The organism is Bradyrhizobium sp. 139 (assembly GCF_023074175.1).
Lineage (GTDB): Bacteria > Pseudomonadota > Alphaproteobacteria > Rhizobiales > Xanthobacteraceae > Bradyrhizobium.
This window is the reverse complement of sequence record NZ_JADPKS010000173.1, coordinates 115,343-164,520: the sequence shown is the minus strand read 5'-3', so window position 1 is coordinate 164,520 and position 49,178 is coordinate 115,343. Positions and strand designations below refer to the sequence as shown.

Genomic DNA, 49,178 nt, shown 5'->3' with positions numbered 1-49,178 from the left:
GAGAAGATGGGGCGTCGATCGCCATCGGGGGCGGGCTTCTCCTAAAGGGGATGCGCCGGTCAGGCGCCGCTGTCGCTGCGCTCTCTCACATAGGCGGCTTCACGCGCCGGGCCGGGGTCGAGCTTGAGCGCCGCCTGCTGCAGGCGCTTCGATCGAGCGCCAATGATAACCTCGCGAAACGTCAGCAAGATTACAGATATGACGAAGGGGGAGAGATAGTAGAGAACGCGGAACAGGAGCATGCCACCCAGCAGTTCCTCGCGGTCCATCTGCCAGAGGCCGACCAGCATGGCGGCGTCGAACACGCCGAGCCCTCCTGGCGAATGGCTGGCAAAACCGAGCAGCGTCGCCGAGACGAAGATCACCGCGACCACGACGAAGCCGAGATTGGGCTCGTCCGGAACCAGCACGTACATCGCGAGCGCGCAGAAGCCGAGATCGATGATGCCGATCGCGATCTGGAGCAGCGTCAGCGGACCGCCCGGCAGCACCACGGTCCAGGGCCCGCGGCCGACCATCCGGGGCTGGGTCCAGACCCAGACCACATAGGCGACCAGCCCCACGATGATCATCATCGCCAGCATCCGGTTCAGCCAGGGCGGAAGCTGGTCGATCGCCGCCGCGGCTTCCGGATGGTAGGAGATGCCGAGGCCGAGCACGGCGGCATTGCCGAGCCAGAAGGTCAGGCCGGCGAGGAAACAGATCTTTGCGACGTCGATCGCGTTCAGGCCATAGGCCGAATAGATGCGGTAGCGCACCGCACCGCCAGTGAAGACGCTGGCGCCGACATTGTGGCCGATCGAATAGCTGGTGAAGGCGGCGAGCGCGTTGATGCGGTAGGGCACATGGGCATGGCCGATCGCACGCACGGCGAACAGATCATAGAAGGTCAGGGTGAAATAGCCCGCGGCCACGAACAGCGCCGCCATCGCAATCTGGCTCGGCTCGGTGCTCTTGATCGCTTCGAGGACCTCGTTGACGTCGATGCCGCGCAGCATGTGGTAGAGCACATAGCAAGCGATGCCGATGACCGCGATGCTGATCACAACGCCAAGCTTATGCAGGACCTGCTTCTGGCGCAGAAACGTCATCGCCCTGCGTATGGCTTCCAGCATCTAGACCTCGAACAACGCTTCAGCGGCCAGGGTGGCCGGCGGACGGGCGGACGACACCCAGGCACCCGGCGAATCCTTGCCGCCGGCTCCGGCATCGCGCATGCCCCCTGCCCCTCCACTAGCGCGTTTCGGGGCGGAGTGGAATTCGGCAATTCGGACAAAAACTCGTGCCTTCAATATTTTAGGCAGGGTTGTGGGCTCCGGATGCACGGTTTGGCGCTTTCGGCGGCAAGACTGACGCGAATCTCCATGGCAATCCTGCGCAGGGGCCATGAAGTTTTGATGATTTCGATCGCACAATGTTCCGTCACGGCTTAAGCCGACGTCAATCTATGGTCTGCGCCTGCCTGTTGAAAGAGGGGGCCGTCGGAGCTGTAGTTCATGGTTTTCCGATGTGCCGAAAGGCCGCGCAGCCGGGCCCTGAGCCCAGCAGCCAGAGTGCACGGCAACATCACAGAGCGGCAGGCGGCGCGGTGCGTGACACCACCCGGTCGCGCAGCCAGGCGCCGATGATGCAGCCGACGAAGTAGCAGGCGAACATGATCAGCCCGAGATCGAGCCAGTAGCCGAAGCGGCCGGGGACCACATGCGCGAACGAGGCCGCGACCACGGCGGCGGCAAGCACGGCGAGCCAGCGCGCGGTCACCTTCGAGGTGCCGTTGCCGCGCTGGACCACCGAGATCCAGCCCATGCAAAAACCCAGCAGCAGCGAACCGATCAGCCAACCCAGATGGAACGAGACGAGATAGGGCATCGTCACCTCACCAGAAATTCGATGCGGCGGTTCTGCGCCTTGCCTTCGTCGGTGTCATTGCCGGCGAGGGGCTGCGTGGCGCCATGGCCGACGGCGGTGAAGCGGGTGGCGAGCAGACCGGCTTTGACCAGATAGTCGATCACCGCCTGCGCGCGCTTCTCCGAGAGAGCCTGGTTGAACGCGTCCTCACCATCGGCATCGGTATGGCCTGCGACCTCGATATTGGTGGTGGGGCAGCGCAGCGCAGTCTCGATCAGATGATCGAGGATTCCTGCGGAATCCAGATCAATGTTGGCGCGCTTCGGCTCGAAGCGGATCTTGCCCTTGTTCAGCAGCTCCGAGAACAATTGCTGGCAGACCGTGCCGTCGACCGGGCCCGCCGCAGGCTTCACCGTGATCTCCGGCTTGTACTGCCAGTTCTTCGGAAAGTCCTTGCCCAGGCCGGCGCGGATCTCGTTGGTGGCCCCCTCGTAGAGCGCATCGCCCGACAGCTTCACCTCGCGATCAGACACCACGAGCGTGCCGGTCGACAGCCGCGACAGCGCGCCGAGGGCTGCAACCACGGCAGTATTGAAGGAGCCGGGCGCGCCGATGCTGGCCTTGAGATTGTCGACGACCTTTTCGGTGAAGAATTTGCGCGACGCGCTGGTTGCGATCGCCGCATGCACGTTGTTGTCGGGTACGTAGCCGGTCAGCGTCACGGTCGCGGCAACCGGATCCTTGTAGGCCTGGAAGATGTAAGGCGGCGCCTTGACCTCGTTGGCGGCGATCGAAAACCCCTCCGGCAGGTGTTTGAGCGCGGCTGCAATCGCCTCACGGCCGCCGAGATCGCGCGCCATGCCTGACAGATTGACCTTGGTGTCTGTTATGGTGATCTTGCCGTCCTTGAGCTTGCCGATCTGGTCGAGCAGCAGCATCGCGGCGGCCTCGAAGCGCGGCGGCGCGCCGCGCGCCAGGCCCATCTGATCGGCGACCTCGGCCCCGTTGACTTCCCTGCGCGCCGCCTCGGTCAGCCGCGCCTTCATCGACGGCAGCGGCGCGGAGCCAGACAGCGTCACCCGCACCACGTCACGCTCGGCGTTCCAGACGAAGGGCTTTGCTTCGGGAACAAGGCGGGTCCGGTCGTCGACCAGGCGCACGCCCGGGACGAGCTCGACCGCCATCACGGCGTCGCGGCGCCCCTCCTCGGAAAAGGCCTCCGCGGCCAGGCTGACGTCCCGGCCATCCACGGCGATTCGGGTCTTGTCCAGAACGGTATCCTTGAGCGCCGCCGAACTGCGGGCGGACAGGTCCACCTCGACCGGCAAGGTATTATTCCAGGCCGCAAATCCCCACATGACGGCCAGGGGGATCAGCCCTGGCCACCATTTGCTGGCCCACCTGAAAAGCTTGTGCATTCGACGACCCGAACTCTGGAACCGGAGACAAAACAAACCCTTGGCGGGCTGTCAAACCGGAAATGGTGCCCTTCCGAAGGCCATGCGTGGACAATTGGAATAACTTTTTCTTCAAGGGTTCTTCCGTAAGTTGAAAATGGAATGCCAGAGTCCGCCAGCCGGTCATGAAACAACTCCGTAACAACGTCATCCGCGCCGGGCTGGGAGCACTCTATTTCAGCGGGGCGCACCACCTGTTGCGCCCGCTTTTGTCGGGCGTCGGCGCCATTTTCATGCTGCACCACGTGCGGCCGGCCCGCGAGACTGTGTTCCAGCCGAACCGGCATCTCGAAGTCGCCCCCGACTTCCTGCGCGCCACCCTGAGCCATTTGCGTTCGCGCGAGATCGACATCGTCAGCATGGACGAGCTGCATGAGCGGCTGGTGCAGGGCCGGTTCGATCGCCGCTTCGCCGCCTTCACCCTCGACGATGGTTACCGCGACAATCTCGACTATGCGCTGCCGGTTCTGCGCGAATTTGACGCGCCCTTGGCCGTCTATGTCGCGAGCGATTTTGCCGAGGGCACCGGACGGCTGTGGTGGATCGCGCTGGAGGCCGTCATTGCCAAGGCCGGACAGATCGACGTCCAGATCGGCAACGCCGCGCTGCGGCTCGATGCGACGTCACCCGCGGCAAAGCAGGCGACGTTCGACCGCCTGCACGACTGGCTGCGCGCACTGCCGGGCGAGCGCGACCTCAAGCGTGAGATCGAAGCGCTCTGTGCCAGATACGGCGTCGACATCGCCGCACTGTGCCGCGGCCTCTGCCTGTCCTGGGACGAGGTGAAGCAGCTCTCCGCCGATCCGCTGGTCACGATCGGCGCGCACACCATCAGCCATTGCAATCTCGCCAGGCAGAGCGAGGAGATCGCCGCGCAGGAGATGGCGGTGAGCCGCGCCCGGATCGAGCATGCGCTGGAGCGTCCCGTGCTGCACTTCGCCTATCCCTATGGCGACCGCGAGGCCGCGGGCGGGCGCGAATTCGCACTCGCGGTAGCCGCCGGCTTCAAGACCGCGGTGACGACGCGCCCGGGCATGCTGTTCGCCGAGAACGCCGGCCACATGACCGCGCTGCCGCGCGTCTCGCTCAACGGCAATTACCAGGACACGCGCATCCTGCCGATCCTGACCTCGGGCGCTGCAACCGCGATGTGGAACGGCTTCCGCCGGATCGCGGCGGCGTAGACCACATTCTCCGCTGTCGTCCCGGACATGCGTCAGCGCAGATCCGGGCCCATACCGCGGAATCCATCGATTGTGATCGATAGACGTACCGAACCAAGTGTCTCCGCCAAACACCTTGTTGTCGCTATGGGTCCCGGATCTGCGCTCCGCTCTGACAACGCTGCGCGTTGCCGGGAGCTGCGCTTGTCCGGGACAAGGACAAGATTGACTCCGCTCCCGCCCGCGCCCAAAACGGCGCAAACAAGGGAGGCACCATGTTCAACGATCTGTTCTCGCTCAAAGGCCGCGTCGCGCTGGTGACGGGCGGCTCGCGCGGTATCGGCAAGATGATCGCGGCGGGGTTTCTCAGTGCCGGCGCCGCGAAAGTCTACATCACCGCACGCAAGGCGGGCCCGTGCGAAGAGACGGCCAAGGAGCTCTCCGCGCAGTACGGCGGCGAATGCATCGCGCTACCGATCGACATCTCGACGCTCGCCGGCGCCGAGCTGCTGGCGAGCGAATTCAGCAAGCGCGAGCCAAAGCTCGACATCCTCGTCAACAATGCGGGCGCGGCCTGGGGCGCGGAGTTCGACGAGTTTCCGGAGAGCGGCTGGGACAAGGTGATGAACCTCAACGTCAAGGCGCCATTCTTCCTGACCAAAGCGCTGGCGCCCACGCTGCGCGCGGCGGCCTCGGCAGAGCGGCCGGCGAAGGTGATCAACATCGCTTCGATCGACGGCATCTTCGTCAATCCGGGCGAGACCTACTCCTACGCGGCGAGCAAGGCTGGCCTGATCCATTTGACGCGGCGCATGGCGGTGAAGCTGATCGGCGACCATGTCGTGGTCACCGCGATCGCGCCGGGCCCGTTCAAATCCGACATGAACCGCGCCGCGCGCGACCATGCCGACGAGGTCTCGACCCGCGTGCCCGCAGGCCGCATCGGCACCGACGAGGACATGGCGGGCGCGGCGATTTATCTCGCCTCTCGCGCGGGAGATTATGTGGTCGGTGCGACCATCGCGGTGGATGGCGGGATTGTCTATGCCAACCCCGGCATCAAGGGGAGCGGGTGGGATAGCTGAGGAGGCGCTTCGCGCTGCTCGCGGCGCGAACGGTGCGCTCCCTCGCCCCGCTCTTGCGGGGAGAGGGTTGGGGTGAGGGGCCTCTCTCCACACATAAGATCGACGTGAGACCTGTACCCCCTCACCCGGATTGCATCTGCGATGCAATCCGTCCTCTCCCCGCAAGCGGGGAGAGGTGAAGAAGCCTACGACTCGATCTTCACATACTCGAAATCACCGGGCTTGTTGTCGATGCCGACTTTCGGCGGCGCGATCCATGAGGCGAACTTGGCGGTCTCGGTGACGGGCTGCATCAGCGAGGCGATGAAGTCGCCGTCGGCAGTCGAAGGCAGCCACTCGTCCTTGCGCCTGGCCCAGGTCGCATCGTCGATCAGGAGGCCGTCGGGTGTGGCGTGCATGCCCTTGAACTCGCCGATGTGGCGATGGAAGGCGACGTTGGGCAGTTTGAGCTGAAACTGATAGCCCGCGGTCGAGATCACCTTGTTCCAGCGCAGCATGCCCTTGACGCAATCCTGGCTGTAATCGTCGCGCAGGCGCATGTTGAGCGCGGTCAGCGCCGGCTCGTCCACAAGCTTGATCTCGCCGTCGATGAACTTCAGTACCGGATAAGTCGCGTTCTTGAGCTGGTGATCGTCCTCGATCTGAGTCTCGTGATAGCGGCCCTTGATGCCGGTGTTGAAGGCGTTCGCCGCGTTGGTCGAGACCTCCGAGCCGAAGAGATCAAGCGACAGCGTATAGTGCAGGTTCAGCTTCTTCTGGATCGTCGGCAGGTCGATCACGCCGAGCGCGCGGACCTTCGCGATGTCGGTCGGATCGATGATGCCGGCTTCGCGCATCGCGTCGCAGGTGCGCTGCACGACGCGGGTAATGCCGGTCTCGCCGACGAACATGTGGTGCGCTTCCTCGGTCAGCATGAAGCGGCAGGTGCGCGACAAGGGATCGAAGCCGGACTGCGCCAGCGAGTGCAGCTGCATCTTGCCGTCGCGATCGGTGAAGTAGGTGAACATGAAGAAGGACAGCCAGTCCGGCGTCGCCTCGTTGAAGGCGCCGAGCATGCGCGGCGCGTCGGCATCGCCGGAGCGACGGCGCAGCAAATCATCGGCTTCCTCGCGGCCGTCGCGGCCGAAATATTTTTGCAGCAGGTAGACCATCGCCCAGAGATGACGACCTTCCTCGACATTGACCTGGAACAGATTGCGCATGTCGTAGAGCGAAGGCGCGGTCTTGCCGAGATGGCGCTGCTGCTCGACGGAGGCCGGCTCGGTGTCGCCCTGGATCACGATCAGGCGGCGCAGCATGGCGCGATATTCGCCGGGGACTTCCTGCCAGGCCGGCTCGCCGAAATGCTCGCCGAACGGCACGACGCGATTCTCTTCCTGGGGCGCAAGCAGAATGCCCCAGCGATAGTCGGGCATGCGCACGTAATCGAACTTGGCCCAGCCGCGCGGATCGACAGAGTACGCGGTGCGAAGGTACACCAGCGACTCCTGAAAACCTTCCGGCCCCATGTCGCTCCACCAATCCATGTACCCGGGATGCCAGCCCTCCAGCGCCTTCAGCACCTGGCGGTCTTCGGCGAGATTGACGTTGTTCGGAATCTTGGTCGAGTAGTCGACGTTCATGATGTTCATGTTCATGGCCGTGCTCCTTGGATTTCTTTCCGTCATGCCCGGCCTTGTGCCGGGCATCCACGTTCTTGCCTGCTGAGAAGGACGTGGATGGCCGGGACATCTAGCGCGAAGACGCGCTTCGCGCTTTTTCCCGGCCATGACGCGGCAAATGTGGCTACACCCTCGTCATATCGAATTTCGGCTTCTGGCCGCTGCCGTAGCGGCGCAACGCGCCTTCCTCGCCGACCGCGTTCGGGCGCTGGAAAATCCAGTTCTGCCATGCGGTGAGGCGCGAGAAAATTTTCGATTCCATCGTCTCCGGACCGACGAAGCGCAGGCTCGCTTCCATGCCGGTGAGGCTGTCGGGCGAAAAGCTCGCGCGCTCCTCGAGGAACACGCGGACCTCATCGTCCCAGTCGATATCGTCGAGCGCGAAGGTGACGAGGCCGAGCTCCTCGGCCTGCTCGGCGTCGAGCGCGGTGCCCATGGTGGCTTCCGCGCGCGCGACGTCGGACGGATCGGCCTGGAAGCGCGATTCCAGCCGCGTCAGGCCGTGGCTCATCGGATACGGACCGAAGTTCATGGCGGAGAGTTCGATCGACGGCGGCGGACGGTTGTCGCCCTGGCGCGTGCCGATCAACATGTAGGAGCGGTCGGCGGCAAAGACGAGCTCGGCCAGTGTGCCGGCAAAGCAGGAGCCGGGCTCGACCAGCGTCACCAGCGTGCGCGAGGTGACGTCGATGCGCTTCAACACGCGCTTCCAATAGTGCCTGATTTCGTTGACCAGCCAGTGCGCCTTATTGGTATTGGTCTCAAGGAAGGCGTCGTTGGCGAGCACATGGGCACGGTCGCCATGGCTCTTGAACACAAGCATCGCGATCTCGAGCTCGTTGATGCGTAGATGCAGGATCGCGTCATCGAGCTCGCGCGCGACCTGGAGTGGCCAGAACGAAGCCCCCTGCGCCATCATGCCGTCGATATCGGCGGGTGGTGCCGCCTCCGGCGCCTTAATCGAGATGGTGGCGATGCGCGCGGCGCGATCGATATCGACGCTGACAAAGCCATAGCGCAGGCTGGTCTCGTCGATGATGCGCTTGAGCGGCGTCAGCGCGATGCCCTTGCCGCTGCCCTTGCGCTTTGAGGCGTCGGCGAATTCTCTGGCGCGCTCGGCAACCTTGCCTTCGAGCTTGCTGTTCGGCGCGATCTCGTCGACGAGCCGCCATTGCACGGCGCGCTTGCCCTTGACGCCTTCTTCGATGGTGCAGAAGAAATCGGCGTGATCGCGGCGGACCTTGCGCTTGTCGACGACGCGCGTGAGGCCGCCGGTACCGGGCAGCACCGCGAGCAGCGGCACTTCGGGCAGCGCAACGGCGGACGAACCGTCGTCGGCAAGGATGATGTGGTCGGTGGCGAGCGCCAGCTCGTAGCCGCCGCCGGCCGCCGAGCCGTTCACCACCGTGATGAAGCGCTGGCCGGAATTTTCCGACGAGTCTTCCATGCCGTTGCGCGTCTCGTTGGTGAACTTGCAGAAGTTGACCTTGTGGGCGTGGGTTGAGCCCGCGAGCATTCGGATATTGGCGCCGGCGCAGAACACGCGGTTCTTGGCTGAGCGCATCACCACGACCTTCACCTCGGGGTGCTCGAAGCGCAGCCGCTGGACCGCGTCGGCAAGCTCGATGTCGACGCCGAGATCGTAGGAATTGAGCTTGAGCAGATAGCCCTCGAACAGGCCGCCGTTCTCATCGACATCCATGGTCAGCGTCGCGACGTCACCTTCGACCGCAAGCTTCCAGTGCCGGTAGCGGGACGGCTCGGTCTGGAAATCGATGAATGTCGCGCCGCCTGCGAGGCGCCGATCTTCCGCGGCCATGGGCCACCCCTAAGCTCGATTATGCGTTTTAGCTGTAGCGTTAGATGCACAATAATGCATCTTTTCGAAGGTGTCTAGCCTTTAACGGCCGTCACATGCATTTTGTTTCATGATCCCTATTGGGATTGCACGATGGCACTGAGCGCGATCCAATTGGTCTTGGACATCCAGCGCGGGTCTCGCCGGGCACATAGGCCCATTGCGGCCATGGAACGGGTCGCTTGCGTTCGGCGGCGCATTCACAGGGAATGCGCTTCCGCAAGATCATGCGGCGCGTCCCGGAAGTCCCTGATCGTCGCGCAGGGCCGCTTTTGCAAATTGCTCAATCGCGTCAAGCGTCGCTCCCGGCGCTTCACGATGCGGGGAATGTCCCGCGCCTGAAATGATTTTCAGATCTACCGGGCAATAGCACTCTTGCTGCGCGATTTCGACCTGACGCAGTGTGCCATATTGGTCGTCCGCGCCTTGCAGGACCATGACGGGGACGCGGACATAGGCGAGATATTCGGAAATGTCCCAGTCGCGGAATTTCGGATCGAGCCAGGCGTCATTCCAGCCATAGAAGGCGTTGTCGACGTCCTTGTGCCAGCGCGAAAGCTTGGACTTGAGATCGGTGGTCTCGAAGGCGGTCTTGATCGCGGCGATCGATGCCACCGAGATGTCCTCGACGATGAAGTGCGGCGCCATCAGCACGAGGCCGTTCAGGCGATGATCCTGATGCGCGCCGGCATAAATCGTCGCGATCGAGCCACCATCGGAATGGCCGAGCAAGAGGCCACGCTTGAAGGAAATCGCATCGAGGACCTTCGGCAGCACGTCCAGCGCCTCGCGCTGCATATAGTCGAGCGGCCGCGGCAGCGCGACCTTACTCGACTGACCATAGCCCGCGCGCGAGTAGACGAAGATGCCAGCGCCGGTGGCCTCTCGCAGTTTTTCCGGGAAGTCGCCCCAGAGGCCGGCGGAGCCGAGGCCTTCATGCAGCATGACGATGGTCGGCGCGTCGGCAGCCGGCGGCGCCAGCCATTTGTATTCGAGGCTGGCGTTGCCGATGCTGAGGAAGCCTGTGGGGGTGAGGGTCATGTTCGTGCCATTCTCTCCGTCGTCATGCCCGGGCTTGACCCGGGCATCCACGCCTTTTCTCAATCGTGGGTGCACGTGGATGGCCGGGTCAAGCCCGGCCATGACGAGCTGTTGCTAATTCGCCCCGTCTCGCAGCTTGAACCGCTGGATCTTCCCCGTCGCGGTCTTCGGCAGCGACTCCACCACATCGATCCAGCGCGGATATTTCCACGGGCCGATCTTCTGCTTGACGTGCTCCTTCAGCATCTCCTGCAAGTTCGCCGTCGTCGCACCCGGGCGCAGCACGACGAAGGCTTTCGGCTTCAGCAGGCCTTCTGGGTCGGCCTCGGGCACGACCGCGGCTTCCAGCACGGCCGGATGCGTGATCAGCGCGCTCTCGACCTCGAACGGCGAGACCCAGATGCCGGAGACCTTGAACATGTCGTCGGCGCGGCCGCAGAAGGTGTAGCGGCCGTCGGCATCCCGGACATATTTGTCACCGGTGCGGGTCCACGGCCCCTCGAAGGTGCGGCGGCTCTTGTGGCGCTGATTCCAGTAACCTTCGCCGGCGGAGGGCGCATCGACCATGAGCTCACCGACCTCGCCGTCGGCGACATCCTGGCCGGCCTCGTTGACGAGCCGCACCGCATAGCCCGGCACGGGCTTGCCGGACGAGCCGTATTTGATGTCGCCGGGCGCGTTCGACAGGAAGATGTGCAGGAGCTCGGTCGAGCCGACACCGTCCAGGATATCGACGCCGAAGCGCGCCTTCCAGCTGTTGCCGACGGATTCCGGCAGCGCTTCGCCGGCCGAGGTGCAGATGCGCAAGGACTTGCCGCCGCGCTCGCTCTTCATCGTCTCGTCGTTGAGCATCGCGGCGAACAGTGTCGGGACGCCGTAGAAGATTGAGGGATTGTAGCGATTCATCAAGTCGAACATGCGCGCCGGCGTCGGGCGCTCGCTGTTCAGCACCACGGTGGCGCCGACCGACATCGGAAACGTCAGCGCATTGCCGAGGCCATAAGCAAAGAACAGCTTTGCCGCGGAGAGACAGACGTCATCCTCGCGGATACCGAGCACCTGCCTGGCATAGGTGTCGGCGGTGGCCTGCAGGTTCGAGTGCAGGTGGCGCACGCCCTTGGGCATGCCGGTCGAGCCGGACGAATAGAGCCAGAACGCGGGCTCATCCGGATGTGTCGCGGCGGTCGTGAACTGATCGTTCTCGCGCGCGAGTTCTTCCGCGAGCTGCTTGTGGCCGTTCATCTTGGCGCCGGAGACCACGACGTGTTCGAGATCCGGCATGCGGCCGACGACGTCCTTGATGATGGGGTAAAGCGCCTCCGAGACGAACAGCACGCGCGCGCGGCAGTCGGCGAGGATATAGGCGTACTGGTCCGCGGTCAGCAGCGTGTTGAGTGGCACCGGCACGATGCCGGCGCGGATCGCGCCCAGAAACACGATCGGGAAATCGACGGTGTCCAGCATGATCATCGCCACGCGCTCTTCGCGGCGGGCGCCGAGACGACGCAGCATGTTGGCGGCGCGCCGCGTTTCCCGCTGGAGCTCGCCGTAAGTGAGCCGCGAGACGGTGTCGTCGAAGGCGAGCTTGCTGCCGCGGCCCTCCTCGACATTGCGCTCGAGCAGCCAGGTCACCGCGTTATAGGATCCCTCGCCCACCGATTTCCCCTCCCGAACTTAGAATTATAATTCATAGAAAGACACTGCGGCGGCTTGCTGTCAATGCCAGCAGGCATTATGTTTCATTAAAACGCGCCGCAGGACATCAGGACATCCGCTAAAGAAGAAACATGACCGACAGTCCCGACGCCGAATCCCGATTTCTCGAACAGCTCGGCCAGCGTGTGCGCACCATGCGCGCGCTGCGCGGTATGTCGCGCAAAGTGCTCGCCAAGGTATCAGGAATTTCAGAGCGCTACATCGCGCAGCTCGAGAGCGGCAAGGGCAACGTCTCGATCGTGCTGTTGCGGCGCGTCTCGGACGCGATGGGCGCGCATCTGGAAGACCTGCTGCCCTCCGCCGATCCGACGCCGGACTGGCAGATGTTTCGCGATCTGCTGCGCAAGGCGACGCCGGCGCAGATCGCGCAGGCCAAGGATCTGCTCGCCGGCGGCAGTGCCTCCGCGCCGCGCCGCGCGCCGTTCTGCGGCATCGCGCTGATCGGCCTGCGCGGCGCCGGCAAATCCACGCTCGGCAGGATGCTGGCGAAGAAGGTCGGCTGGAGTTTTGTGGAGCTCAACAAGGAAGTCGAGCAGCAGAATGGGCTCTCGGTCGCCGAAATCATTGCGCTCTACGGCCAAGAAGGCTTTCGCCGCATGGAGCAGGCGGCACTGCAGCAGCTGCTCGCGCGCGACGAGCTGATGGTGCTGGCGACCGGCGGCGGTATCGTCTCCGAGCCGCTGACCTTCGACCAGATCCTGTCGTCGTTCTACACGATCTGGCTGAAGGCCGAGCCCGAGGAGCACATGGCCCGCGTGCGCCGCCAGGGCGACCTGCGTCCGATGGCGGACGACCGCTCCGCGATGGCCGAGCTGCGCAACATTTTGCTGAGCCGCGAGCCGCTGTATGCGCGTGCGACCGCGGTAGTGGATACCGCTGGCCTCTCCGTCGACGCCGCCGCTGCACGGCTGATCGATGCGGTGCGCCCCGTGCTGCAAAACGAAGCCCGCAGTTTTGGGCTGCGCAGCGTGGCCCTGTAGGGCGGAGCTTCCATGAGTGATAGCGACGTAACGCTTTCCATGTTCGAGCGGATCGGTGGCAATGCCACGATCGAGCGGCTCGTCGAACGCTTCTATGAGCGGATGGATATGTTGCCGGAGGCGCGTGCCATCCGCGTGATGCACGCGGCCGACCTCGGCCTCATCAAGGACGTGCTGAAGCGTTACCTCACCGAATGGACCGGCGGGCCAAAACTCTATTCGGTCGAGAAGGGCCATCCGCGGCTGCGCCAGCGACACATCGGCTTTGCGATCGGCGATGCCGAACGCGATGCGTGGCTACTCTGCATGCGCGGCGCGCTGGAGGAGACGGTCATCGACATGGCCGCGCGGCAAGATCTCGATCGCGCGCTGGCCGGCTTGGCCGACTGGATGCGCAACCGGTAGCAGCGCTGTAGCCTGGATGGAGCGAAGCGCAATCCAGGAAGGCCTCGCCGGCGGTGAGATCCCGGATTTCGCTTCGCTCCATCCAGGCTACAAGAGCTGCGAACGCACCGACTCGGCCGCTTCCCGCAGCAGCGGCAAGAATCGCCCGATCAATTCCTGCGCCGGCACGCGGTCGACATGGGCGCCCATGTTGATGGCAGCGACGATCACATCATCGTAACGGCGGACGGGGACGGAGATGGAGCGGAAATGCGGCTCGGCCTCGCGGTCAACCAGCGAATAGCCCTGCGCACGGTCAGCGATGATGCGCGTGAGCAGCGTCTTGGGATCGGTCACTGTCTGCGGCGTCAGGCGTTCGCGCTTCATCGCCCTGAGGCGCACGGCCAGTTCGGTATCGGTGAGCCGGCCGAGCATGGTGCGGCCGACCGAGGTGCAGAAGGCCGGCAGGCGATATCCGATGTCGAGGCCACCTGAAAAGACGCGCGCGGGACCGCCGCGAGCGATGAACACGACGTCATCGCCGTCGAGCACCGCGAGCGAGGAGATTTCCTGCGCCGCGATGGCGACGCGGTCGAGCACAGGCTGAAGCACGGTGACGAGCTGATTGGACCGCAAATAGGACGCCGCAAGCGTCAGCACATGCGGCGTCAGCGAGAACAGCTTGCCGTCGCCGGCGACGAAGCCGCCACGCTGCAACGTGAACAGGATACGCCGTGCCGTGGCGCGCGGCAGCTCCGCTGCACGGGCAAGATCACTCAAGGTCATCGGGCCGGCGGCCGCGCCGAAGCATTGCAGTAGCCGCAGGCCGCGATCGAGGCTCTCGACGAAATCCGTCGAACGCTCATGGCTGTCGCTCCGCTTCAGCTTGGGCATGAGTGTCGGGACATTCCTGCAAAATAGTGCTTGCTGCCGATCCAAGGCATGTCATAATTCGCCCATTCGTTCAATAGGCGAACAAACGCCATTCCACGAAGGATGCACTCGCCATGATGAGCCAGGAGCAGAATGACCTGATCACTCGCACCGGGCCCAAGGACCCCTGCGGAAAGCTGATGCGGAGCTACTGGCAGCCGGCCGCGCTGGTGGATGAACTGGACGGCGAACGCCCGATCCGGCCCGTCAAACTACTCGGCGAAAACCTGGTGCTGTTCCGCGACGAGACCGGACGCTACGGCCTGATCGACCGTCACTGCGCCCATCGCGGCGCCGACCTCGCCTTCGGGCGGCTCGAGCATGGCGGCCTACGCTGCGCCTTCCATGGCTGGCTGTTCGACGCCACCGGCCAGTGCATCGAAACGCCGGCCGAGCCGAAGGATTCAAAGCTCTGCCAGAACATCCGGCAACGCTCCTATCCCGTGGTGGAGAAGAGCGGCATCCTCTGGGCCTGGCTTGGCGAGGGAGCGCCGCCGGCCTTCCCGGAGCTCGACTGCTTCGTCGCGCCCGGCACGCACACCTTTGCGTTCAAGGGCCACATGGCCTGCAACTGGCTCCAGGCGCTCGAAGTCGGCATCGATCCCGCACACGCCTCCTACCTGCACCGCTTCTTCGAGGATGAGGACACGTCGACCGCCTACGGCAAGCAGTTCCGCGGCGCGTCCGCCGGTAGCGGCCTGCCGATGACGAAGATTTTGCGCGAGTACGATCGCCCGATCATCAATGTCGAGCACACCGAATACGGCCTCAGGCTGATCGCGCTGCGCGAGATCGACGAGGAGCGCACCCATGTGCGCGTCACCAACCAGCTCTTCCCGCACGGCTTCGTCATTCCCATGAGCACGGAGATGACGATCACGCAGTGGCACGTGCCGGTCGATGACGAGAACTGCTACTGGTACGCGATCTTCACCAGCTACGCGAACCCGGTCGACAAGCAGAAGATGCGCGACCAGCGGCTCGAGCTTTACGAGCTGCCCGACTACAAATCGCGTAAGAACCGTAGCAACGACTACGGCTTCGATCCGCACGAGCAGCAGACGGCGACCTACACCGGCATGGGCACCGACATCAACGTGCACGACCAGTGGGCCGTGGAGTCGATGGGCAAGGTCCAGGACCGCACCAAGGAGCATCTCGGCACGAGCGACAAGGCGATCGTGCAATACCGTCGGCTGCTGCGGCAGGAGATCGAAAAGGTCTCCGGCGGCGAGAAGCCGATGCTGCATCTCGACGAGGCCAACGCACGCTCGATCCAGGGACCGGCGACCATGGACGGCATTGGGCCGACGCGCGGCTGGGAGACCTATTGGATGGAAGTCGACGTCAAGCGCCGCCGCGGCGCGCCGTGGACGACGCCGGTGCCGAAGGAGATCGCCGACAACGTGCATCGACTGACGGCGGCGGAGTGATGTTCGTGCACCGGACCCGTAGGGTGGGCAAAGGCGCAAAGCGCCGTGCCCACCATGCTTCCGCGACGACGATAGACGCGGTGGGCACGCTTCGCTTTGCCCACTCTACGGCAGTTGGGGGAGTGGTGAAGTGACTTTCGTTGCGCGTCATGCGCTGTGGTCGGATGAGCAGAAGGACGCGGCGACGCGCATGGGCCGCATCGTCGCGGAGAAGAACCTCGAGGTCATCCGCCTCGCCTTCCCGGACCAGCACGGCATTTTGCGCGGCAAGACCATCATCGCCTCCGAGGCGATCGCCTCGCTCGAAAGCGGCTGCTCTATCACCACGACCATGCTCGCCAAGGACACTTCGCACCGCACAGTGTTTCCGGTGTTCACATCGGGCGGCGGGTTCGGCATGAAGGAGATGGAGGGCGCGGCCGACGTGCTGATGGTCGCTGATCCCACCACGTTCCGCGTGCTGCCATGGGCGCCAGCCACGGGCTGGGTACTGTGCGATCTCTATTTCAATGACGGCCGCCCGGTGCCGTTCGCGACCCGCGGCCTCTATCGCAAGATACTCGAAGAGCTCGGCAGTCGCGGCCACGATTTCGTCTCAGGCCTCGAGGTCGAATTCCACATCTTCAAGCTCGACGACGCGCATATGCGCCCCGAGGACGCCGGCCAGCCCGGCACGCCACCGTCGGTGAGCCTGCTCAGCCACGGCTATCAGTACCTCACCGAGCAGCGCTTCGATCAGATGGAGCCGGTGCTGGAGATTTTACGGCGCGACATCATCGCGCTCGGGCTGCCGTTGCGCTCGGTCGAGGTCGAGTTCGGGCCGAGCCAGTGCGAATTCACCTTCCAGCCGAAGAAGGGAATCGAGGCCGCCGACAACATGGTGCTGTTTCGGAGCGCCGTGAAGCAGATCGCGCGCCGCCACGGCTATCACGCCACCTTCATGTGCCGGCCGAAACTGCCAAACCTGTTCGCGAGCGGCTGGCACCTGCACCAGTCGATCGTCTCGCGGGCGAACGGGGAAAACCTGTTTATGGCAAAGGACGGCGGCGAACCGCTCAGCGCGTTCGGCCGCGCCTGGCTCGCAGGCCTGCTCGATCACGCCCGCGCCTCCACCCTATTCACCACCCCGACCATCAACGGCTACAAGCGCTACCGCTCCTATTCGCTGGCGCCGGACCGTGCGATCTGGGGCCGCGACAACCGCGGCGTGATGATCCGCGTGCTCGGGGCGGCCGGCGATGCCGCCACGCGCCTGGAAAACCGCGTCGGCGAGCCCGCCGCCAACCCCTATCTCTACATGGCCTCGCAAATCCTGAGCGGCCTCGATGGCGTCGACCGCAAGCTCGATCCCGGCCCGTCGGCCGACACGCCCTACGAGACCAAAGCGCCGCTGCTGCCGAAATCCTTGCGCGAGGCCGTCGGCGCGCTGAAGGACGATCCGTTTTTCCGCGAAAAGCTCGGCGCGGAGTTCGTCGACTACTACACCCACATCAAGAACGCCGAGATCGACCGCTTCCTCTCCGAGGTGACCGACTGGGAGCACCGCGAGTATTTCGAGGTGTTTTGACTGAGATACGCCTCACCTCCCCGTGAGGCGACTTCGTCCGCTCTGTTCCGACGACATTTCACCGCTCCCGACGAAGCCATTTTCCACTTCCCTCGAAAACCGCCGGAAAGACGGGGGATGCAGATTGGCTGGCGTGATCAACAATGGAGTTCGGTCATGTGGTGCCAATTGTTCAGCCTGATCTATCGCCTGTCCTGCCGTACCACCCTGATCGAAATCGGGATGGGCCGCCCGCCGCGCTAGCGGCCAGCGAATTTAGGTAAGACGGATTGACCGGTAATGGGATTTTTATGCGCAAGCTGATCCTGATCGCAGCGATATCGCTGCTCGCAACCCAAGTCCATGCCGGCACCCGCGGAGCCTGAGCCTGGCGGCCAGCAACGCGAACCACCAGGCAACCGAGCAGCCAGCCACCGGTGCGCCACAGACAGTCCAGGCGCCGACGCCGCCGGCGGCCATGACCGTGCAGACGGTGACCGCAACACCGACGTCAACCACGCCTGCCGCGTCGGCATCAACGGCCGCCGCGCCAACCGTCACAACGCCCGCTCAGTCTACTGTTACGCCTGCTGCAAGCGCGAGCGAACCAACCAAGCCGAAGCACCGCAATCCGTCAGTCGACGCACGCGTGATCCGCGAACTGCACCGCCACGGGATTTATTGGTGAGAGCGCCGAGCTCTCTCCTCCGTCATTGCGGGCGACGCGAAGCGATCCAGACTGCCACCGCGGAAAGATTCTGGATTGCTTGGCTGCCAATGACGAGGCTGCGGAGCGACTGCCCCTCACTGGCCGAGCGTCTAAATTCCCAGATATTTGTGCTGCAAATCCGGCTCGGCCATCAACTGGTCCGACGTGCCGCTCCACACCGTCTTGCCGCGCTCGATGATGGTGTGACGGTCGCAGATGCGGGCCAGGTGGTCGACGTTCTTGTCGACGACCAGGATCGACTGTCCCCGGCGCTTCAGCAGCGACAGGCAATTCCAGATCTCCTCGCGGATCAGCGGTGCAAGGCCCTCGGTCGCTTCATCCAGGATCAGGAGTTTTGGATTGGTCATCAGCGCGCGGCCGATCGCGAGCATCTGCTGCTCGCCGCCGGAGAGCTGGTTGCCCATGTTCGAGGCGCGTTCGGCGAGCCGCGGGAACAGCACGTAGATGGCGGCCAGCGTCCAGGGATTGCTGCTGCCGAAGCGATCGGCCGCAGCCGCGACGAGATTTTCGCGCACGGTGAGGTTCGGGAAGATCTGGCGTCCCTCGGGGACGAGGCCGACACCGAGCTTGGCGATCCGATACGATGGCAATTGTCGCACCTCGGCGCCCGCAAAGCGGATGCTGCCGGCGCGGGCCGGCGTCAGGCCCATGATGGAGCGGATGGTCGTGGTCTTGCCCATGCCGTTGCGGCCCATCAGCGAGATCATCTCGCCCGGCCTGATCGACAGCGACAGGCCGAACAGCACCTGGGAGAGGCCGTAGCAGGTCTCGATGCCGTCGACGTCGAGCAGCGCGTCAGCCATGGTGTGTCACCACGTGCTGGTCGCCGAGATAGGCGCGCTTGACGTCGTCGTTGGCGCGGATCGCGGCCGGATCGCCCGAGGCGATGACGCGGCCATAGACCAGCACCGAGATACGGTCGGCGAGCGCGAACACCGCCGGCATGTCGTGCTCGACCAGCACGATCGAGACCTCCTTGCGCAGCTCCTGGAGCAGTTTCACCATGCGCTGTGACTCGGTGACGCCGAGGCCCGCCATCGGCTCGTCGAGCAGCAAGAGCTTCGGCTTACTCGCGAGCGCGACCGCAAGCTCGAGTTCGCGCCGCTCGCCATGGCTGAGCCTGCTCACCACGATGTCGGCGCGGTGCAGCAAGCCGACACGGTCGAGCGCAGCATGCGCGGCATCGCGCAGGCCCTTCTCCTTGCGCGCATTGGCGAAGAATCGGAACGACGTGCCGGCATGCGCCTGCGCCGCCAGCGCGACATTGTCGGCGGCGGTGAAGTCGAGCAGCAACGAGGTGATCTGGAACGAACGCGCCAGGCCCAGCGCGCAGCGGCGATAGGCCGGCAGATAAGTGATATCGCGGCCGCCCAGCGAGACGCTGCCGGAATGCGGTTCGAGGTGCCCGGTGAGCTGGCTGATCAGCGTGGTTTTGCCGGCGCCGTTCGGGCCGATGATGGCGTGCAGTTCGCCGGCCGCGACGTCGAGCGAAACGTTGTCCGTCGCGATGATGCCGCCAAAGCGGCGCACCAGCTTTTCGACGCGGAGCAGCGGTTCAGCCACGGCCAACCCTCCCGAGCGCGCCCATGATGCCGCCGCGGCCGAACAGCACGATCAGCAGCAACAGCGGGCCCATGATCAGCGCCCAGTATTCGGTGATTTGCGACAGGAATTCTTCCAGCAGCAGATACACAACCGCACCCATGACCGGGCCGAACAGCGTGCCCATGCCGCCGAGGATGACCATCACCATGAGGTCGCCGGAGCGGGTCCAGTACATCACGGCCGGACTGATGAAATCAGTATTGTTGGCAAGCAGCGCGCCGGCCAGCCCGCACATCATGCCGGAAATGACGAAGCAGACGAGCTGATAGCGTTTGGCCGGAAAGCCGATCGCCTGCATGCGCTGCTCGTTGGAGCGCAGGCCTTGCAAGACGAGGCCGAAGCGCGAATTGGCGATGCGCCAGATCAGGACAATCACGGCAAACACGCAGGCGAGGCAGAGATAATAGAACTGCGTGCGATTGCCGAGATTGATCAGCCCGGAAAAGTCGCTGCGCTTGTAGACGGTGAGGCCGTCGTCGCCGCCGTAACGTGCGAGGCCCGAAGCGACGTAATAGGCCATCTGCGCAAAGGCCAGCGTGATCATGATGAAATAGACGCCGCGGGTGCGCAAGGAGAGCGCGCCGATCACCAGTGCGTAGAGCGCGGAGGCCGCGAGCGCGACCGGGAACTGGATGTAGCCGGAGCCGACACCTTCCTGTGCCAGCATCCCGACCGCGTAGCCGCCGATGCCGAGATAGGCAGCGTGGCCGAAGCTCATCATGCCGCCAAAACCCATGATGAGGTTGAGGCTCGCGGCCGCCAGCGCCAGGATGACGATGCGGGTGAACAGCGTCAGGATGAAGATGTTGCCGGAGAGCTGCGAATAGAGCGGCAGCAGCACGAGGCCCGCCAGCATCAGGGCCGTGGCGGCCTTGCTCACAGTGAAAGCCTTCATCGACGGTTGGCCGGAAACAGCCCCTCCGGCCGAACCACCAGCACGATCGCCATCAACAGATAGATCAGCATGGACGACAGCGCGGGCGCGGCGGTGGAGGCCGCGGCGCCGCTCAGCACCTGACGCAACAGGTTCGGCAGGAAGGCGCGGCCGAGCGTGTCGACCATGCCGACGAAGATCGCGGCGAGGAACGCGCCGCGGATCGAGCCGATGCCGCCGATCACGATGATGACAAAGGCGAGGATCAGGATGTTCTCGCCCATGCCGATCTGCACGGTGAGGATCGGCGCCTGCATCAGGCCGGCGAGGCCGGCGAGCGCGGCGCCCAGGCCGAACACCAGCGTATAGAGCAGCTTGATGTTGATGCCGAGCGCACCGATCATCTCACGGTTGGAGGCGCCGGCGCGGATCAGCATGCCGATGCGGGTGCGCATCACGCCGAGATAGAGCAGCAGCGCGACCAGCAGCGCCACCACGATGATGGCGAGGCGATAGGCGGGATAGTGGATGCCCGGCAGGATCGGCACCGGCACGGTAAGCCAGGCCGGCAGCGGCAGCGCGAGGCCGGCCGGACCCCAGATCAGCCGCACGGCTTCATTGAAGAACAGGATCAGGCCGAAGGTCGCGAGCACGTGGTCGAGATGGTCGCGTCCATAGAGATGCCGCAGCGCGCCCATTTCGAGCACGATGCCCAGCACCAGCGTGGCGCCGAGCGCAAGCAGCGCGCCGAGCAGGAAGCTGCCGGTCCAGGCCGCAAAAGTCGCGGCGAAATAGGCGCCCATCATGTAGAGCGAGCCGTGCGCGAGGTTGACGAGATCCATGATCCCGAACACCAGCGTCAGGCCGGCGGCGAGCAGGAACAGGAGCAGACCGAACTGCAATCCGTTCAGGAACTGTTCGACGACGAGCAGCATCAAAACTCTTTCAGGCGCACGCAGCGTCGCGCCGATGTTCGAACACGGTCGCCATCAGTGAAAGAGCCCCCCTGCCTCTTCAAGGCCGAAAAATGGGTAATGGCAGTATCGTTCCGAGGCAAGAGCGATTTGACACCAAACATGCACTTTGTTGCATGCCGGTGCATGCGATCGAAATTGGCCATGCAAGCCGTGCAAGAAGGCTGCCGTGCAGATGGGGCAACCTGCCGCACCCAAGCGATCACCCTCTCCCCCCCGGCATGCCGGGGAAAGGGCGCGAATGTCGACGTAATGTAGAGAAGGCGTCTAGTGTGACGTCATCTGCCGGGGAAGATCATCCGGCTCGGAAAGCACGCTGTTGACCGTCGCGGCTTCCAGTGCCGCCATCCGGAACAGATAGGCGAGGGTCGCCAATCCGGTGTCTTCCGCCATCTGCGCCAGCTCGAGCGCCATGTCGGACATGTAGCCGAGATTTTCGTTCTCGGTCTGCGCCATGATCTGGCTGTCCCGCATCATGCTCGACATCTCAGGCGCTCTTTGGTTGCGCGGCGAGGCCGCAGAGGTTGGCACGGGCGATGCGGTCGATACGCGGACCGTCCTGCTGGACGATGTTCGTCATCCCGATACGGTCACATACGACATCGAGCGATTCCTGATGGACCTCGATTGTTGCCGCCATGGTCCAGGAATGCTCGACCAGCGTCGGCAATCCCAGCGGCGTAACGATGAATCCGATGTCGTGGAAGCGCGGCAACCACCAGGTCTCCATGACGAGACAGAGACGCTCGATGCCCTGATCGAGACAGAACTCCTGCGCTGCCGCCATCAATTGCAGATTGAACGCGCCGTCGCGGCGCTCGCGCGAGACGAAGAAGCGCGACCACTCCCAGACCAGCGGGTCCGAGGGGCAACCGCGCACCGCGGCGAGATGCGGGAAGACCTCGCTCATCAACGTCGGCTTGGTTGTCGGATACAGGCGGGAGCCGCCGAGCACCCGGCAGTTTTCGAGAGCCAGCAGATAGACCGCGTCCTCATTGTCGTAGGTATCGACCTCGCGGCCATCGGCTTGCGGAGCGCCTCCCATTTCCGCTCCTCGACAAGAATCTGCTGACGAACCCGAAAATGCTGTTGGAGGACGTCCTCGTAGAGGTGCCGGTTGACGGCAGAAATCACATGAATCATGAACTCCCCCATGGCTTGAAATGAGGGAAGCCTCAGCGAAAAAGGCAGAGCCGCCTACTGGGAAATTCCCAGTAGGCGAGGATTTCAGGGATTGATGAGTCTGTGGCGGATCGCGGTCGCGACCGCATGCGTCCGGTTGACGGCGCCGAGTTTGCGCGCAACAGTTGCAAGATGTTCTTCCGCGGTGCGTTGCGTGATGCTCAGTACCTCTCTGCCGGCATTTGCGGATCACGGGAGCGACACGGTCGCAGCTCTTTTGGGTGTAGAGGCTGAACCACTCCGCCGGCCACGTCTTGGCGAGCACCATCTGGGAAAAACGCTGATCGGGATTCGGCAAGCCCGTTGCGATGATATGTTCGAAGCCGTACCGGCCGAACGCGGTTGCAAGCGCGTCCATGGCGTCCGGAACCCTTGGTATGGGCTCCAAGCCCCTCAATGAAGTCGAGCGCTTCCCGGCCATAATCTACGGCATCTACGGCGGACATCGGTGCGTTTCCTGACTCTCGCCGTCCGGTCTAGCACGTCTTTGCGGACCGCCTTAATTCGCTGCTCCCGTAGTTTACGGTATCTCATTGACTCCGAAGATTTAAATCTACTTGTGGAAGAAGTGACGCCAAGTTACACCTGAGGCGTCTGAAGCGGGAAAACCACGATGGAAGACGAGGACATCGCCCTCAACAGCGTGCTCGGCCTGGAACTGAACCGCGTGTTTTTCGCCGTCCGCGAAACGGCGAACAAGCAGAAGATCATCGAGTTCGCGCGCGAAGTGCTGCAACGCGAGCGCGCGAAACGGATCGACAGCGCTTTGCCCGAGGGCCCGGCGAGCTAGGGCGTAATTGCAGTAAGGCGTACGTTCTGCGCGAGCGACGCCCTTCCATCCGAACGTGCCGATTTTGGCCGAAACATTCTGACCGCGAAGCTACTCGGCGTTATCGGTGAGCGAGCTACACTCTCCACCCCACCTGGAGGGACCCCTGGAGGGTGAAAGCAACGTCGCGCTGCCGTTCACGTTGACGTACACTTGCCGCTGGATGACATCGCGGCTCTCGTGAGATGATCGCCACCACGATCCTCCTTGGGATGCCCATGACATGATGACGCTGCGCCAGGTTGAAGTGATCCGTGCCGTGATGGTGACGGGCACCATCGGCGGTGCGGCGAAGCTGCTCAACGTGTCGGCGCCGGGGGTCAGCCGGCTGGTCAAATACACCGAGCGCGCGCTCGGCATCCGGTTCTTTCAGCGCCAGAACGGGCGCTATTTTCCGACGCCGGAAGCCGAAAACATCTTCGAGCAGATCAATGGCGTCTACAAGAAGGTCGACGACCTCTCCGAGCTCATCTCCAAGATCGGCCGCGGCGGGTTGTCGGAACTGCGGATCGGCTCGGTGCCGAGCATCTCGCAGGTGATGGTGCCGCGCGCGATCGAGCGCGTCCGCCGCCGCTATCCCGACCTCGGCATCGACATCAACATCCTCAAGCTTGAGGAAGCGATCGACTATCTCTTGCTCGGCCGCGGCGAGTGCGTGGCGATGAGCTACCGGCTGGAGCATTCCGGGCTCGACTTCATGCCGCTCGCTTCGGGCGAGCTCTACTGCATCGTGCCATCAGGTCACGAGCTTGCCGTCCGCAAGCAGGTCTCGGCCGCCGAGATCACCCGCTATCCGCTGATCGGCATCGATCCCAACGATCCCTACGGCCGGATCATGGCCGAGATCTTCGCGCGCAACCGGCTCGACTACAAGATCACGATCCGCGCGCGCTTTGGCACCACGGTCTGCGCGTTGGTGAAGGCGGGACTCGGCATCGCCATCATCGACCAGTTCACGGTCGCCCATGGCGGCTATCCGGGAATCGAGCTCTTGAAGATCAACGAGCCGACGCGGTTCGACACCTATGTCGCGGTGAAGCGCGGCGCGCCGCTGTCGCTTCATGTCGAGTATTTCATCGAGTCCCTGCGCGCCGAGATGCGCGCGGTGGAGCCCTCCCGCAGCGACGGCAAGGCTGCCCCGGCACGTGTGCGGAAGAAATAACATTATGTTAGGTTTGCCAGATGAATGGGTAATTGTGTTAGGGGCGGGAAAGACTATCGTCGCACCTGGAGCCCGCTTGGAATTGCGCGGATTTTCACGCTAATGGCCGGGACCAAACGCTCCCAACGAGACGATAGCGAACCATGTCCAAGCGCGGATACGCCGCCAGCAAGAAGCTTCTCACCGGCCTGATCGGCGCGCCGATCGCGCATTCCGCGTCCCCTGCCATGCACGAGCGCGCCGCCGAGGCGCTTGGCCTGCGCGGTCACTACCAGCTCATCGAGGTCGCCGGCGCCGATGCGGCCGGGCTCAGCACGATGCTCGAAGGCGTGCGGCGGCTCGGCTTTGCCGGCGTCAACGTCACCTATCCCTACAAGGAAGCGGTGGTCCCGCTGCTCGACGAACTGGCGCCGGCCGCCGCCGCGATGGGCGCGGTCAACACCGTTGTCGTCAGGGATGACCGCCTGACCGGCCACAACACCGACACGACCGGCTTTGCGCGCGCCGTGGCGCCGCTGCTGACACCATCCGGCAACGCCGTCGCCGTGATCGGCGCCGGCGGCGTCGGCAAGGCAATCGCGTTTGCTCTGGCAAGCCTGGACGTGACCGACATCCGCATTTTCGACAGCGTCTCGGCGCGCGCCGAGACGCTGGTCTCCCTGCTTGCTCCACGGGGTGGCGGCAGGGTCGCCGCAAGCGTCGATGACGCGCTGCATGGCGCAACCGGTCTCGTCAACGGCACGCCGGTCGGCATGCTGCCGAACCGGGGCATGCCTGTCGCGGCCACGCTGCTGCACGACAAATTGTGGGTTGCGGACGCCGTCTATTCACCGCTGATCACGCCGCTGCTGGCCGCGGCGCGGGAGCGCGGCGCGCGGATCATGACCGGGCGGGAGCTCGCAATCTATCAGGCCGCCGACGCCTTCGAATTGTTCACCGGCCTTGCCCCATCGACCGAGGTCATGGGAAAGGCTTTCGACGAGGTGATGGCGACGCGAAGTTCGACCTATCACGCAGCGTAACCGAAGCGGCCGGATACAAGGCCGCGGAGACATCAACTAAAAATGGGAGGAGTGACGATGAAATCGACCTTACTGGCAGGCGCCTTGCTTGCCTTCGCGACCGCAACCAGCGTCCACGCGCAGGCGATCAAGTTTGCCGACGTCGCCGAACTCTCGGGCGGCGGCGCCACTGTCGGCACCAACTGGAAGAACGGCATCGACCTCGCGATCGAGGAGATCAACGCCAAGGGCGGCGTGCTCGGCCGCAAGCTCGAAGTCACCCACGCCGATTCGCAGTCCAATCCCGGCGTTGCCCGCGCGCAGGTGCAGAAGGCGCTCGACGCCGAGCCTTATGTGCTGCTCGGGCCCGGCTATTCCGGCTCGGTCAAGGTGACCGCGCCGCTCGCGGCCGAAGCCGGCATCGCCCAGATCATGGGCGGCGAGGCCGCCGAGCTGACGCAGACCGGAAACAAGTTCCTGTTCCGCACCTCGTTCGGCCAGCAATCGTCGATGCCGAAGGTCGCAAAATACATCCACGACGACATGAAGGCGAAGTCGGTCGCGGTGGTCTGGGTCAACAATGACTTTGGCCGCGGCGGGCGCGACGTCATCGTCAAGGAGCTCGACCGGCTCGGCTCCAAGGTGGTCGCCGACCTCTCGACCGAAGCGGGACAAGCCGACTTCGCCGCCGACGTCGGCAAGATCAAGGCCGCCAATCCCGACGCCGTGTTCGTCTACCTGAACGAAGAAGAGAGCGCGCGCATCCTGAAGGAGCTGAAGCGCCAGGGCGTCACCGCGCCGCTGATGGGCGAGACCACGCTGATCGGCCAGAAGGTGATCGAGCTCGCGGGCGATGCCGCCAACGGCGCGCGCGGCCATGTCGGCCTCACCACGGATGCGCCGGTCGATCTCATCAAGACGTTCCGCGACAAGTTTGCCAAGAAGTACAATTACGTGCCCGACCACAACGGGCTGAAGGGTTACCTCGCCGTCTACATGGTGAAAGCCGCCACCGAGAAGATGGGCAAGGTCGATTCCAAGGCGTTCGCCGACACGCTGCACGGCTTGACCATCAAGGCCGCGGACGAGCCGGGCATCTTGATGGATGTCACCTTCAGCGAGACCGGCGACATCGACCGCCAGAGCTTTCTGGTCGAGGTGGTCGAAGGCAAGCAGGTCGTGAAGCAGGTGCTGCCGAAGGTGAAGTGAGACTCTCCTCTTCTCCCTCGCTCCGCTCTTCGCGGGGAGAGGGAGAAAAAGGAACGGGGAGTGACAGACCTGAACTCGCGTCGATCCAGTTCAATCGGGCTTTAACGATCAAAGAGAACCCATGTCCAATCTGTTCGATCTTTTGGTCGCGGGACTGGCCACCGGCGCGATCTACGCCCTGGTCGCGGTCGGCTTCACGCTGCTGTGGCAGACCTCGCAAACCATCAATTTCGCGCAAGGCGAGTTCGTCATGCTACCAGCATTCCTGATGCTCGCGGCGATGCATGCCGGCGCGCCGTTCTGGCTCGCCATCATCCTCGGCATCCTGCTCTCGATGATCCTGCTCGGCCTCGCCTTCAAGCTGCTGCTGGTCGATCCGATGATGCGCCATGGCGTGCTGCCGCTCGCGATCGCCACCATGGCGCTGGCGATCGGCATCAAGGAGGCCGTGAAGCAGTTCTTCAGCGCCGAAGCGTCGCCCTTCCCCTCGATCGTGCCGACCGGCGATATCTCGATTCTCGGACACGCAGTGTCGCTGCAAAGCATCGGCGTCCTCGTCCTCGCCATCTTCGCCGTGCTCGGACTGACCACACTGCTGAACCGCACCTCGCTCGGCCACCAGATGCAGGCGGCGGCGCAGAACCCGACCGTGGCGCGCATCATCGGCGTGCCGGTCGAACGCATGATCCTGCTCACCTTCCTGATCAACGCCTTCCTGGTCGCGCTGGCCTCGCTGCTGATCACGCCGATCTATCTGGCAAAATTCTCCTCCGGTGAGGTGCTGGGCCAGGCCGCCTTCATCGCGGCGATCGTCGGCGGCTTCAACCAGGTGCGCGGCGCGATCGCGGGCGGCCTCCTGATCGGCGTGCTCGATAATCTCGCGGCGTCCTATGTCTCGACGCAATATCGCGCCGCGGTGCCGCTGATCTTCCTGATCCTCGTGATCCTGTTCCGGCCGCAAGGGTTGCTCGGCCGCGCCGAGGAGCGCACGGTATGACCGGATTTGCCAAGCCTCTGAAGATCGCGCTCGGCCTCGTTGTCATCGCCGGCCTGATCGTCATCCCCACGAACTTCAATCGCTACGGCCTGTTCATCCTCAGCCAGTGGGCGGTGATGACAATCGCAGCGATGGGCCTGAACCTCACGCTCGGCTATGCCGGCCAGGTCTCGCTGGCACAGGGCGCCTTCGTCGGGATCGGCGCCTATGCGGCGGCGATCATGACGACGCATGGCTGGCCGTTGCCGGCCGCGATCGTGGTCGCGATTGCCTTGAGCTTCGCGGTCGGCTGGGTGCTCGGCTATCCCGCGCTGCGCGTGCAGCACCACTACCTCGCCTTCGTCACGCTCGCCTTCTCGACACTGGCCTTCCTGGTGTTTCGCAACGAGAGCTGGCTCACCGGCGGCATCTACGGCATCTCCAACATTCCGCGCCCGCACATCTTCGGGCTGGCGACCAACAAGCCGCTGCCGTTTTATTATGTCTGCCTCGGCTCGCTCGCGATCGTGTCGCTGGCGGTGTGGTGGTTGATCCGCTCGCCCTGGGGCCGCGCTTTCATGGCACTGCGCGAAAACCCGCTGCGCGCGCAATCGCTCGGCATCGACACGCGGCGCTACACGCTGATGGCGTTTGCGATCGGCTCGGCTCTCGGCGGTGTCGCCGGCGCGCTCTATGCGCCGCTGACGCAATACATCGACCCCGTGCCGTTCAACCTGTCGCTCTCGCTCGACCTCCTGATGATGGTGATTGTCGGCGGCGCCGGCTTCTTCCTCGGCCCGTTCCTCGGCGCGATGATCGCGGTGCTGCTACCGGAATGGCTGCGCTTCACCGAAGGCTATTACCTGATGCTCTATGCGGTCGCGGTGATGCTGCTGCTGATCTGGTCGCCGACCGGCATCCTGGGAATCCTCGACCGCTATCTCGCCGAGCGGCGAACCAAGACGGCCTCGGCACTGCGCGCCGTCGCAAAGTCCCGGCTGGAGACGGTGCAATGAGCGCGGTCCTCGAAGTCACCAACATCAAGAAGAACTTTGGCGGCATCAGCGCCGTCGACGGCGTCAGCTTCAACGTGCGCGAGGGCGAGATCCTCGGTCTGATCGGCCCGAACGGCTGCGGCAAGTCGACCCTGTTCAACTGCATCCTCGGCCAGCTCACCCCAAGCAGTGGCGAGGTCAAGCTCGACGGCAAGGTGGTCACGGCCTTGCGCCCCGCCGAGCTTAACAAGCTCGGCGTCAGCCGCACCTTCCAGCTGCTACAAGTTTTTCCAAAACTCTCTGTGCGCGAGAACCTGATCCTCGCTGGCCAGGAGCACCAAGGCAGCATGGCCTCGCGCCTGGTCGGCCGCTCCGATGCGGGGCTGACGGGGGCCGCCGACCAGATGATCGGCTTCTTCAAGCTCGATCATCTCGCCAACGAACCGGCTGGCGGACTCTCCTATGGCCAGCAGAAGCTGCTCGATGCCGCCATGGCCTTCATGGGCGGGCCGCGCCTGGTGCTGCTCGATGAGCCCGCCGGCGGCATCAATCCGTCGATGCTATCGGATCTGAAGGAGCGGCTGGTCGCGATCAACCGTGAGAAGAACGCCACCTTCGTGGTGATCGAGCACAACATGGAATTCGTGATGTCGCTGTGCTCGCGCGTGATGGTGATGGCGGAAGGCAAGGTGCTGGCGATGGGACGGCCTGACGAAGTGCGGAAAAATTCCGCCGTGATCGAAGCCTATCTCGGACATTAGGGAGAGCGCGCCATGGGCGACCCGATCCTCTCGGTTCACAATCTCGTCGGCGGCTACGGCAAGATGACGATCCTGAACGGCACGACCTTCGCCGTGCCGCAGGCCACCATCACCACCATCATCGGCCCCAACGGTGCCGGCAAGTCGACCGTGTTCAAGACGATCTTCGGCCTGCTCAAGCTGCGCGAGGGCAAGATCAGTTTCGCGGGCCGTGACGTCACCAATCTGAGCCAGCGTGCGCTGCTCAATGCCGGCATCTGCTACGTGCCGCAGGGCCGCAACATCTTCCCCGAGCTGTCGGTGCGCCATAACATCGAGCTCGGCGGCGTTTCCGCTGGCAAGGGCCTCGACCTACCCAAGCGGATCGAGGCCGCGCTCGACCTGTTCCCGGCGCTGCGGCGCAAGTCGACGCAGCAGGCTTCCACGCTGTCCGGCGGCGAGCAGAAGCAGCTCGAGATCGCCCGCTCGCTACTGCTCGAGCCAAAGCTCGTGCTGATCGACGAGCCCTCGATCGGCCTGTCGCCGCTGATGGTGCAGCAGACTTTCGACATCCTCAAATCCCTGCGCGACCGCGGCGTGACGATCTTGATGATCGAGCAGAATGCGCGCTCGGCGCTGGAGATTTCCGATATCGGCATCGTGCTCGAGCTCGGCCAGACCCGCATGATCGACGGTGCGAAACGCATCTTGAAGGATCCGCGCATCGGCCAGCTCTTCCTCGGAGGAGCCATGGAGGACAACGCGGCATGAACAAGCGCTCGATTGCAACGGTCGCCCTGTCAGGTGCTCTCGACGAAAAGCTCCGCGCCATCGCAACCGCCGGCTTCGACGCGGTCGAGATTTTCGAGAACGATCTGCTGTCGTTCGGCGCAAGGCCGCGCGAGGTGGCGCAGCTGTGCAAGGACCTCAAGCTCGATATCTGCGCGTTTCAGCCGTTCCGCGATTTCGAAGGCATGCCGGAGCCGCAGCGTTCGCGTAACTTTGCCCGCGCCGAGCGCAAGTTCGACCTGATGCAGGAGCTCGGCACCGGTCTGCTGCTGATCTGCTCCAACGTCTCCCCAAGCTCGCTCGGCGGCATCGACCGCGCCGCGGATGATTTTCGCGAACTCGGCGAGCGCGCCGCCAATCGCGCTTTGCGCGTCGGCTACGAGGCGCTGGCCTGGGGATCCCACGTCAACGATTACCGCGACGCCTGGGAGATCGTGCGCCGCGCCGATCACCCCGCGATCGGCGTCATCCTCGACAGCTTTCATGCGCTGGCTCCGGGATTTCCCACCCGCGCGATGGCCTCGATCCCCGGCGACAAGATCTTTCTGGTGCAACTCGCCGACGCACCGAAGCTCGAACTCGACATCCTGTCATGGAGCCGGCACTTCCGCTCCTTCCCCGGCCAGGGCGACCTGCCGGTCGGCGAATTCATGGCGGCGATCGCGGCGACCGGCTATGCCGGGCCGCTGTCGCTGGAAATCTTCAACGACCAGTTCCGCGCCGGCTCGGCCGCGCAGACCGCGGTCGACGGCCTGCGTTCGCTGATCCTGCTGGAGGACCAGCTTGCGCCGGATTGGCCAAAGCTCATCGGCGAGCCCCTGGCGCCGAAGGCCAAGAGCCACGGCACCGGGTTCATCGAGTTTGCCGTCAACGAGACCAAAGCGGGCGACCTCGCCCGCCTGTTCGCGCAGCTCGGCTTCCGCAGAAGCGGCAAGCATCGCAGCAAGGCGGTGGAGCGCTGGTCGCAGGGCAAGGTCGAGCTCGTGATCAATAGCGAGACCGACGGCTTTGCGCATTCGCACTACGTCACGCACGGGCCCGGCGTCTGCGCGATCGCGCTCGATGTCGACAATGCCGGCCTCGCCATGCGGCGCGCCGAGACGCTGAAGGCGCGCACTTTCTACCAGCCGGTCGGGCCGGGCGAGCTCGAGATTCCCGCGATTCACGGCGTCGGCGGCAGCCTGCTGTATTTCCTCGATCAGGCCGGCAAGAACTGGGACACCGATTTCGAGCCCATCGCCGGCGACGCCGGCGCAGACGCGCTGCTCGCCGTCGACCATATCGCGCAGTCGATGCCCTATGACGAGATGCTGTCCTGGCTGCTGTTCTACACCGGCATCCTCGACCTGACGCGCCTGCCGCAGATGGAGATCGCCGACCCCAGGGGGCTCGTCCAAAGCCAGGCCGTCATCAACGGCGACCGGAGCCTGCGCTTCGTGCTCAACGGCTCCTCCGCCAACCGCACGCTGTCGGCGCGCTTTATCTCGGAATTCTTCGGCTCAGGCGTGCAGCACGTCGCGTTCACGTGCCGGGACATTTTTGCGACGGTCGCGGAGATGCGCAAGCGGGGCGCGGATTTCCTGGACATTCCCGACAATTATTACGACGACATCGAAGCCAAATACGACCTTGCGCCCGAGCTGATGGCGCAACTTCGCGCCAACCACATTCTCTACGACCGCGAAGGCGACGGCGAGTTCTTCCAGGTCTACACCCACATCTTCGACGAGCGCTTCTTCTTCGAGATCGTCGAGCGCAGGAATTATCAGGGATTTGGCGCGGCCAATGCCGGGATCCGGCTTGCCGCGCAGGCCCGCGAAGTGCGCCCCGCGAGCATGCCGCGGGTGTAGTTCGGGATTTTCGCTGAGGCGCTTTCTTCACCTCGCCCCGCTTGCGGGGAGAGGTCGGAATACGCGCGTAGCGCGGATTCCGGGTGAGGGGGACTCTCCGCGAGTCCGTCTCGCACCGTGATTGTGGAAGCGGCCCCTCACCCCAACCCTCTCCCCGTAAGAACGGGGACAGGGAGAAAGGAGAGAGCTCAGCTCACTTCATCGCGCATTTGCCGTGGAAGCGGTCCTGGTCGTTCTCGACGATGGTGGCGACCGTCTTCAGCGAGAGCTGGCCTTCGGCGTCCTTGACCACGTCCTGGAGATAGAAGCTCTGCACCGGGATGTGGTTGTTGCCGTATTTGAACGCGCCGCGCAGCGACTTGAAGTTGGCCTTCTCCATCTCGGCCTTCATCGCGTCCTTCTTGCTGGTGTCGCCCTTCACCGCGACCACCGCGCTGTTGATGAGCTGGGCGGCGTCATAGGCCTGGGCGCCGTAATAGGTCGGGCGCAGCCCGGTATATTTCTTGCGATAGTCGGCGACGAAGCGCTTGTTCTGCTCGTTGGGGAGATCGTTGACCCATTCCTGCGCGCCGGGAACGCCCAATGCATTCTCCTTCTGGAGCGGCAGCGAGAGCTCATCGACGGTGAACGCCGTATAGAGCGGCATCGTGCTCTTCAGGCCGGCCTGCGCATATTGATTGAGGAACTGCACGCCGGCCGCACCGGGATAGAACACGAAGATCGACTCGGCGCCTGACGCGCGCGCCTTCGAGAGCTCGGCGGAGAAGTCGAGCTGGCTCGGCCATACCGTGTATTCCTCGCCCTTGACCTCACCCTTGAACGTGCTCTTCACGCCCGCAAGCATGTCCTTGCCGGCCGCGTAGTTCGGCCCGATCAGGAACACGCTCTTGACGCCCTTCTGGTTCATGTACAGGCCCATGGCAGCCGGCGTCTGGTCGTTCTGCCAGGAGGTCGAGAACACGTAAGACGAGCAGAGCTCGCCCGCGAGCTGCGACGGGCCGGCATTGGCCGAGATCAGGAAGGTTTGCGAGTCCACCGCAGTCTTGAGCGAGGCCAGCAGCACGTTCGACCAGATGTAGCCGACGATGAAATCGACCTTGTCGGACTGCACCAGCTTCTCGGTCTTCTGCTTGCCGACATCGGGCTTCTGCCCGTCGTCCTCGTAGATCACCTCGACCGGCTTGCCGCCCATCTTGCGGCCGATGTGATCCAGCGCGAGTTCGAACGAGTTGCGCATGTCGTTGCCGATCACGGCGGTCGGGCCGCTGAAGGTCGAAACGAAGCCGATCTTGATGGTGTCGCCGGCGAACGCCGGGCTTGCCAGCGCGAGCGCAGCCGCGCCCGCCAGCCAGAATGCTGTTCTCATAACCACTCCCCTCCTCAATTCTCTTTGTCCCGGAACGGGGTGATCGCCGCCCAGGATCGTCTCTTTAGAGCGCAAAATCCGTCGAGCCGCCAATGGCCTCGGCGCCTTCCCTGCACCATAATTCGCGCTAATCGTTAATGGCAAGAACTATAGTTCTACTCATTTCGGCGAGGGCTGCGGCGCTTTTTCGCCGACCTCGATACAGGCCGCCTATTCCCCCATAGACGACGGCTATTGGACCGCGGGTCACTTTGCGCACTTAAATGAAGCGGAGAAGCAGCGAGATTCGAGGGCCGCACCATGACCACCACACCCCATCGCGTCGTCATCGTCGGGGCCGGCTTCGGCGGGCTGGAAGCGACCTATCGGCTCGCCGGCGTCCCTGTCGCGATCACATTGATCGACCGCCGCAACCATCATCTATTCCAGCCGCTGCTCTACCAGGTCGCGACCGCCTCGCTCGCCACCAGCGAGATCGCCTGGCCGGTCCGGCATCTCATGCGCGGCCGGCGCGAGGTGACGACGCTGTTTGCGACCGTCAACGGCGTCGATGCCGGCAGACGCACGGTCCTGCTCGATGACGGCAGCGAAGCGCCGTACGACACGCTGGTACTCGCAACCGGCGCCCGCCATGCCTATTTCGGCCATGACGAGTGGGAGCAGTTCGCGCCCGGCCTGAAGACGCTGGAAGACGCGACCACGCTGCGCCGGCACATCCTGGTGGCATTCGAGCGCGCCGAGCGCGAGACCGATCCGGCCCGGCGCGCGGCGCGCTTGACCTTCGTCATCGTCGGCGCGGGTCCGACCGGTGTCGAGCTCGCGGGCACCATCGCGGAGATGGCGCACCAGACCCTGCCGGAAGATTTCCGCAACATCGACACGACCAAGGCGCGCGTTGTGCTGATCGAGGCGGGCCCGCGCGTGCTCGCAGGCTTCGCCGACGATCTCTCGGCCTATGCGCAGGCTTCGCTCGAGAAGATCGGTGTCGAGGTGGTGCTGGGGCAGGCCGTCACCGAGATCGACCGCGACGGCGTGGTGTTCGGCGGCACGCGGCTCGACGCCAAGACCAAGATCTGGGCGGCCGGCGTGCGCGCATCGCCCGCCGCCGAATGGCTGAGCGCGCCATCCGACCGTGCCGGGCGCGTGCAAGTGGAGGCCGACCTGACGATCCCCGGCCATCCCGAGATCTTTGCGATCGGCGACACCGTGACCATCGACGCCTGGGAGGGCAAACCGGTGCCCGGCATCGCGCCGGCCGCCAAACAGCAGGGACGTCATGTCGCCGAGACCATCAAAGCGCGCCTGCGCGGAGAGCCGACAGGCCCGTTCCGCTACAAGCATGCCGGCAGCCTTGCACAGATCGGCAAGCGGCTCGCGGTGATCGACTTCGGCCGTATCAAGCTGCGCGGCACCATCGCATGGTGGATCTGGGGCATCGCCCACATCTATTTCCTGATCGGCCTGCGCCACCGCCTCAGCGTCGCCCTGAGCTGGCTCTGGATCTATGCACGCGACCAGCGCGCCGCGCGCCTGATCACGCAGGGGAGCAGCAAGGTGGTGGGGTGACCTTTCCCCCTCTCCCCGTTCTTACGGGGTGAGGGGCTGCCTCCGCAAATACGCAGGAAGTTGGACTCGTGGAGGCTCCCCCTCACCCGGAATTTGCTACGCAAATTCCGGCCTCTCCCCGCACGCGGGGAGAGGCGAAGGCAGCCGCAGTCGCCGCAACAGCTTTCGCTACTTCACCAACTCACACCCGCCCTCGGCCATCGGGCGAAACGCCTGATCCGCCGAAATTGTCGAGACCAGCTTGTAATAGTCGTAGGGGTACTTCGACTCCTCCGGCTTCTTCACCTCGAACAGATACATCGGATGCACGACGCGGCCGTCCTGACGGATGGCGGTGTCGCCGAACAGCTTGTCCTTGCCTTGAACTTCTTCATCTCGGGGACGACGTCCTTTGCGTTGTCGCTTCCGGTGGCTGCGACCGCGCGGAGATAGGAGAGTGTGGAGGCATAGACGCCGGCCTGATTGCCGCTCGGCATCTTGCCGTTCATGCCGGGCCGCGCAGCAAAGCGTTTCGCAAAGGCGCGGGTATCGTCGTTCATGTCCCAGTAGAAGGCCTCCATGAGCTGGAGCCCCTGCGCGACCTTGATGCCCATGCCGTGGACGTCGTTGATGAAGAGCAGGAAGGCGACAAGCTTCTGCCCGCCCTGCTGGATGCCGAACTCGGCCGCCTGCTTCACCGCGTTGATGGTATCGCCGCCGGCGTTGGCGAGCCCGATCACCTGCGCCTTCGAACCCTGCGCCTGCAACAGAAATGACGCGAAGTCGGAGGTGCCCAGCGGATGCTTGCTGGATCCGACCACCTTGCCGCCATGCCCTTCGATATACTTTTGCGCCTCCGCCTCGATGCCCTTGCCGAGGGCGTAGTCGACCGTGAGGAAATACCAGTCCTTGCCGCCGCGTGACATCATCGCGGCCGCCGTGGTGTTGCCGGTGGCCCAGGCGTCGTTGACCCATTGGATGGTGTTGGGCGAGCAGGCCTTGCCGGTGAGATCGGAGCTTGCCGTCGAGGACGCCAGGAAGGTCATGCGGCTGTCGCGCAGCAGCGTGTTGATGGAGAGGCCGACGGCCGAGTTCGGCACATCGACGATGGCGTCGACGCCTTCCACATCGAGCCATTTGCGCGCAATGGCATTGCCGACATCGGCCTTGTTCTGATGGTCGGCATAGACGATCTCGACCTTGATGCCCTTACCCCCGTCGGCGAAGTCCTCCGCTGCCATGCGTGCGGCCTCGACCGAGCCCATGCCGTTGGTGTCCTGGAAGATGCCGGAGATGTCGTTGAGCACACCGATGCGCACGACATGGTCCGAAATCTCGGCGCTTGCAGCGCTGCTAATCAGGCTCGCAGCCAGCGCGAGCGTGCACTTCAGATGTTTCATGGTTCTCTCCCCTGCCGTGTTTGTCGTTTGCGCCGCCGGTGGTTGGCGATGGCGTCAGGCCGCTGTGATCGTCACCGGCAGGCTGTCGAGCCCGCGCAGCGTGTTGTTGAAGCGGCGCGTTGGTTCGCCCGTGATCTCGATCGTTGCGATCCGGCGGGCCAGCGCCGCAAGCATCGTCTCGCCTTCAAGCCGCGCCACGAGTTGGCCGACGCACATGTGGATGCCGGAGCCGTAGCCGACATGGCCGGACGTACGGCGAGTGATGTCATAGCTGTCGGGTTTGTCCCAGCGCCGCGGATCGCGATTGGCGGCGGCAAGAAACATCAGGACTTTCTCACCTTCGCCCATCGCCGCGCCGGAGAGCTCGACGTCGCGCGTTGTGGTGCGGAAGAAGGTCTGCACCGGACTTTCAAACCGCACGGCTTCCTCGAAGGCGTTGCGCGCGAGCGTGAGGTCATTGCGCAGGCGCTGCCACTGATCGGGGAAGCGTGCAAGGCAATAGACCGCCGCACCGATACCGTTGACCGTGGTGTCGAGGCCGGCCGACAGCAGCGAACGCACCAGCAGCGGCGCCTCAGTCGCCGTGATCGCGCCTTCGTCAACATGGGCATGAATGCAGGCGCCGATGCCGCCAGGCGCAAGGTTCTCGCGCTGGCACTGCTCGGTGACGTAGGCCTGATGTGGCGCCGAACGCTCGATCGCTTGCTGGCGCAATTCGTTTGGCGGGCCGAAGGCATTGAATACAACACTCGCATAGGGAATGAGATGCTCGCGGCCTTCCGGCTGCAGCCCCAGCGCATCCGGGAAGATGGAGAGCGGATAGGCCTCGGCAAGGTCCGTGATGGCATCGAAGCTGCGCTTCTCGAGCAGCACATCGACGCGCTGCTCGGCCGCCGTGGTAAAACGGTCGCGGAGTTGCTTCATCACGGTCGGCGACAGCACCTTTGACAGCACGGCGCGGGTGCGGGTGTGCGCTGGGGGATCGGCCTCAAGGATCAGGCTCGGCGGCCGCCACGGCGTTTCCTTCTTGAAGTCGGAGAGACCGACGCCACGGCTGGAGCAGAAGGTCGCGGGATCATTCAGGACAGCATGGACCTCGGCATGACGTGCCACACCATAGACGTTCCACTTGTCGAGATAGACGACCGGCCCCGCCTCCCGCAGCAGCTCATGCGTCGGATAAGGATCGGCAAAAAAATTCATGTCGAAAGGATCGACGTCGAGATGCGGAATGCCTGATACAGAGGAGCCGGGTGCGCTCATTGAAGTCCTCCCTCATTTTGATCTTGTGAAAAGGCGGCGCATGCCCTTAGGTCCTCCGGCACGTTGCGATTAAGAAGCCCGATATGCCGCCTTCGACAAGATCCCGACAGAAGCCTGCGCCCGCTGAGACGGGACCGACGCTCGACCTCGATCGCTACGTCCCCGCGTTCATTACTTTCATCGCCAACAAGCTCTCGAACAGCGCGACCGCGTTCTATCAGCGGCAGTTCGGCGTCAACGTCACGGAATGGCGGATCATGTCGCTGCTGGCGATCGGGCCCGGCATTCCCGCCTCGCGCATCTGCCACGTCATCGGCTTCGACAAGGGCCCGGTGAGCCGGACGCTGGCCGGCCTTGAGAAACGCGGGCTGGTGTCGATCCGCACCGACCCGAACGACGGCCGCACCCATTCGATCTCGCTGACGGCAAGGGGCCGCGCCACCCATGACAAGGTGATCGTCGCCGCCTTCGAGCGCGAGCGGCGCCTGCTGTCCTGCCTCAGCAAGGACGAGCGCGAGGTGCTGATCGATCTGTTGCGCCGGCTGCACGAAAATCTCGGCGCGGTGACCGGCAGCACTGAGGCCTGACAGATCGCGCGGCGGGCACGATCTCCCGTCATTCTCAGGCATGCGCAGGCTATCGCCTGCGGCAACCTCCCTGCCGAGCATTGTTTCCTCCGAAGTCCGACGCGGCGGTTCCCCCGCCGTCATCCTTGGCTTGGAACGATTCGCATAAATTAGTTGCTTGGGCAACAAAAGAATCTCCGTCATTGCGAGCGCAGTGCAGCAATCCAGACCGTCTACGCGGTGAGATTCTGGATTGCTTCGCGACGCCGCGACGCTCGCAATGACGATGTGGATCGAGCGTGCCTACGGCGGCACTCGTGACACGGAGTGTGGCCGATTCAGCTTATGCACCCGATCCACTCCGCTGACCCATCGTCATTCAACCGCGCCACCGCATCGGGACGCCGCGTCAGCACCGCGCGCTGGTTGATGTAGCCCTTGTCAGTGATTTCACCGCCGTCGACCGATGGCGGCTCGGCGAGCAGCAGCGCGCGCGTGGCATGGCCGGAGGAATTGGCGCCCTGCTGCCTCAGCCTTGCCAGGCCCTGCGCCATCGCGGTCCTGACCTTGTCATGCGCCAGCACATCATTCACATCAGCCGTCTCGGGCAAACCGGCACGCGCACGGCAGGCGGCGATGTTCGGAAACACCAGGAAGCGCACCTCGTCGCCACCATGGCCGGCGACCACGATGTCCTGCGCCAGCGGCGCCAGCGCGGCGATGCCGGCGACGCGCAGGGTGCCGACGCTGACCCATGTGCCGGAATTGAGCTTGAAGTCCTCCGCGACGCGGCCGTCGAAGAACAGACCACGCTCCGGCCTGCTCGCATCGGCAAGCTTCACGGCATCGCCGATGAGATAGAAGCCCTCGTCGTCGAACGCCTGTCTGGTCAGCTCCGGCGCCTTCCAATAACCCGGCGTGACGTTGGGGCCGCGCACACGCACCTCCAGCTTGTCGCCGGAGGCGACGAGCTTCAATTCGGTGCCGGGAATCGGAACGCCGATATTGCCGGAGCGTTCGGCGAGGAAATGACAGTCGGTCGCCAGCGGCGAGGTTTCGGTCGAGCCCCAGGCCGACACCAACGGCAGCGGCCGGCCGACAGTCTCCACCGAAAGCTGTTCGAGCGCGTTCCAGAGATTTTGCGGCAGCGCGGCGCCGGCATAGAAGGCGAATTTCACCTCGCCGAAGAAGCGGCGGCGCAGCTCCTCGTCGCCGCGCAGCGCCGCGATCAGCATGTCGAAGCCGCGCGGCACGTTGAAATAGACCGTCGGCATCACGCTTTTCAAATTGGCGAGTGACGTCGCGAAGAGACCGGGCGCGGGCTTGCCGCCGTCGATATAAAGTGAGCCGCCGTTGCGCAGCACCAGATTGAAATTGTGATTGGCGCCGAACGTGTGGCTCCACGGCAGCCAGTCGAGGATGACGAGATCGCCGCGGCCCTGCTCGAGAAAGGTCCAGGTCTGCGCCTTGGCTTGCTGGCTGGAGGTCAGCATGCGCTGGGTGTTGATGACGGCCTTGGGGGTGCCGGTCGAGCCCGAGGTGAACAGGAATTTTGCGATCGTGTCCGGTGTCACCATGGCGAAGGCTGTTGCGACATCAGGCGATTCCGGCGTCGCCGCGATGGTGAGGAACGCGAGCGCGTCGGCATCGCCGGTATTGCCGCTGATGATCTGCGACTGATGCAACGGCTTGATTGCGGCGAGCGCCGCGGCGAACGGTTTGGTCGCAGAGACGTAGATCGCGCCGGGCTCGAGCAGCGCAATCATGCTTTTGAGCTTGTCAAAATCCCGGGACATCAGCGAATAGGCCGGCGAGATCGCGGCCGAGGGCACGCCGACATGCTGGGCGGCAAGCCCGAGCAGCGCATGGTCGATGCTGTTGTCGGAGAGGATCACGAGCGGACGCTCGGTACCCAGGCCCTGCGCCAGGATCCATGACGCTGCCGCACGCACCTGCCGCAGTGCCTGCGCATAAGTGACGGTGATCCAGGGCGCTTCGGCATTGCTGCGCTCGGCGAGGAAGATCTTATCGGGCGCTTGCCGCGCCCACTGCTCCAGCCAGTCGCCGATGCAGCGCGCGCTCTCGCGAAGAGGCTCGGGCGATCGCAGCACGATGCTACCGTCGGCGCGGTGTTCGGCGACGGTTTTGGGCGTTGCGAACAGGCTTGCAGCGTCACCGTGTGCGGCGGATGTCATGGTTCCTCCTCGCCGGGGACGTCCGGACCGGCCGCAGCTTCGTTCCGGGCTGCTTGGCCATAATGTCGGGCACAACAATTGTTGTCGTCAACAACAATCTTCCGGCTAAGCCGTCGAGCCGCTAAGGTTGCGCGGCAGGAGACACGATGTGACAGCCAGCACAGCCCGAACCGACACCCGCCCCTCCCCGCGCAAACGCGCCGGCAACGGCGCGGCGCGGCAACACGACACGGACGAGATCGGCCTCGACGCGCTGGTCGGCCACGCCGGCTATGCGGTGCGGCGCTTCCAGATCTGGATCTTCCAGGACTTCATCAGGACCCTCGGCGAGGTCGGCATCCGGCCGACACAATATTCCGTGCTGACGGTGATCGGCGCCAATCCCGGCCTGTCGCAGATGGCGGTGGCCAATCGGCTCGGCATCGAGCGCGCGCGGCTGGTGCATCTGCTCGACAGCCTCGAACAGCGCAAGCTGGTGAAGCGGATCAAGTCGAAGGCGGACCGCCGCTCCCACGCGCTGCACCTCACCGCACCGGGTGAGACGGCGCTCGCCAAATTCAAGCGCCTCGCCGCCGAGCACGAGCGGCATGTGGAAGAGAAGATCGGCAAGGCCAACCGGCAGCGCCTGCTCCGGATCCTCGCCGGCTTCACCTGATCTCGTCTGCTCAAGATTTGTGCAAATGCACGTAACAGGGCGACGGTGCCGCCGCCTGCCCGGCAATCGAAATATCCCCCAAGCCACTGATCCTTCGATAATATCCGGAGCAACCGCCCTGCCCGGATTCTGTACACAATGGCACATCGCTTGCTTCAATCCGGGTGAAGAGACGTTGCCGGAGTTTTGTCGCCATGAGGGCTGAAATGGGGGCTGAGCAGCCTGAAACGATCGCCGCGATTGTGGCCGCACATCGCGCGGGCACGATTACACCTGCGCAGACCGTGGCGCGCACCTATCAGCGCATCCGCGACCGCAACGATCCCGCCATCTTCATCAGCCTGCGTGACGAGACGGACGTGATCGCGGAAGCCGAGAAGCTTGCCGAGCGTGCGGATGCAGCCAGCCTGCCGCTCTATGGCGTGCCGGTCGCAGTGAAGGACAATATCGACGCGCTGGGATTTCCGACCACGGCGGCCTGCCCGGCCTTCTCCTATACGCCGACGCATGATTCGACCGCGGTGGAGCGCCTGCGCGCCGCCGGCGCGATCATCATCGGCAAGACCAATCTCGACCAGTTCGCAACCGGCCTCGTCGGTGTGCGCTCGCCCTACGGCATTCCGAAAAATTCGATCCGCGAGGATCTCATTCCCGGCGGCTCGAGCTCGGGATCGGCGGTCGCCGTCGGTGCCGGACTCGTGCCGCTGTCGCTCGGCACCGACACCGCCGGCAGCGGCCGCGTGCCGGCGATGCTCAACAACATCGTCGGGCTGAAGCCGAGCCTCGGCATGATCTCGACCGCGGGACTGGTGCCGGCCTGCCGCACGCTCGACTGCATCTCGGTTTTTGCTTTGACGGTCGACGACGCAGCCCTCGCGCTCTCCGTGATGGCGGGTCCAGACCAGGCCGACCCGTTCTCGCGCGACCGGCCGCTGGGCGCGATCACGCCGTTCCCGGCAAATTTGCGCCTCGGCGTGCCGCGCAACGGGCAGCTGATCTTCTTCGGCGACAAAAGGGCGGAGGCCGCCCATGCCGATGCGCTGAAGCGCTGGACCGCGCTCGGCGCAACGCTGGTCGAGTTCGACCTCGAGCCGTTCTACGAGACCGCGCGGCTGCTCTATGAGGGGCCGTGGGTCGCCGAGCGTTATCTCGTGATCCGCAACCTGCTGGCGTCCGCGCCTGATACGATCCATCCGGTGACGCGCGAGATCACCGCCGCCGGCGCGCGGCTGACGGCGGCGGAGACATTCTCTGCACTCTACCGCCTGCAGGGGCTGCGCAAGATTGCCGAACGCACCTTCACCAATCTCGACGCGCTGGTGCTGCCGACGGCGCCGACGGCGTACACGACTGCGCAGGTGCTGGCCAATCCGATCGAACTTAACAGTCGTCTCGGCACCTACACCAACTTTGTCAATCTGCTCGACCTCTGCGGTCTCGCATTGCCGGCATCGATGCGCGCCGACGGCATTCCGTTCGGCATCACGCTGCTCGCACCGGCCGGCCGTGATGCGCTGCTGGCGAGCATCGGCCGCGTGTTCCATGCGGATACCAAGCTGACGGTCGGTGCGAAGGGCACAGCACAAGCACCGCTCGCAAAGCTCGCTGCTGACAGCAGCGACGAGATTCCGATCGCCGTGGTCGGTGCGCACCTCTCCGGCATGGCGCTGAACGGCGAATTGAAGGCCCTGAACGGAGAGCTGATCGAAGCGACCAAGACGGCGCCGGATTACAAGCTCTACGCACTGAAGACCACGCCGCCGAAGCCGGGCATGCTGCGCGTCGAAGCCGGCAAGGGCGCGTCGATCGAGCTGGAGATCTGGTCGTTGTCGTCGGCCGCGTTCGGCAAGTTCGTCAACGCGATCCCCGCGCCGATGGCGATCGGCACGGTGCGGCTGGCCGATGGCCGCAACGTGAAGGGGTTTCTCGTCGAGCCGGAAGTGCTGGGCGATGCCCGCGATATCACCGGCTATGGCGGCTGGCGGGCGTATATGGCGGAAGCTGCGACGGTGTGAGTTTCGTAGGGTGGGCAAAGCGAAGCGTGCCCACCATCACCGTCAGCTTGGGTAGATGGTGGGCACGGCGCTTCGCGCCTTTGCCCACCCTACGATATCACACCGACACCGCGTAGATCTCATACTCCCCGCGCACCAGCTCGATATGCGCGCGCATCGCCGCGGCGGCGCCCTGCTTGTCGCCGCGCATGATGGCGACGACGACCTGGTCGTGCTCGGCTTGCGACTTGGCGAGACGGCCGAGATTGCGGAACTGGGCGCGGCGGAACGGTTGCACGCGCACGCGGGTCGCGAGCGTGATCTCGGCGATGTAGCCGTTCTGCGAGCCGGCATAGATCGCGTTATGGAAGCGCTCGTTGACCTCGTGGAAGCGATCGGGATTGCCGGCGTAGCTCAGCACCCGCAACTCTTCGTGGATGGCTTCGAGACCATGGCGCTCGGCGGCCGACATGCGCCCGGCAGCAAGGCCCGCGCACAGCGCCTCGAGCTCCGCCATCGCCTCGAACATGCTTGTCAGCCGCTCCGCCGATGGCTGCGCCACCACCGCGCCGCGATGGGCGCGCGACTCGACGAGGCCGCTCGCCACCAGTTGGCGCAGCGCCTCGCGGACCGGGGTGCGCGAGACGTTGAAGCGCCGCGCGATGTCGGTCTCGTCCAGCGGCGCACCGGGAGCCAGGGTTCCGCGCACGATTTCGTCGGCAAGCTGAAGCCGCAGCTCCTCGGCGCGCGTCACCTTGTGCACGCTGGGTTGCGCCCGGTCGACGCGCGGCACCACCGGCTCGGCCGGCAGTGTTCCCTGCGGAAGATCGTCAAGCGCCATACGGTCAGGTCTCTTTCGACTCGTCGATGATGCTGACATGGGCGGCGACGACGCGCCAGCCCTCCGGGAAGCGTATCCAGGTCTGCATCTGCCGGCCGACCTTGCCGGGCGCGGTGTCGCGATAGAACAAGGTGGAGGCGACCGCCGTGTCGCGGCCGTAGCTCGATATCACGGTCTTGTCGGTGCGGCGGTTGAGGCCGATTGGCGAGCGGCCGGCGCGGAAGCCGGAGATCGCCGCGTAGCCGTAGAGGTTCTCGCCGATGCCGTAGCGCAGCGTGCGGGGATCGTTGCGGAAGAGCTCGCCGAGCACGGCAACGTCGTTGGTGATCAGCGCCTGCTCATAGCGCTCGAACGCGGCTTTGACTTCCGCGATCACGTCGGGGAGATCGATTTCCATTTTAGATTCCTTTCGGCGCGGGCGCGGCGACGACGCCCATCTTCTCCAATGCGTGCGCGACGCGCAGCGCGATGTCCTCGCGCCAGGGCGCGGCGATGATCTGCACGCCGATCGGCAGCGGCTCGAGCGGCACCGGAACTGCGACCACTGGCAGGCCGATGAACGAGATCGGCTGGGTGTGGATGCCGATATTGGCGCGCACCGGCAGCTCGACGCCACCGAGATTGAAATTGACCTGGCCGAGCTTCGGCGCCGTGCAGGGCGTGGCGGGTGCGATCAGCACGTCGACGGATTTGAAGATCTCGGCGAGCTGCGCACGATACCAGCGACGGAATTTCTGTGCGCGGTCGACCAGCGGCGCCGGCACCATGGCGCCCGCAATCAAGCGGTCGCGCACGGCTGGATCGAAATCGTTTGGCCGCTTGCGCAGGCGATCGAGATGCAGCGAAGCACCTTCGGTAGTGGTGATGACATAGGCCGCCGCGCGGGCGCGCGCGGCTTCGGGCACGTCCACCACCCGCGTTGCGCCCAGTGCCTTGGCGACGCGGCTGACCGCTTCGACAGCCTCGGGAAACAGGTTGTTCTGGAAGTAACCGCCGGCAATCGCGATGCGCAGGTCCGAAACCGGATTGGCAAGCAGCGGCAGCGTCGGCTCCAGACCACGCGTGGTGCAGGCGGCATCGTCGGCATCCGGTCCCTGCATCGCGTCATAGGCCAGCGCGAGATCGGTGACCGAACGCGCGAACGGGCCGAGATGATCGAGGCTCGCGACGAACGGAAACGAGCGCGCCCGCGACAGCCGGCCATAGGTCGGCTTCAGGCCAAAAATGCCGCAGAACGAGGATGGCACACGGATCGAGCCGTTGGTGTCAGAGCCGAGTGCAATCGGCACCAGCGCGCCGCCGACGGCGCTGCCGGACCCGCCCGACGAGCCGCCGCTCATCCGCGTCGTGTCGTGCGGATTGCGCGAAGGGCCGTCATGGATGTTCTCGCCGGTGAAGTCGTAGGCGTATTCGCCCATGTTGAGCGCACCGACCAACACCGCCCCGGCCGCTTCCATGCGCTCGATCAGCGTGGCGTCGCGCTTGGCCGGTGCGAGATCGCGGTTGATTTTCGAGCCGGCACGCGTGGTGAGGCCCGCGACGTCGAACAAATTCTTCACCGCGAAGGGGACGCCGGCGAGCGGGCCGACGGTCTTGCCGGCCGCGATATCGGCGTCGATCGCGCGCGCCTTGGCGCGAGCACGATCGGCGGTGACGTCGGTGAAGGAATTGAGGACGGTGTCGTGCTGCTTGATCCGTGCGAACGCGGCTTCGGCGGCATCGAGCGCGGACAATTGCCCACCGGCCACCGCCTTGGCGATCTCAGCAGCCGTCAAATCTGGCTGGATCGTCATGGCAGCGTGAACACGGGTGCCGGCTCGGTCTCGTCCGGCAGTGCGAATTCGTCGACCAGGCGGCCAAGCCGCAGCGAGACCTCGAGATTGGCGCGAATGGCCGGTCTCCAGGCGTCCTCGACCGGCAGCGCCAGCGCTTTCGAAACGGCGTCGATATAATCGTCCAGCGGCTCGGCCATCACGCTCCCAAACAATCTCTCAGTGCACCGGCAACGGCGGATGCGGGATCGCCGTCAACAGCTCCTTGGTGTAGTCGTCCTTGGGATCGCTGAGGACCTGCTCGGAAGATCCCTCTTCGACGATTCGACCTGTCCGCATCACAATGACACGATCGCACAACAAGCGCACTACGTTCAAATCATGCGAGACGAACAGATAGCTCATACCTAGCCGCGCCGTGAGGTCCTGAAGCAGGTTCAGGACCACGGCTTGCACCGAGACGTCCAGCGCCGCCGTCGGCTCGTCCAGGATGACGAGTTTTGGATGCAGCGCGATGGCGCGGGCGATGCCGACGCGGGCCTTCTGACCGCCGGACAATTGATGCGGGAAGCGATCCAGCAGATTGTGCGGCAGGCCGACCATGGTCGCCAGCTCTTCGCAGCGGGCGCGGAGCGCATCGCGGCCCCTGACGTCGCCGAGCTGCATGATGGGGTCAGCGATGGCGCGCGCGGCGGTGAACCGGGGGTTGAGGCTGTCGGTCGGGTCCTGGAACACCATCTGGATTCGGCTGCGCTGCGGCAGGCGGGCGAACGAGGCTGGCGCGATGCCGCCGATGTCCTCGCCGTCGAACTGGATCAGGCCGGAGGTCTGGTCCAGCAGCCGCATCACCATCATCGACGTCGTCGATTTGCCGCATCCGGATTCACCGACCAGACCGACGCTCTCGCCGTGGCCGATCGAGAGGCTGATGCCGTCGACCGCGCGGAACACGTCCGGCTCGACCGGCGGCTTGCGCCCGAACAGCTTGCCGAGCGTCGCGGTGGCGCCCTGGCGGGGATATTCCTTGATGAGCTTTTCGATGAGGAGGAGAGGCGTTGGATTCTCGTCACCCCCGGGCTTGACCCGGGGGTCCATCGACTGAGACGAGTCTTGCGAAGCGTGATGGATGGCCGGGTCAAGCCCGGCCATGACGGCTGAGGGCTCCTCCTCCGGCAACAGATCCCGCAAACTCACACCGAGCCTTGGCGTCGCGCGCATCAGCTTCTTGGTGTAGGGGTGTTGCGGATTGGCGAAGATGTCGGCGGCTTTCGCGGTCTCGACCACCCGGCCCTTCTCCATCACCACCACGCGGTCGCAATAGGCGGCGGCCAGCCCCAGATCATGCGTGATCAGGATGGTCGACATCGCCTTGCGCCTGGTCAGCTCGACGATCAGGTCCATCACCGTCTTCTGCGTGGTGACGTCGAGGCCGGTGGTCGGCTCGTCCGCGATCAGGAGCTGCGGATTGCAGGCCAGCGCGAGCGCGATGACGACGCGCTGGCACATGCCGCCTGACAGTTCGAACGGGTAGGCGTGGTAGCGCTCGCGCGGGCGGGCGATCTTGACCTGCTCCAGCGCCTCGATCGCCTTTTCGCCGCGATCCGAAACCATGGCCTGCTGCACATGGGTGCGCAGCACGTCCTCGATCTGGTCGCCGACCTTGCGGATCGGATTGAGCGCCGCGCGCGGGTTCTGGAAGATCATCGAGACTTCGCGGCCGCGCAGATCGCGCATCTGGTCTTCGGTTGCGGCCTTGACGTCAATGCCGGAGAACATCACCGAGCCCTCGGCGATCCGTCCCGCCCGGTCGAGGATGCGCATCACCGCGTAGGACGTCACCGACTTGCCGGAGCCGGACTCGCCGACGATGGCAAGCGTCTCGCCCTTAGCGACGGAGATGTTGACGTGCTGGACGGCCTTGACGATGCCGCGGCGGGTGGAGAATTCGACGGTGAGGTCCTGAACGTCGAGCAGCGGCTGGGCGGTCATGGATGCCTCGCGTCACTCAAAAAGAGCGAAAACAACCCCATGCACAGTAGAACGGGGCTGGAATCGTTGATGAATTTCGGACGAAAAATTGGAGGCGAGGCAGGCGCGGCTCTTCTCCCTCTCCCCGTTCTTACGGGGAGAGGGTTGGGGTGAGGGGCCTCTATCCGCGCAAACGATTGCCAGAGGAGTTCGCGGAGAGCCCCCCTCACCCGGTCCGCTAGCGCGGCCCGGCCTCTCCCCGCACGCGGGGAGAGGCGAAGGGCGGCACCAGCTTCAGACAAAACAACCATCACGTCCTCCGCTGGGGGTCGACGATGTCGCGCAGGCCGTCGCCGAGGAGGTTGAAGCAGAACACGGCGATCATCAGCGCCAGGCCTGGGAACAGCGCGATCCACCATTCCCCTGAGACCATGAAGCCGGCGCCCTCGGCGACCATGATGCCCCATTCGGCCGCCGGCGGACGGACGCCGAGGCCGATGAAGGACAGGCCCGCGGCATTGAGGATGGCGTAGCCCATGGTGAGCGACATCTGCACGATCATGATCGGCATGATGTTGGGCAGGATGTGCACGAGGAGAATGCGGAATTCGCCGTTTCCCGACAGCCGCGCGGCCTGCACGAAGCCGGCATTGCGGCGGACATTGGCCTCGGCGCGGGCGACGCGGGCGTAGAGCGGGAAGTTGACGATGGCGGTCGCCAGGATGATGTTCTGCACGGTGTTGCCGAGCGCGGCGACGATGCCCATCGCCAGCACGAACAGCGGGAAGGCCATGATGGTGTCGGCGATGCGGCCGACGATGCGGTCGGTCCAGCCGCCGAAATAGCCGGCGGCGATCCCGGCGAGCCCGCCCATCAGGAACACCAGCACGACGGAGGCGACCGCGATGAACGTATCGAGCCGCGTCGCCACCACGACGCGGCTGAAGATGTCGCGGCCCAATTGATCGGTGCCGAACCAGTGCGCGGCCGACGGCGGCTTCAGCGACGCCGCGGTGTCGGACGCCAGTGGATCATACGGCACCACATAGGGACCGAAAATCGCGGCAACGAGGATCACGATCAGCAGCGCAAAGGCAAAGCCCGTGACCTTGTTCTCGCCGAGCACGTAGCGGGTCTGTTCGAGGATCGCGACCAGCCCCGAGGTGCGGGCAGGACCGACGGGTTCAACAGCAGGTGCAACGGAGCTCATGGAATCACCAGGATGGCGTTTGACCGATCCGGCAAGCTGCGGTGCCTTGCCTCTCCCGCTTGCGGGAGAGGTCGGCGCAACGCGCCGGGTGAGGGCTCTCTCCACATCGGGACTGTCGCTCGCGGAGAGACCCCCTCCCCAACCCTCCCCCGCAAGCGGGAGAGGGGGCGCATCGTCTTCGGAGCTTGCACCTGACGAAACGTCTTCATGGTTCAGCCCTCCAGCCGCACGCGCGGATCGATCACGCCATAGAGAATGTCGATCACGAGATTGAGCAGCACGTACATCACCGCCATGGTCAGCACGAAACCCTGCACCGGCGCGAAGTCCGACGAGATCAGCGCTTCCACCGCATAGGAGCCGATGCCGGGCCAGGCGAACA

Annotated in this window: 43 protein-coding genes and 2 pseudogenes (1 of these 45 cut by a window edge); 19 read left to right on the top strand and 26 right to left on the bottom strand. The window is 64.6% G+C overall.

The window, feature by feature from the left end; genetic code table 11:
- Positions 1–59: 59 nt before the first annotated feature.
- From IVA80_RS36845 to IVA80_RS36835, 3 genes are all read right to left on the bottom strand, one after another.
- On the bottom strand, positions 60–1,115 hold the full coding sequence (locus IVA80_RS36845; RefSeq protein WP_247440015.1) for a lysylphosphatidylglycerol synthase domain-containing protein: 1,056 nt from the start codon (positions 1,113–1,115) through the stop codon (positions 60–62).
- Between the two features lie 451 nt (positions 1,116–1,566).
- On the bottom strand, positions 1,567–1,869 hold the full coding sequence (locus tag IVA80_RS36840; protein WP_247440014.1) for a hypothetical protein: 303 nt from the start codon (positions 1,867–1,869) through the stop codon (positions 1,567–1,569).
- A gap of 2 nt (positions 1,870–1,871) precedes the next feature.
- Positions 1,872–3,266, bottom strand: coding sequence for an OmpA family protein (locus IVA80_RS36835; protein WP_247440013.1), 1,395 nt, complete (start codon positions 3,264–3,266; stop codon positions 1,872–1,874).
- A gap of 164 nt (positions 3,267–3,430) precedes the next feature.
- Here IVA80_RS36835 and IVA80_RS36830 point away from each other — a divergent pair, with 164 nt between their 5' ends.
- The gene (locus IVA80_RS36830) at positions 3,431–4,489 is read left to right on the top strand and encodes a polysaccharide deacetylase family protein (RefSeq protein ID WP_247440012.1); all 1,059 of its coding nucleotides are present in this window, start codon (positions 3,431–3,433) and stop codon (positions 4,487–4,489) included.
- Positions 4,490–4,743: 254 nt separating this feature from the next.
- Positions 4,744–5,553 (top strand): SDR family oxidoreductase, encoded by an 810-nt coding sequence (locus IVA80_RS36825; RefSeq protein ID WP_247440011.1) that lies wholly within the window; start codon positions 4,744–4,746, stop codon positions 5,551–5,553.
- Between the two features lie 185 nt (positions 5,554–5,738).
- On the opposite strand, the gene boxB is transcribed toward IVA80_RS36825, so the two are convergent.
- From boxB to IVA80_RS36805, 4 genes are all read right to left on the bottom strand, one after another.
- On the bottom strand, positions 5,739–7,190 hold the full coding sequence (gene boxB, locus IVA80_RS36820; RefSeq protein ID WP_247440010.1) for a benzoyl-CoA 2,3-epoxidase subunit BoxB: 1,452 nt from the start codon (positions 7,188–7,190) through the stop codon (positions 5,739–5,741).
- A gap of 148 nt (positions 7,191–7,338) precedes the next feature.
- Entirely contained in the window at positions 7,339–9,033 is a 1,695-nt protein-coding gene (gene boxC, locus IVA80_RS36815) for a 2,3-epoxybenzoyl-CoA dihydrolase (RefSeq protein ID WP_247440009.1), read from the bottom strand.
- Between the two features lie 264 nt (positions 9,034–9,297).
- The gene (locus IVA80_RS36810) at positions 9,298–10,113 is read right to left on the bottom strand and encodes an alpha/beta hydrolase (RefSeq protein ID WP_247440008.1); all 816 of its coding nucleotides are present in this window, start codon (positions 10,111–10,113) and stop codon (positions 9,298–9,300) included.
- 114 nt (positions 10,114–10,227) lie between these two features.
- Entirely contained in the window at positions 10,228–11,769 is a 1,542-nt protein-coding gene (locus IVA80_RS36805; protein ID WP_247440007.1) for a benzoate-CoA ligase family protein, read from the bottom strand.
- A 131-nt stretch (positions 11,770–11,900) separates the two neighbouring features.
- Here IVA80_RS36805 and IVA80_RS36800 point away from each other — a divergent pair, with 131 nt between their 5' ends.
- Positions 11,901–12,809: a helix-turn-helix transcriptional regulator gene (locus tag IVA80_RS36800; protein ID WP_247440006.1), complete on the top strand. Its 909-nt coding sequence runs from the start codon at positions 11,901–11,903 to the stop codon at positions 12,807–12,809.
- A 12-nt stretch (positions 12,810–12,821) separates the two neighbouring features.
- Positions 12,822–13,214, top strand: coding sequence for a group II truncated hemoglobin (locus tag IVA80_RS36795; protein WP_247440005.1), 393 nt, complete (start codon positions 12,822–12,824; stop codon positions 13,212–13,214).
- 87 nt (positions 13,215–13,301) lie between these two features.
- Here the strand turns inward: IVA80_RS36795 and IVA80_RS36790 are convergent, their stop codons facing one another.
- Complete coding sequence (locus tag IVA80_RS36790; RefSeq protein WP_247440004.1) at positions 13,302–14,087, bottom strand: IclR family transcriptional regulator C-terminal domain-containing protein; 786 nt, start codon at positions 14,085–14,087, stop codon at positions 13,302–13,304.
- A gap of 113 nt (positions 14,088–14,200) precedes the next feature.
- On the opposite strand from IVA80_RS36790, the gene IVA80_RS36785 reads away from it, so the two are divergent.
- Positions 14,201–15,559 (top strand): aromatic ring-hydroxylating dioxygenase subunit alpha, encoded by a 1,359-nt coding sequence (locus tag IVA80_RS36785; protein ID WP_247440003.1) that lies wholly within the window; start codon positions 14,201–14,203, stop codon positions 15,557–15,559.
- A gap of 130 nt (positions 15,560–15,689) precedes the next feature.
- Positions 15,690–17,126 (top strand): glutamine synthetase family protein, encoded by a 1,437-nt coding sequence (locus tag IVA80_RS36780; RefSeq protein WP_247440002.1) that lies wholly within the window; start codon positions 15,690–15,692, stop codon positions 17,124–17,126.
- A 798-nt stretch (positions 17,127–17,924) separates the two neighbouring features.
- Here the strand turns inward: IVA80_RS36780 and IVA80_RS36775 are convergent.
- The 7 genes and pseudogenes from IVA80_RS36775 to IVA80_RS36745 form a co-directional block, all read right to left on the bottom strand.
- The gene (locus IVA80_RS36775; protein ID WP_247440001.1) at positions 17,925–18,638 is read right to left on the bottom strand and encodes an ABC transporter ATP-binding protein; all 714 of its coding nucleotides are present in this window, start codon (positions 18,636–18,638) and stop codon (positions 17,925–17,927) included.
- On the bottom strand, positions 18,631–19,398 hold the full coding sequence (locus IVA80_RS36770; protein ID WP_247440000.1) for an ABC transporter ATP-binding protein: 768 nt from the start codon (positions 19,396–19,398) through the stop codon (positions 18,631–18,633). Before IVA80_RS36770 ends, IVA80_RS36775 begins: the two co-directional genes overlap by 8 nt.
- Positions 19,391–20,335: a branched-chain amino acid ABC transporter permease gene (locus IVA80_RS36765; RefSeq protein ID WP_247439999.1), complete on the bottom strand. Its 945-nt coding sequence runs from the start codon at positions 20,333–20,335 to the stop codon at positions 19,391–19,393. Before IVA80_RS36765 ends, IVA80_RS36770 begins: the two co-directional genes overlap by 8 nt.
- On the bottom strand, positions 20,332–21,249 hold the full coding sequence (locus IVA80_RS36760) for a branched-chain amino acid ABC transporter permease (protein ID WP_247439998.1): 918 nt from the start codon (positions 21,247–21,249) through the stop codon (positions 20,332–20,334). The genes IVA80_RS36765 and IVA80_RS36760 overlap by 4 nt, the downstream gene beginning before the upstream one ends.
- Positions 21,250–21,555: 306 nt before the next feature.
- Positions 21,556–21,774 carry a hypothetical protein gene (locus IVA80_RS36755; RefSeq protein WP_247439997.1) on the bottom strand — a complete coding sequence of 73 codons (219 nt, stop codon included), beginning with the start codon at positions 21,772–21,774 and terminating at the stop codon, positions 21,556–21,558.
- A 1-nt stretch (position 21,775) separates the two neighbouring features.
- The gene (locus IVA80_RS36750; RefSeq protein ID WP_247440019.1) at positions 21,776–22,333 is read right to left on the bottom strand and encodes an acyl-homoserine-lactone synthase; all 558 of its coding nucleotides are present in this window, start codon (positions 22,331–22,333) and stop codon (positions 21,776–21,778) included.
- 366 nt (positions 22,334–22,699) lie between these two features.
- A pseudogene (locus IVA80_RS36745) lies at positions 22,700–22,828 on the bottom strand (LuxR family transcriptional regulator); the annotation flags it as partial.
- Between the two features lie 255 nt (positions 22,829–23,083).
- On the opposite strand from IVA80_RS36745, the gene IVA80_RS36740 reads away from it, so the two are divergent.
- The 9 genes from IVA80_RS36740 (at position 23,084) to IVA80_RS36700 (ending at position 32,021) form a co-directional block, all read left to right on the top strand.
- Positions 23,084–23,260 (top strand): hypothetical protein, encoded by a 177-nt coding sequence (locus tag IVA80_RS36740; RefSeq protein WP_247439996.1) that lies wholly within the window; start codon positions 23,084–23,086, stop codon positions 23,258–23,260.
- Between the two features lie 262 nt (positions 23,261–23,522).
- Entirely contained in the window at positions 23,523–24,461 is a 939-nt protein-coding gene (locus tag IVA80_RS36735) for a LysR family transcriptional regulator (protein WP_247439995.1), read from the top strand.
- A gap of 143 nt (positions 24,462–24,604) precedes the next feature.
- On the top strand, positions 24,605–25,483 hold the full coding sequence (locus IVA80_RS36730) for a shikimate dehydrogenase (protein ID WP_247439994.1): 879 nt from the start codon (positions 24,605–24,607) through the stop codon (positions 25,481–25,483).
- 57 nt (positions 25,484–25,540) lie between these two features.
- Positions 25,541–26,671, top strand: coding sequence for an ABC transporter substrate-binding protein (locus tag IVA80_RS36725; RefSeq protein ID WP_247439993.1), 1,131 nt, complete (start codon positions 25,541–25,543; stop codon positions 26,669–26,671).
- 121 nt (positions 26,672–26,792) lie between these two features.
- Complete coding sequence (locus tag IVA80_RS36720; protein ID WP_247439992.1) at positions 26,793–27,668, top strand: branched-chain amino acid ABC transporter permease; 876 nt, start codon at positions 26,793–26,795, stop codon at positions 27,666–27,668.
- Entirely contained in the window at positions 27,665–28,663 is a 999-nt protein-coding gene (locus IVA80_RS36715) for a branched-chain amino acid ABC transporter permease (RefSeq protein ID WP_247439991.1), read from the top strand. The genes IVA80_RS36720 and IVA80_RS36715 overlap by 4 nt, the downstream gene beginning before the upstream one ends.
- Entirely contained in the window at positions 28,660–29,403 is a 744-nt protein-coding gene (locus IVA80_RS36710) for an ABC transporter ATP-binding protein (protein ID WP_247439990.1), read from the top strand. Before IVA80_RS36715 ends, IVA80_RS36710 begins: the two co-directional genes overlap by 4 nt.
- A gap of 12 nt (positions 29,404–29,415) precedes the next feature.
- Positions 29,416–30,153 (top strand): ABC transporter ATP-binding protein, encoded by a 738-nt coding sequence (locus tag IVA80_RS36705; RefSeq protein WP_247439989.1) that lies wholly within the window; start codon positions 29,416–29,418, stop codon positions 30,151–30,153.
- Positions 30,150–32,021, top strand: coding sequence for a sugar phosphate isomerase/epimerase and 4-hydroxyphenylpyruvate domain-containing protein (locus IVA80_RS36700; RefSeq protein WP_247439988.1), 1,872 nt, complete (start codon positions 30,150–30,152; stop codon positions 32,019–32,021). Before IVA80_RS36705 ends, IVA80_RS36700 begins: the two co-directional genes overlap by 4 nt.
- 193 nt (positions 32,022–32,214) lie before the next feature.
- Here IVA80_RS36700 and IVA80_RS36695 read toward each other — a convergent pair whose 3' ends face one another.
- Positions 32,215–33,387, bottom strand: a complete 1,173-nt coding sequence (locus tag IVA80_RS36695) for an ABC transporter substrate-binding protein (protein ID WP_247439987.1) — start codon at positions 33,385–33,387, stop codon at positions 32,215–32,217.
- Positions 33,388–33,687: 300 nt separating this feature from the next.
- Between IVA80_RS36695 and IVA80_RS36690 the strand changes: the two genes are divergently transcribed.
- The gene (locus IVA80_RS36690; RefSeq protein ID WP_247439986.1) at positions 33,688–34,953 is read left to right on the top strand and encodes an NAD(P)/FAD-dependent oxidoreductase; all 1,266 of its coding nucleotides are present in this window, start codon (positions 33,688–33,690) and stop codon (positions 34,951–34,953) included.
- A 168-nt stretch (positions 34,954–35,121) separates the two neighbouring features.
- On the opposite strand, the pseudogene IVA80_RS36685 reads toward IVA80_RS36690, so the two are convergent.
- A pseudogene (locus tag IVA80_RS36685) lies at positions 35,122–36,332 on the bottom strand (ABC transporter substrate-binding protein).
- 54 nt (positions 36,333–36,386) lie between these two features.
- The gene (locus tag IVA80_RS36680) at positions 36,387–37,595 is read right to left on the bottom strand and encodes a cytochrome P450 (protein WP_247439985.1); all 1,209 of its coding nucleotides are present in this window, start codon (positions 37,593–37,595) and stop codon (positions 36,387–36,389) included.
- 83 nt (positions 37,596–37,678) lie between these two features.
- Between IVA80_RS36680 and IVA80_RS36675 the strand changes: the two genes are divergently transcribed.
- Positions 37,679–38,182 carry a MarR family winged helix-turn-helix transcriptional regulator gene (locus tag IVA80_RS36675; RefSeq protein WP_247439984.1) on the top strand — a complete coding sequence of 168 codons (504 nt, stop codon included), beginning with the start codon at positions 37,679–37,681 and terminating at the stop codon, positions 38,180–38,182.
- 317 nt (positions 38,183–38,499) lie between these two features.
- On the opposite strand, the gene IVA80_RS36670 is transcribed toward IVA80_RS36675, so the two are convergent.
- Positions 38,500–40,356 (bottom strand): feruloyl-CoA synthase, encoded by a 1,857-nt coding sequence (locus IVA80_RS36670; RefSeq protein WP_247439983.1) that lies wholly within the window; start codon positions 40,354–40,356, stop codon positions 38,500–38,502.
- A 148-nt stretch (positions 40,357–40,504) separates the two neighbouring features.
- Between IVA80_RS36670 and IVA80_RS36665 the strand changes: the two genes are divergently transcribed.
- Complete coding sequence (locus IVA80_RS36665; RefSeq protein ID WP_247439982.1) at positions 40,505–41,011, top strand: MarR family winged helix-turn-helix transcriptional regulator; 507 nt, start codon at positions 40,505–40,507, stop codon at positions 41,009–41,011.
- 206 nt (positions 41,012–41,217) lie between these two features.
- Positions 41,218–43,026 (top strand): allophanate hydrolase, encoded by a 1,809-nt coding sequence (gene atzF / locus IVA80_RS36660; protein WP_247439981.1) that lies wholly within the window; start codon positions 41,218–41,220, stop codon positions 43,024–43,026.
- Between the two features lie 97 nt (positions 43,027–43,123).
- Here atzF and IVA80_RS36655 read toward each other — a convergent pair whose 3' ends face one another.
- The 7 genes from IVA80_RS36655 to IVA80_RS36625 form a co-directional block, all read right to left on the bottom strand.
- Positions 43,124–43,846: a GntR family transcriptional regulator gene (locus tag IVA80_RS36655; protein ID WP_247439980.1), complete on the bottom strand. Its 723-nt coding sequence runs from the start codon at positions 43,844–43,846 to the stop codon at positions 43,124–43,126.
- A 4-nt stretch (positions 43,847–43,850) separates the two neighbouring features.
- Positions 43,851–44,243: an oxalurate catabolism protein HpxZ gene (gene hpxZ / locus IVA80_RS36650; protein ID WP_247439979.1), complete on the bottom strand. Its 393-nt coding sequence runs from the start codon at positions 44,241–44,243 to the stop codon at positions 43,851–43,853.
- 1 nt (position 44,244) lies between these two features.
- Positions 44,245–45,639: an AtzE family amidohydrolase gene (locus tag IVA80_RS36645; protein ID WP_247439978.1), complete on the bottom strand. Its 1,395-nt coding sequence runs from the start codon at positions 45,637–45,639 to the stop codon at positions 44,245–44,247.
- A complete protein-coding gene (locus IVA80_RS36640; protein WP_247439977.1) occupies positions 45,636–45,818 on the bottom strand; it encodes a DUF4089 domain-containing protein in 183 nt (60 codons plus the stop codon). Before IVA80_RS36640 ends, IVA80_RS36645 begins: the two co-directional genes overlap by 4 nt.
- A 19-nt stretch (positions 45,819–45,837) precedes the next feature.
- Entirely contained in the window at positions 45,838–47,607 is a 1,770-nt protein-coding gene (locus tag IVA80_RS36635; protein WP_247439976.1) for an ABC transporter ATP-binding protein, read from the bottom strand.
- 289 nt (positions 47,608–47,896) lie between these two features.
- The gene (locus IVA80_RS36630; RefSeq protein ID WP_247439975.1) at positions 47,897–48,796 is read right to left on the bottom strand and encodes an ABC transporter permease; all 900 of its coding nucleotides are present in this window, start codon (positions 48,794–48,796) and stop codon (positions 47,897–47,899) included.
- A 212-nt stretch (positions 48,797–49,008) separates the two neighbouring features.
- A protein-coding gene (locus IVA80_RS36625) for an ABC transporter permease (protein ID WP_247439974.1) crosses the window boundary here: on the bottom strand, positions 49,009–49,178 show its 3' portion. Its footprint extends 844 nt past the window's final position; only the last 170 of its 1,014 coding nucleotides appear in the window; its start codon lies beyond the right edge, outside the window; the stop codon is at positions 49,009–49,011.

What these genes read in the sequence shown, in the direction of transcription:
- IVA80_RS36845 (WP_247440015.1), bottom strand. Translation starts at nt 1,115, where the DNA reads ATGCTGGAAGCCATACGCAGGGCGATGACGTTTCTGCGCCAGAAGCAG.
- IVA80_RS36840 (WP_247440014.1), bottom strand. Translation starts at nt 1,869, where the DNA reads ATGCCCTATCTCGTCTCGTTCCATCTGGGTTGGCTGATCGGTTCGCTG.
- IVA80_RS36835 (WP_247440013.1), bottom strand. Translation starts at nt 3,266, where the DNA reads ATGCACAAGCTTTTCAGGTGGGCCAGCAAATGGTGGCCAGGGCTGATC.
- IVA80_RS36830 (WP_247440012.1), top strand. Translation starts at nt 3,431, where the DNA reads ATGAAACAACTCCGTAACAACGTCATCCGCGCCGGGCTGGGAGCACTC.
- IVA80_RS36825 (WP_247440011.1), top strand. Translation starts at nt 4,744, where the DNA reads ATGTTCAACGATCTGTTCTCGCTCAAAGGCCGCGTCGCGCTGGTGACG.
- boxB (WP_247440010.1), bottom strand. Translation starts at nt 7,190, where the DNA reads ATGAACATGAACATCATGAACGTCGACTACTCGACCAAGATTCCGAAC.
- boxC (WP_247440009.1), bottom strand. Translation starts at nt 9,033, where the DNA reads ATGGCCGCGGAAGATCGGCGCCTCGCAGGCGGCGCGACATTCATCGAT.
- IVA80_RS36810 (WP_247440008.1), bottom strand. Translation starts at nt 10,113, where the DNA reads ATGACCCTCACCCCCACAGGCTTCCTCAGCATCGGCAACGCCAGCCTC.
- IVA80_RS36800 (WP_247440006.1), top strand. Translation starts at nt 11,901, where the DNA reads ATGACCGACAGTCCCGACGCCGAATCCCGATTTCTCGAACAGCTCGGC.
- IVA80_RS36795 (WP_247440005.1), top strand. Translation starts at nt 12,822, where the DNA reads ATGAGTGATAGCGACGTAACGCTTTCCATGTTCGAGCGGATCGGTGGC.
- IVA80_RS36790 (WP_247440004.1), bottom strand. Translation starts at nt 14,087, where the DNA reads ATGCCCAAGCTGAAGCGGAGCGACAGCCATGAGCGTTCGACGGATTTC.
- IVA80_RS36785 (WP_247440003.1), top strand. Translation starts at nt 14,201, where the DNA reads ATGATGAGCCAGGAGCAGAATGACCTGATCACTCGCACCGGGCCCAAG.
- IVA80_RS36775 (WP_247440001.1), bottom strand. Translation starts at nt 18,638, where the DNA reads ATGGCTGACGCGCTGCTCGACGTCGACGGCATCGAGACCTGCTACGGC.
- IVA80_RS36765 (WP_247439999.1), bottom strand. Translation starts at nt 20,335, where the DNA reads ATGAAGGCTTTCACTGTGAGCAAGGCCGCCACGGCCCTGATGCTGGCG.
- IVA80_RS36760 (WP_247439998.1), bottom strand. Translation starts at nt 21,249, where the DNA reads ATGCTGCTCGTCGTCGAACAGTTCCTGAACGGATTGCAGTTCGGTCTG.
- IVA80_RS36755 (WP_247439997.1), bottom strand. Translation starts at nt 21,774, where the DNA reads ATGTCGAGCATGATGCGGGACAGCCAGATCATGGCGCAGACCGAGAAC.
- IVA80_RS36750 (WP_247440019.1), bottom strand. Translation starts at nt 22,333, where the DNA reads ATGGGAGGCGCTCCGCAAGCCGATGGCCGCGAGGTCGATACCTACGAC.
- IVA80_RS36740 (WP_247439996.1), top strand. Translation starts at nt 23,084, where the DNA reads ATGGAAGACGAGGACATCGCCCTCAACAGCGTGCTCGGCCTGGAACTG.
- IVA80_RS36735 (WP_247439995.1), top strand. Translation starts at nt 23,523, where the DNA reads ATGATGACGCTGCGCCAGGTTGAAGTGATCCGTGCCGTGATGGTGACG.
- IVA80_RS36730 (WP_247439994.1), top strand. Translation starts at nt 24,605, where the DNA reads ATGTCCAAGCGCGGATACGCCGCCAGCAAGAAGCTTCTCACCGGCCTG.
- IVA80_RS36725 (WP_247439993.1), top strand. Translation starts at nt 25,541, where the DNA reads ATGAAATCGACCTTACTGGCAGGCGCCTTGCTTGCCTTCGCGACCGCA.
- IVA80_RS36720 (WP_247439992.1), top strand. Translation starts at nt 26,793, where the DNA reads ATGTCCAATCTGTTCGATCTTTTGGTCGCGGGACTGGCCACCGGCGCG.
- IVA80_RS36715 (WP_247439991.1), top strand. Translation starts at nt 27,665, where the DNA reads ATGACCGGATTTGCCAAGCCTCTGAAGATCGCGCTCGGCCTCGTTGTC.
- IVA80_RS36710 (WP_247439990.1), top strand. Translation starts at nt 28,660, where the DNA reads ATGAGCGCGGTCCTCGAAGTCACCAACATCAAGAAGAACTTTGGCGGC.
- IVA80_RS36705 (WP_247439989.1), top strand. Translation starts at nt 29,416, where the DNA reads ATGGGCGACCCGATCCTCTCGGTTCACAATCTCGTCGGCGGCTACGGC.
- IVA80_RS36700 (WP_247439988.1), top strand. Translation starts at nt 30,150, where the DNA reads ATGAACAAGCGCTCGATTGCAACGGTCGCCCTGTCAGGTGCTCTCGAC.
- IVA80_RS36695 (WP_247439987.1), bottom strand. Translation starts at nt 33,387, where the DNA reads ATGAGAACAGCATTCTGGCTGGCGGGCGCGGCTGCGCTCGCGCTGGCA.
- IVA80_RS36690 (WP_247439986.1), top strand. Translation starts at nt 33,688, where the DNA reads ATGACCACCACACCCCATCGCGTCGTCATCGTCGGGGCCGGCTTCGGC.
- IVA80_RS36680 (WP_247439985.1), bottom strand. Translation starts at nt 37,595, where the DNA reads ATGAGCGCACCCGGCTCCTCTGTATCAGGCATTCCGCATCTCGACGTC.
- IVA80_RS36675 (WP_247439984.1), top strand. Translation starts at nt 37,679, where the DNA reads ATGCCGCCTTCGACAAGATCCCGACAGAAGCCTGCGCCCGCTGAGACG.
- IVA80_RS36670 (WP_247439983.1), bottom strand. Translation starts at nt 40,356, where the DNA reads ATGACATCCGCCGCACACGGTGACGCTGCAAGCCTGTTCGCAACGCCC.
- atzF (WP_247439981.1), top strand. Translation starts at nt 41,218, where the DNA reads ATGGGGGCTGAGCAGCCTGAAACGATCGCCGCGATTGTGGCCGCACAT.
- IVA80_RS36655 (WP_247439980.1), bottom strand. Translation starts at nt 43,846, where the DNA reads ATGGCGCTTGACGATCTTCCGCAGGGAACACTGCCGGCCGAGCCGGTG.
- hpxZ (WP_247439979.1), bottom strand. Translation starts at nt 44,243, where the DNA reads ATGGAAATCGATCTCCCCGACGTGATCGCGGAAGTCAAAGCCGCGTTC.
- IVA80_RS36645 (WP_247439978.1), bottom strand. Translation starts at nt 45,639, where the DNA reads ATGACGATCCAGCCAGATTTGACGGCTGCTGAGATCGCCAAGGCGGTG.
- IVA80_RS36640 (WP_247439977.1), bottom strand. Translation starts at nt 45,818, where the DNA reads ATGGCCGAGCCGCTGGACGATTATATCGACGCCGTTTCGAAAGCGCTG.
- IVA80_RS36635 (WP_247439976.1), bottom strand. Translation starts at nt 47,607, where the DNA reads ATGACCGCCCAGCCGCTGCTCGACGTTCAGGACCTCACCGTCGAATTC.
- IVA80_RS36630 (WP_247439975.1), bottom strand. Translation starts at nt 48,796, where the DNA reads ATGAGCTCCGTTGCACCTGCTGTTGAACCCGTCGGTCCTGCCCGCACC.